Annotated in this window: 48 protein-coding genes (2 of these 48 running past the window's edge); 21 read left to right on the forward strand and 27 right to left on the reverse strand. The window is 59.3% G+C overall.

Annotation, left to right across the window (positions count from 1 at the left end; genetic code table 11):
• Window positions 1-2418 carry the 5' portion of an NEL-type E3 ubiquitin ligase domain-containing protein gene (locus FCN80_RS02670; protein WP_136988347.1) on the reverse strand. It extends 657 nt beyond the left edge of the window, so 2418 of the gene's 3075 nt are visible here — the first part of the coding sequence; the start codon lies at window positions 2416-2418; its stop codon lies off the left edge, out of view.
• A gap of 348 nt (window positions 2419-2766) precedes the next feature.
• On the opposite strand from FCN80_RS02670, the gene asr reads away from it, so the two are divergent.
• The 3 genes from asr to FCN80_RS02680 all read left to right on the forward strand — a co-directional run bounded on the left by asr (window position 2767) and on the right by FCN80_RS02680 (window position 4394).
• Window positions 2767-3165 carry an acid resistance repetitive basic protein Asr gene (asr, locus tag FCN80_RS02675; RefSeq protein WP_136988622.1) on the forward strand — a complete coding sequence of 133 codons (399 nt, stop codon included), beginning with the start codon at window positions 2767-2769 and terminating at the stop codon, window positions 3163-3165.
• A 148-nt stretch (window positions 3166-3313) separates the two neighbouring features.
• Window positions 3314-3394 carry a small membrane protein YdgU gene (gene ydgU / locus FCN80_RS27670; protein WP_479684751.1) on the forward strand — a complete coding sequence of 27 codons (81 nt, stop codon included), beginning with the start codon at window positions 3314-3316 and terminating at the stop codon, window positions 3392-3394.
• A 121-nt stretch (window positions 3395-3515) separates the two neighbouring features.
• Window positions 3516-4394, forward strand: a complete 879-nt coding sequence (locus FCN80_RS02680) for a trypsin-like serine peptidase (RefSeq protein WP_230492454.1) — start codon at window positions 3516-3518, stop codon at window positions 4392-4394.
• A gap of 83 nt (window positions 4395-4477) precedes the next feature.
• Here the strand turns inward: FCN80_RS02680 and hrpA are convergent, their stop codons facing one another.
• Window positions 4478-8359: an ATP-dependent RNA helicase HrpA gene (gene hrpA, locus FCN80_RS02685; protein ID WP_196239149.1), complete on the reverse strand. Its 3882-nt coding sequence runs from the start codon at window positions 8357-8359 to the stop codon at window positions 4478-4480.
• Between the two features lie 227 nt (window positions 8360-8586).
• On the opposite strand from hrpA, the gene FCN80_RS02690 reads away from it, so the two are divergent.
• Complete coding sequence (locus FCN80_RS02690) at window positions 8587-9192, forward strand: FMN-dependent NADH-azoreductase (protein WP_136988349.1); 606 nt, start codon at window positions 8587-8589, stop codon at window positions 9190-9192.
• 17 nt (window positions 9193-9209) lie between these two features.
• Here FCN80_RS02690 and FCN80_RS02695 read toward each other — a convergent pair whose 3' ends face one another.
• Both FCN80_RS02695 and FCN80_RS02700 read right to left on the reverse strand, forming a co-directional pair.
• A complete protein-coding gene (locus tag FCN80_RS02695) occupies window positions 9210-9482 on the reverse strand; it encodes a YnbE family lipoprotein (protein ID WP_136988350.1) in 273 nt (90 codons plus the stop codon).
• Window positions 9479-12106, reverse strand: coding sequence for a YdbH family protein (locus FCN80_RS02700; RefSeq protein WP_136988351.1), 2628 nt, complete (start codon window positions 12104-12106; stop codon window positions 9479-9481). Before FCN80_RS02700 ends, FCN80_RS02695 begins: the two co-directional genes overlap by 4 nt.
• Before the next feature lie 108 nt (window positions 12107-12214).
• On the opposite strand from FCN80_RS02700, the gene FCN80_RS02705 reads away from it, so the two are divergent.
• The gene (locus FCN80_RS02705; protein ID WP_136988352.1) at window positions 12215-13207 is read left to right on the forward strand and encodes a 2-hydroxyacid dehydrogenase; all 993 of its coding nucleotides are present in this window, start codon (window positions 12215-12217) and stop codon (window positions 13205-13207) included.
• 42 nt (window positions 13208-13249) lie between these two features.
• On the opposite strand, the gene FCN80_RS02710 is transcribed toward FCN80_RS02705, so the two are convergent.
• Together FCN80_RS02710 and FCN80_RS02715 are read right to left on the reverse strand one after the other, a co-directional pair.
• A complete protein-coding gene (locus tag FCN80_RS02710; RefSeq protein WP_136988353.1) occupies window positions 13250-13525 on the reverse strand; it encodes a putative hemolysin in 276 nt (91 codons plus the stop codon).
• Window positions 13526-13790: 265 nt separating this feature from the next.
• Window positions 13791-14579, reverse strand: a complete 789-nt coding sequence (locus FCN80_RS02715) for a hypothetical protein (RefSeq protein ID WP_136988354.1) — start codon at window positions 14577-14579, stop codon at window positions 13791-13793.
• Window positions 14580-14777: 198 nt separating this feature from the next.
• Between FCN80_RS02715 and nifJ the strand changes: the two genes are divergently transcribed.
• The 3 genes from nifJ (at window position 14778) to ttcA (ending at window position 19946) form a co-directional block, all read left to right on the forward strand.
• Window positions 14778-18305, forward strand: a complete 3528-nt coding sequence (nifJ, locus tag FCN80_RS02720) for a pyruvate:ferredoxin (flavodoxin) oxidoreductase (RefSeq protein ID WP_136988355.1) — start codon at window positions 14778-14780, stop codon at window positions 18303-18305.
• Between the two features lie 132 nt (window positions 18306-18437).
• Entirely contained in the window at window positions 18438-18926 is a 489-nt protein-coding gene (locus tag FCN80_RS02725; RefSeq protein WP_136988356.1) for a hypothetical protein, read from the forward strand.
• 96 nt (window positions 18927-19022) lie between these two features.
• Window positions 19023-19946 (forward strand): tRNA 2-thiocytidine(32) synthetase TtcA, encoded by a 924-nt coding sequence (gene ttcA, locus FCN80_RS02730; RefSeq protein WP_136988357.1) that lies wholly within the window; start codon window positions 19023-19025, stop codon window positions 19944-19946.
• A gap of 69 nt (window positions 19947-20015) precedes the next feature.
• Here the strand turns inward: ttcA and FCN80_RS02735 are convergent, their stop codons facing one another.
• The 4 genes from FCN80_RS02735 to FCN80_RS02750 all read right to left on the reverse strand — a co-directional run bounded on the left by FCN80_RS02735 (window position 20016) and on the right by FCN80_RS02750 (window position 24490).
• Complete coding sequence (locus tag FCN80_RS02735) at window positions 20016-20222, reverse strand: hypothetical protein (RefSeq protein WP_136988358.1); 207 nt, start codon at window positions 20220-20222, stop codon at window positions 20016-20018.
• Window positions 20223-20658: 436 nt separating this feature from the next.
• Window positions 20659-21636 carry a zinc transporter ZntB gene (gene zntB, locus FCN80_RS02740; RefSeq protein ID WP_230492473.1) on the reverse strand — a complete coding sequence of 326 codons (978 nt, stop codon included), beginning with the start codon at window positions 21634-21636 and terminating at the stop codon, window positions 20659-20661.
• A 92-nt stretch (window positions 21637-21728) separates the two neighbouring features.
• Window positions 21729-22688, reverse strand: coding sequence for a magnesium/cobalt transporter CorA (gene corA, locus FCN80_RS02745; protein ID WP_230492455.1), 960 nt, complete (start codon window positions 22686-22688; stop codon window positions 21729-21731).
• A 185-nt stretch (window positions 22689-22873) separates the two neighbouring features.
• Window positions 22874-24490, reverse strand: a complete 1617-nt coding sequence (locus FCN80_RS02750) for a peptide ABC transporter substrate-binding protein (RefSeq protein WP_136988361.1) — start codon at window positions 24488-24490, stop codon at window positions 22874-22876.
• A 258-nt stretch (window positions 24491-24748) separates the two neighbouring features.
• Between FCN80_RS02750 and mpaA the strand changes: the two genes are divergently transcribed.
• The gene (gene mpaA, locus FCN80_RS02755) at window positions 24749-25456 is read left to right on the forward strand and encodes a murein tripeptide amidase MpaA (protein ID WP_136988362.1); all 708 of its coding nucleotides are present in this window, start codon (window positions 24749-24751) and stop codon (window positions 25454-25456) included.
• Here mpaA and ycjG read toward each other — a convergent pair.
• Window positions 25453-26436, reverse strand: coding sequence for an L-Ala-D/L-Glu epimerase (gene ycjG / locus FCN80_RS02760; RefSeq protein WP_136988363.1), 984 nt, complete (start codon window positions 26434-26436; stop codon window positions 25453-25455). The two genes, mpaA and ycjG, sit on opposite strands and share 4 nt — an antisense overlap.
• 147 nt (window positions 26437-26583) lie before the next feature.
• Here ycjG and tpx point away from each other — a divergent pair, with 147 nt between their 5' ends.
• Window positions 26584-27096 carry a thiol peroxidase gene (gene tpx, locus FCN80_RS02765; RefSeq protein ID WP_136988364.1) on the forward strand — a complete coding sequence of 171 codons (513 nt, stop codon included), beginning with the start codon at window positions 26584-26586 and terminating at the stop codon, window positions 27094-27096.
• Window positions 27097-27108: 12 nt separating this feature from the next.
• On the opposite strand, the gene tyrR is transcribed toward tpx, so the two are convergent.
• From tyrR to pspA, 6 genes are all read right to left on the reverse strand, one after another.
• Window positions 27109-28680, reverse strand: coding sequence for a transcriptional regulator TyrR (gene tyrR / locus FCN80_RS02770; RefSeq protein WP_136988365.1), 1572 nt, complete (start codon window positions 28678-28680; stop codon window positions 27109-27111).
• A 104-nt stretch (window positions 28681-28784) separates the two neighbouring features.
• Window positions 28785-29840: a TIGR01620 family protein gene (locus FCN80_RS02775; protein ID WP_136988366.1), complete on the reverse strand. Its 1056-nt coding sequence runs from the start codon at window positions 29838-29840 to the stop codon at window positions 28785-28787.
• Entirely contained in the window at window positions 29837-31222 is a 1386-nt protein-coding gene (locus FCN80_RS02780; RefSeq protein WP_136988367.1) for a YcjX family GTP-binding protein, read from the reverse strand. The genes FCN80_RS02775 and FCN80_RS02780 overlap by 4 nt, the downstream gene beginning before the upstream one ends.
• 28 nt (window positions 31223-31250) lie before the next feature.
• Entirely contained in the window at window positions 31251-31619 is a 369-nt protein-coding gene (gene pspC / locus FCN80_RS02785) for an envelope stress response membrane protein PspC (RefSeq protein WP_136988368.1), read from the reverse strand.
• A gap of 1 nt (window position 31620) precedes the next feature.
• Window positions 31621-31851, reverse strand: coding sequence for an envelope stress response membrane protein PspB (gene pspB, locus FCN80_RS02790; protein ID WP_230492456.1), 231 nt, complete (start codon window positions 31849-31851; stop codon window positions 31621-31623).
• Window positions 31852-31966: 115 nt separating this feature from the next.
• Window positions 31967-32632, reverse strand: coding sequence for a phage shock protein PspA (pspA, locus tag FCN80_RS02795; RefSeq protein WP_136988369.1), 666 nt, complete (start codon window positions 32630-32632; stop codon window positions 31967-31969).
• A 203-nt stretch (window positions 32633-32835) separates the two neighbouring features.
• On the opposite strand from pspA, the gene pspF reads away from it, so the two are divergent.
• The 7 genes from pspF to fabI all read left to right on the forward strand — a co-directional run bounded on the left by pspF (window position 32836) and on the right by fabI (window position 40499).
• Complete coding sequence (pspF, locus tag FCN80_RS02800) at window positions 32836-33840, forward strand: phage shock protein operon transcriptional activator (RefSeq protein WP_136988370.1); 1005 nt, start codon at window positions 32836-32838, stop codon at window positions 33838-33840.
• A gap of 350 nt (window positions 33841-34190) precedes the next feature.
• Window positions 34191-35846 carry an ABC transporter substrate-binding protein SapA gene (sapA, locus tag FCN80_RS02805; protein WP_136988371.1) on the forward strand — a complete coding sequence of 552 codons (1656 nt, stop codon included), beginning with the start codon at window positions 34191-34193 and terminating at the stop codon, window positions 35844-35846.
• Window positions 35843-36808 (forward strand): putrescine export ABC transporter permease SapB, encoded by a 966-nt coding sequence (gene sapB / locus FCN80_RS02810; protein ID WP_136988372.1) that lies wholly within the window; start codon window positions 35843-35845, stop codon window positions 36806-36808. Before sapA ends, sapB begins: the two co-directional genes overlap by 4 nt.
• Window positions 36795-37685 (forward strand): putrescine export ABC transporter permease SapC, encoded by an 891-nt coding sequence (sapC, locus tag FCN80_RS02815; RefSeq protein WP_136988373.1) that lies wholly within the window; start codon window positions 36795-36797, stop codon window positions 37683-37685. Before sapB ends, sapC begins: the two co-directional genes overlap by 14 nt.
• The gene (sapD, locus tag FCN80_RS02820; protein ID WP_136988374.1) at window positions 37685-38674 is read left to right on the forward strand and encodes a putrescine export ABC transporter ATP-binding protein SapD; all 990 of its coding nucleotides are present in this window, start codon (window positions 37685-37687) and stop codon (window positions 38672-38674) included. Before sapC ends, sapD begins: the two co-directional genes overlap by 1 nt.
• Window positions 38675-38676: 2 nt before the next feature.
• Entirely contained in the window at window positions 38677-39489 is an 813-nt protein-coding gene (gene sapF, locus FCN80_RS02825) for a putrescine export ABC transporter ATP-binding protein SapF (RefSeq protein ID WP_136988375.1), read from the forward strand.
• 221 nt (window positions 39490-39710) lie between these two features.
• Window positions 39711-40499, forward strand: coding sequence for an enoyl-ACP reductase FabI (fabI, locus tag FCN80_RS02830; protein ID WP_136988376.1), 789 nt, complete (start codon window positions 39711-39713; stop codon window positions 40497-40499).
• On the opposite strand, the gene FCN80_RS02835 is transcribed toward fabI, so the two are convergent.
• Window positions 40496-41440, reverse strand: a complete 945-nt coding sequence (locus tag FCN80_RS02835; protein ID WP_136988377.1) for a LysR family transcriptional regulator — start codon at window positions 41438-41440, stop codon at window positions 40496-40498. The genes fabI and FCN80_RS02835 overlap by 4 nt on opposite strands.
• 87 nt (window positions 41441-41527) lie before the next feature.
• A complete protein-coding gene (locus FCN80_RS02840; protein WP_136988378.1) occupies window positions 41528-43126 on the reverse strand; it encodes a PTS transporter subunit EIIC in 1599 nt (532 codons plus the stop codon).
• Window positions 43127-43374: 248 nt separating this feature from the next.
• On the opposite strand from FCN80_RS02840, the gene FCN80_RS02845 reads away from it, so the two are divergent.
• Both FCN80_RS02845 and FCN80_RS02850 read left to right on the forward strand, forming a co-directional pair.
• A complete protein-coding gene (locus FCN80_RS02845; protein ID WP_136988379.1) occupies window positions 43375-45681 on the forward strand; it encodes an FdhF/YdeP family oxidoreductase in 2307 nt (768 codons plus the stop codon).
• A 131-nt stretch (window positions 45682-45812) separates the two neighbouring features.
• Window positions 45813-47747 carry an exoribonuclease II gene (locus FCN80_RS02850; RefSeq protein ID WP_136988380.1) on the forward strand — a complete coding sequence of 645 codons (1935 nt, stop codon included), beginning with the start codon at window positions 45813-45815 and terminating at the stop codon, window positions 47745-47747.
• Window positions 47748-47846: 99 nt separating this feature from the next.
• On the opposite strand, the gene kdgT is transcribed toward FCN80_RS02850, so the two are convergent.
• Together kdgT and araD are read right to left on the reverse strand one after the other, a co-directional pair.
• The gene (kdgT, locus tag FCN80_RS02855) at window positions 47847-48872 is read right to left on the reverse strand and encodes a 2-keto-3-deoxygluconate transporter (protein WP_230492457.1); all 1026 of its coding nucleotides are present in this window, start codon (window positions 48870-48872) and stop codon (window positions 47847-47849) included.
• Between the two features lie 454 nt (window positions 48873-49326).
• A complete protein-coding gene (gene araD, locus FCN80_RS02860) occupies window positions 49327-50022 on the reverse strand; it encodes an L-ribulose-5-phosphate 4-epimerase (protein ID WP_136988381.1) in 696 nt (231 codons plus the stop codon).
• A 253-nt stretch (window positions 50023-50275) separates the two neighbouring features.
• On the opposite strand from araD, the gene osmB reads away from it, so the two are divergent.
• A complete protein-coding gene (gene osmB / locus FCN80_RS02865) occupies window positions 50276-50494 on the forward strand; it encodes an osmotically-inducible lipoprotein OsmB (protein WP_136988382.1) in 219 nt (72 codons plus the stop codon).
• An 83-nt stretch (window positions 50495-50577) separates the two neighbouring features.
• Here osmB and yciH read toward each other — a convergent pair whose 3' ends face one another.
• From yciH to pgpB, 5 genes are all read right to left on the reverse strand, one after another.
• Entirely contained in the window at window positions 50578-50901 is a 324-nt protein-coding gene (gene yciH, locus FCN80_RS02870; RefSeq protein ID WP_136988383.1) for a stress response translation initiation inhibitor YciH, read from the reverse strand.
• On the reverse strand, window positions 50891-51631 hold the full coding sequence (pyrF, locus tag FCN80_RS02875; protein WP_136988384.1) for an orotidine-5'-phosphate decarboxylase: 741 nt from the start codon (window positions 51629-51631) through the stop codon (window positions 50891-50893). Before pyrF ends, yciH begins: the two co-directional genes overlap by 11 nt.
• Before the next feature lie 214 nt (window positions 51632-51845).
• Window positions 51846-53015: a lipopolysaccharide assembly protein LapB gene (gene lapB, locus FCN80_RS02880; protein ID WP_136988385.1), complete on the reverse strand. Its 1170-nt coding sequence runs from the start codon at window positions 53013-53015 to the stop codon at window positions 51846-51848.
• 6 nt (window positions 53016-53021) lie between these two features.
• Window positions 53022-53327, reverse strand: coding sequence for a LapA family protein (locus FCN80_RS02885; RefSeq protein WP_136988386.1), 306 nt, complete (start codon window positions 53325-53327; stop codon window positions 53022-53024).
• A 465-nt stretch (window positions 53328-53792) separates the two neighbouring features.
• A complete protein-coding gene (gene pgpB / locus FCN80_RS02890; RefSeq protein ID WP_136988387.1) occupies window positions 53793-54563 on the reverse strand; it encodes a phosphatidylglycerophosphatase B in 771 nt (256 codons plus the stop codon).
• A gap of 258 nt (window positions 54564-54821) precedes the next feature.
• Between pgpB and ribA the strand changes: the two genes are divergently transcribed.
• Window positions 54822-55415, forward strand: coding sequence for a GTP cyclohydrolase II (gene ribA, locus FCN80_RS02895; RefSeq protein ID WP_136988388.1), 594 nt, complete (start codon window positions 54822-54824; stop codon window positions 55413-55415).
• 45 nt (window positions 55416-55460) lie between these two features.
• On the opposite strand, the gene acnA is transcribed toward ribA, so the two are convergent.
• Window positions 55461-57671 carry the 3' portion of an aconitate hydratase AcnA gene (acnA, locus tag FCN80_RS02900; protein ID WP_136988389.1) on the reverse strand. It continues 462 nt past the right edge of the window, so 2211 of the gene's 2673 nt are visible here — the last part of the coding sequence; its start codon lies beyond the right edge, outside the window; the stop codon is at window positions 55461-55463.

Below are 57671 nucleotides of genomic sequence, written 5' to 3' on the forward strand. Positions count from 1 at the left end.
GCGGGCGATGGCGAAGGTCAGTTTGCGCAACGCGGGCGAATCGGCAAGCTTGCCCAGCCACGCGATAACCCGGCGTTCCAGATCGGGCACGATGCTTGTGTTTTTGATGGCCCACAGCCGATTCAGGAAAAGATGGAACGCCGCCGCGTTGTCTTGTGCCACAAATTCCGCCCAGCGATTCTCCGCGGCCTTTCTTTGCCGCGGCGGCAGCCAGGCCGCCACCGTCACGTTGAGCGGGCGAATCCAGCGCAGGCAGTCGGCGAAAGAGGGCCCGCGATAGTCGGGCTGGTAGATACGCCGCCACAGCGCCAACCGCGTCGGCTCGGGGAAAGGAGTATGCTGTAGGCGGATGCGGCTGCGCTCGGGCAGTCGAAATACGGATTCGGGCACCGTGGTGAACTGGAAACGGCTGGCGTCCAGCGTGGACAATGCGCCAGGCAACCTCTCTGGCAGCGACGCCAGCGGATTGAATCTGACATCAAGCCCCTGCAACCCCTCCGGCAAGGTATCCGGCAGCGATGTCAGCCTGTTGCTGTAAGCGATGAGCGTTTTCAGCCCCTCCGGCAAAGTGTCCGGCAACGATGTCAACTGGTTGTCGTAAGCGACCAGCGTTTTCAGCCCTTCCGGTAACCGGTCCGGCAGCGCGGAGAGCGCGTTGCCCGCCACCCGCAAGTGGGCGCAGGGCGGCAACGCGTTCGGCAGCGATCGCAACAGCAGCGATGACAGGTCAAGATCGCCGGTTTCTTTTTCCAGACAGGCCTTGAGCAGCAATACCGCTTCGGCGCGCTGTTCATTCTCTTCCGCGCCCTTCGCCCAGGCATGCCATACCCGGTAGTAGCGATTGTAATAGACGGCATGGCGACTGATATCACAGGACTGCTCTTCCGTTAAGGCCAGCAGATTCCTGGCGATAAGAATTTCCCGGCTAAGCCGACAATCAATCTCGTGGTCTATTTCGTCCAGAACTATCCGGCCGATGACGCGCCGGGCGTCCTCATCATGCGTAAGATGCGCTTCACGCAAGCGCGAGGCCAGTTTTTCGGCGAAGTCCTTCTCCAATACGGCATGCCGCTCCCGCACGGCGGCGGCGCAACGTGTGGCGTCAATACGCCGCAACACGGATTGCCAAGGCTTCCACTGCGCCAGCCAGGCCGGAAATTCCTCAATTTCCCGTAGCGCCACCTTGGCTCTGGCGTGGCGCAAATCGTCCGGCGAGATATCGGCCAGATGGAAGTATTTTATGTGTTCCGCCATCATGGCCAGGCGCAAAGGTTTGCTGGTTTTGATTTGATAAGCGAGATAAACCGCGATCTCATCGATCTTTTTCCCCTGTTTTTCCGCCGCGGCGACATGGGCCCGCGCAATTTCCTCAAGCCGCGCCAGGCGAAACATTTGCCGCCCCAGGGTGATCAAGTCGGGTAGCGATGTGTCGTACCGCCCGGTCTCCACATCGTGAAGCGCCTTGGTTTTTTGCATATCGTTATAGGCCAGGATTACGCGATCCTCGCAGGTTTCCGTGGCGGTCAGCGCCACCGCGAACGTTTTTTCGCGTAGTTCCGGCGAATGGGCGAGCATCGACAACCAGTCGGCCACCTGCCGCCCGAATTCGGCAACGCCTCTTGCGCTGTCGCTATTTCCCAACCGGATCAGGAATCGATGAAACGCCGCCGTGTTTTCCTCTTGGACGATATCGTGCCAACGGCTTTCCACCGCGCTCATGTGTTCCGGCGTAAACCAGGTCGCCACCGTGACATTCAGCGGACGCAGCCAACTGAGGCTATCCAGGAACCAGGGACCACGGTAATCGACGCGATTGATCCGCCGCCATACCCGAAGTCGTTCCGTTTCGGTCAGCGCCAACTGGGGAACACAAACACAACACGCGTCGGAGAGTTGAAACAGACTCTCCGGCAACGTAGTGAAATGGCATTGCCCGATATCCAGATACGTTAGTCCGACCGGCCATGCGGCGGGCAACGCGTTCAGGGGGTTGTGCTGGACTTCGATTTTCTCCAGACCGTCGGGCAAGCCGTCCGGCAACGCGGACAGCAGGTTGTTCCCGGCCTGCAATATCCTGAGATTTCCCGGCAGCGACCCGGGCAATGCCGTAAGCCGATTGTCGGTTACCATCAGGCTTTCGCAGGGGGGCAAAAGGTCCGGCAGCGCGGCCAGCGAGAGCGATTTAAGATCGAGCTCCGCCGCCTTTCGCTTCAAACAATCCTTCATCCTCGCCACCGCCATACCGCGGCGCTCGTTATTGCCGGCGTCTTTTTCCCATTGTTCCCACGCCGCGTAATAGGTTTTACGCCTGGCGGCGCGATCCATCGACGTTTCGGCGGCTGAGGGGCCTTCAACCGCACGCCGATAACCGTGCAGCCCCCGGAAAGAGATATGTGCGCTAGGGTCGGTGGGAAACACGGTGCTGGCCTCCTCGTGGTATTGGCTTTACATCTTTTTTCTTTCGCAGGAGGAGAGTCTATACAGGTCAAATGAATGAATATTTCATATTTACGCGGTTTCTGACGAGAATGACGCTTACGTCAAGACGCCCTTTGCCGCGGCGTTCGTCAACGGTCCGCCGGCGCCGCCGAAGGCCGTGCCGCCAGGGAGGGAAATATCGCCGTTCGCCAGGCCCCATCCGTTTGTACATTTGGTTACACGCCGATACCAAACACTCACGGACAGTGTTCCGGCAATCCCCTATTGTTTGGTCACCGGCCCCAGTCCGGGGTTGTAATTAGAAACCGCAATTCTGAGGATTTGACGATGAAAAAAGTACTTGCAATGGTTGTTGCAGCCGCCATGGGATTGTCCAGCGTCGCTTTCGCCGCTGATGCCGCAACCTCCACCACCGCTCCGGCAACGGCCACCACTTCCGCTGCTCCCGCTGCGCCGGCTAAAGCCGTTCACCATAAAAAACGCGTTAAAAAAGCCAAGAAAGCACCGGCTCAAACCGCTCAAGCCGCTAAAAAGCATGTAAAGAAAGTGCATAAGAAAGCCGCCCCGGCGCAAACCGCCCAAGCCGCTAAAAAGCATGTAAAGAAAGTGCATAAGAAAGCCGCTCCGGCGCAAACCGCCCAAGCCGCTAAAAAACACGTCAAAAAAGTCCATAAGAAAGCCGCTCCGGCCGCTGCCGCTAAAACCGCCGCTCCGGCTGCCAAATAAGCTTTCGACCTGAATAAGGCGTAAGCGCCGTGCGGGTCCGGCCACAGAAGTGCGGCTATGGAAGCTGAAGAAGTAGTCATTTTAGCGAGTTATTTTTAGCTAGACGACACCCGTTTTCTCGGGTGTCGCTTTCTTTAGGGCCTCACCTATGCTGCGCCGCTATATGTATGAAATCATTTTGGGGTGTCTGATCGTTTGCGCGATCGTCAGCGCTTTTTTTTACCTCTAGTCCCGCGCATTCTTCATCAGGACGTGTGCTCCATCGGATGGTGTCTATCTTAGTGCGCTGAAATGCCGCGCGATTTCAGCTCAATCTCATCGATGTCAACTATAAGGAATGATATTTTCTCATGGATGATATCCTCACTTTTCTGAAGGCATGCCTGTTTATGCGCCATCTCCCGCTATTGCTGCTCTGTCTATCATGTTTGGGTATCAGCAACGCGACCGCCGCCGGACTCACCAAAGAGCAAAAAACGCTGTTCTTCGGTCATGATCATCGCCACCCCGTCAGCCAGCCCGATGCCTTCCCCTGGCAAGCGATAGGTCAGGTTGAAACCGCCAGCGGCAACCTTTGCACCGCCACACTGATTTCGCCTCACCTGGCACTCACTGCCGGTCACTGCGTGCTGGCGCCGCCTGGGGTTATCGATCAGGCCGTGATGATCCGCTTTATCGCCGTTAAACAGCATTGGCGCTATCAAAGCAGCGCCATTGAAACGCTGGTGGACAAAGATCTGGGCAAAAGGCTCAAACCGGACGGCGACGGCTGGATAGTCCCGCCGGGAGCGGCGGCTTACGATTTCGCGCTGATCCGGTTAAAAAAACCCTTCGCCAAGATAACGCCGTTGCCGATATGGCAAGGCGACCGCCAGCAGTTGACCCGGCAAATGAAACAGGACGGCCGTCGGGTGACCCAGGCCGGCTATCCGGAAGATCATTTGAATACCTTGTATGTGCATCAGGATTGCCAGGTCACCGGTTGGGCGCAAAACGCGGTATTGTCCCACCGTTGCAACACCTTGCCCGGCGACAGCGGTTCGCCGCTGATGCTCAATACCCCCGCCGGCTGGCAACTGATTGCCATACAAAGCTCCGCCCCCGCCGCCAAAGATCGCTACCGGGCGGATAACCGGGCCTTGGCGGTAACCGCCATCCGCGGCGAGTTGCTGGCGCTGTCCGCCGGCGGCAAAACCGCGACCGGCGCCGTGCGCAAAACCGGCAAATAACCCTGGACGTCTATCATCGACGCTTACCGGCGGCCGCTAAAGCGATCAACGGATGGTGATACGCCGGGCCGCCGCCGGCCGTTTCACGGCTGAATGCCCTCCATGGCCTGCTGTATGCGCTTTTCCGAGATGGGGTGCGGGGTGCCTAACTGTTGCGCGAAATAACTGACCCGCAACTCCTCAATCATCCAGCGAACATTCCGCACATCGTCATCTTCCCGGCGGGCCGGGGGCAATTTGTCCAGCCAGGTCCGCACACTTTGCTCCGCCTGCTCGACTTTTAGCATTTGCGCCCGATCCCGGTGAGGGTCGATGGGCAATTTTTCCAAACGCCGCTCAATAGCCCGCAGGTAACGCAGGGTATCCGGTAAGCGCCGCCAGCCATTGCCGGTGACGAAACCGCGGTAGATAAGCCCGCCCATTTGGCTTTTGATATCCGACAGCGCCAATGCCAGGGAAATGTCCACCCGGCCTTTCAATCGCTGATTAATGGCGAACACCAAGGTCAGGATTTGTTCAACCTGTATGGCGATATCCACCACCACGCCGTTCAAATTGGCGCGAACATATTCCTGCAAAGCGGCGAAACCGGTTTCGTTCCAGGCCGGCCCGTCCCGGTCCGCCATCAACTTGTCCACTCCGCAGGCGATGCAGTCGTCAATAAGCGCCATGACCTTGCCGTAGGGATTGAAATACAGCCCCAGTTTGGCCTTGTTAGGCAGTTTTTCATGCAGGTATTTAATGGGCGAAGGAATATTGATGAGCAACAGCCGCCGGGTACCGAGCCACATGGCGCGCCGCTGGTCGTGTTCGGTTTCAAACAAGCGTATGGCGACGCTGTCTTTGTCGTCCACCAGCGCCGGGTAAGCCTTCAGCGAATAGTTGCCTTTTTTCTGTTCATATCGCTGAGGCAATTCGCCGAAGCTCCAGATATGCAAATCCCGCTGTTCGATGCCTTCATCCGCCACCGCGGACAATGTCTGTTGTACATGGGCCTTGAGCTGCTGTTTCAGCACATCGAGATCCTTGCCTTCCCGCAGGGTTTTGTGTTGTTCGTCCACCACCCGGAAGGTCATTTTCAGGTGGTCGGGCACCTGGTCCCATTGCCAGGCGTCCCGATCGACGGTCACACCGCTCATGCGGCGCAATTCCCGTTCCAGCGCGTCCAGTAACGCGCCTTCTCCGGCCGCCACCCGTTCAAGGAAGGCCTCGGCGTAGTTGGGGGCGGGAACAAAGTTACGACGTAACGTTTTCGGTAAGGATTTAATCAGGGCGATGACCAATTCGCGCCGTACCCCCGGAATCTGCCAGTCGAATCCCTGAGGGGATACCTGGTTGAGCAAAGGCAGGGGGATATGCACCGTGACGCCGTCGGCGTCGGCGCCCGGCTCGAACTGGTAGCTTAGGCGCAACCGCAGATTGCCTTGCTGCCAGTAGTTGGGGTAATCCAGCGCGCTGATCCGCTCGGCGCCGTCTTTGATCAGCATGTTTTTGGCAAAATTCAGCCGCTCCGGATCCTGCCGGGCGGCAATTTTCCACCACTGATCGAAGTGCCTGGCCGAAATCGCCTCGCGGCCGATGCGCTGGTCATAAAAAGCAAACAAGGTCTCGTCATCCACCAGGATGTCCCGGCGGCGGGATTTGTGCTCCAGTTCTTCCACTTCCCCCAGCAGTCGTCGATTGGCGTGAAAAAAAGCGTGGCGGGTGACCCAATCGCCTTCCACCAGCGCATGGCGGATAAACAGTTCACGGCAGAGCACCGGGTCGATGGCGCTGTAATTGACCTTGCGTCCGACCACAAGGGGCAACCCCAGTAATGTGACCCTCTCCAGCGCCATGACTGCGCCGGCCGCCTTTTCCCAGTGGGGTTCGCTGTAGCTGCGCTTGATCAGATGCTGGGCCAGCGGCTCAATCCATTCCGGTTCGATGCGCGCCGCGATGCGCCCCCACAGCCGGCTGGTTTCCACCAGTTCAGCGGCCACGGTCCATTTGGGCGGCTTCTTGAACAGTCCTGATCCGGGATAGATGGCGAACCGGGCATTCCGCGTACCGGTATATTCGTGTTTGTCGGCGTCTTTTTGGCCGATATGGGACAATAAGCCGGCCAGCAGCGCGCAATGCAGGCCGCGGTAATCCGCCGGCGCCGTGTTGACCGGTAGGCCAAGGGTTTTCACCTGTTGGCGCAACTGGGTGTATACGTCCTGCCATTCCCGCACCCGCAAATAACTGAGAAAATCGGTGCGGCATAGTTTGCGGAACTGGCTGGCGGGCAGCAGTTTCTGCTGTTCCTGCACATAGTCCCACAATCTGACGAACGACAGAAAATCCGACTCTTTGTCGGCGAAGCGGCGATGCTTTTCATCAGCGGCCTGTTTTTTATCCAACGGCCGTTCCCGGGGATCCTGAATGGACAAGGCGGCGGCGATGACCATCACTTCGCGAACGCACCCGCTGTTGCGGGCCTCCAGCACCATCCGCGCCAAACGGGGATCCAGGGGTAACTGGGCCAATTGCCGGCCGACGGCACTTAAGCGATATCCCCGCGGGGACGGTTCCGCCAGGGCGCCCAGCTCTTCCAGCAAGCGTACCCCGTCCTGGATTTGCCGCTTATCCGGCGCATCCACGAACGGGAAAGCGGCGATATCGCCTAATCCCAGCGCGGTCATTTGCAGGATAACGGATGCCAGATGCGTGCGCAGAATTTCCGGATCGGTGAATGCCGGGCGGCCGAGAAAATCCTGCTCGGAATACAACCGGATGCAAATGCCGGCCGCCACCCGTCCGCACCGCCCCTTACGCTGGTTGGCGGACGCCTGGGAAACCGGTTCGATGGGCAGGCGCTGCACCTTGGTACGAAAGCTATAGCGGCTGATGCGCGCCGTGCCGGGGTCGATGACATAGCGGATGCCCGGCACGGTGAGCGACGTCTCGGCCACATTGGTGGCCAGGACGATACGACGGCCGGTGTGCGGTTGAAAAATGCGGTTCTGCTCGCTGTTGGAAAGCCGTGCGTAAAGCGGCAGAATCTCGGTGTGCGGCAACTCCAGTTTGTTCAAGCCGTCGGCGGTATCGCGGATTTCACGCTCGCCGCTCATGAATATCAGGATATCCCCCGGCGCTTCGCGGTCCAGCTCCGCCACCGCATCAAAGAGGCCTTGCATCAGATCGCCGTCGCCGTCGTTTTCCGCCAATGGCCGGTAGCGGACCTCGACCGGGTAGGTGCGGCCAGATACCTCAATAATGGGCGCCTGGTTGAAATGTCGGGAAAACCGGGCCGGATCAATGGTCGCCGAAGTGATAATCACCTTCAAATCCGGCCGTTTGGGCAATAACTGGCGCAAATAGCCAAGGATGAAGTCGATATTCAGGCTGCGTTCGTGAGCCTCGTCGATAATGAGGGTGTCATATTGCATCAATAGCCTGTCCTGCTGGATCTCCGCCAGCAGGATACCGTCGGTCATCAGTTTTATCAGGGTATTGTCGCTGATATTGTCATTGAAACGGACCTTATAACCCACCGCTTCCCCCAGCGGTACCGACATTTCCTGGGCGATGCGATCGGCCACGCTGCGCGCCGCCAAACGGCGCGGCTGCGTATGGCCGATCATCCCGGTGATGCCCCGCCCCAGTTCCAGGCACATTTTGGGGATCTGCGTGGTCTTGCCGGAGCCGGTTTCGCCGGCGATGATCACGACCTGGTTGTCGCGGATGGCTTGCACGATATCAGCGCGTTTCTGACTGACCGGCAACTGGCCGGGATAATCGACGGTCGGCACCGCCGCCCGCCGGCGGGCGGCGCGCTCCGCGGACACGCGGATATCCGCGGCAATCTGGTCGGCGGCGGCGAGCCGCGCCTCTGGCCGGCTTACGTTCATCGCGCCCTGTAAACGGCGGCGCAATGGGGTTTTATCGCAAAGCATTACGGACTCTAGCGATGCGGACAACGCCGCTAACGATGACTTCACTGTTTCTTTCCTTAACCTGCAACCGGCGACGGTAGCCGCCGGCCCTACTTGTGTCATGGCGCAAGCTTAGCATATCCGGCCCGCCGACTTAACCGCCCGCCGGGTTGTTCAGATTATTCGAACAAACAGCTCGAAATATTGCGCTATCACTGGCCGGCGTTAATCCATAAAGTATCCTTCATTGCCCAATGGGTCGGTTACCCGATCAAGAATAAGGAATGAATGAGATGAGTAAGGTGTTAGTTCTGAAATCCAGTATTTTGGCCACGTTTTCCCAATCCAACCATTTGGCCGACTTCTTTATCGAACAGTGGCAGCAGACCCATAGCGGCGATCAGGTGACCGTTCGCGATCTGGCCGCCCAGCCGATACCGGTACTGGACGGCGAGCTGGTCGGCGCCCTGCGGCCGGCCGACGCAACCTTGACGCCCCGCCAACAGGACGCCCTGACGTTGTCGGATGCGCTGATAAACGAACTACAGGCCCATGATACCGTGGTTATCGCGGTGCCGATGTACAATTTCAATATTTCAACCCAGTTGAAAAACTACTTCGATCTTATCGCCCGCGCCGGCGTGACATTCCGTTACACCGAACAGGGTCCGGAAGGCCTGGTCAAAAACAAACGCGTCATCGTCCTCACCAGCCGGGGCGGCGTGCATAAAGATACCCCAAGCGATCTGGTCACCGCGTACCTGCGTTTGTTCCTGGGTTTCCTTGGCATGACCGACGTGGAATTCGTGTACGTGGAAGGCGTGGCCTACGGTCCCGAAGTGGCCACCAAAGCCCAGAGCGAAGCCAAATCCCTGATAAGCGGCATCATCGCCGCCTGAAGGTGAATTACCCTCGATTATTGGTCAGTCGGGCTGCCTTGCGCATCTCCGGATGCGCTTTTTTGGTTGGTCGCCGGACAGTTTTGCACCCCGGGACATAAGACCGGCCGCAACAACGCCACGCTTTGCCGGTCCGCCTTCACGGTAATGTCATGCTCAATCTTGACATTCATATTAATCGTGATCGGTTGGCTGGGCATCGCCAGCTCAATGCGGGGCGTACAAGACACCGCCGCCGTCGCGGCCGCCAGCAGGCACAACCGTCCCCAAGCCGTCCTTATCGTCGTCATCTTGCCGCCCCCTCAGGCAAAGCCGCCTGTTTCTCCAGCGTCTGTTCCACCTGGGTACCGAAGCGCAGGCTGCGCCAGAGCTGGAACACATTTTCCTCGTGCCGGTAGTTTAACCGCACCTCTCGCCTGATCCCGTTTTGCGGGTGGCGTCCGCTTAACTGGGCCTGTAACAGTAAATTTCCCCGGCGATCCAGCGCCACAGCGGCGCGGACACGGCTTATCTCCAGATAGCGCAACCAACCGATGGCGGCGCCGGTGGCCAGGTTGCGTCCGGCTATCTGGTCGGCGAACTGCGGGTCCAGACGCAGGGTCATCGCCCGGTCGTTGGTTAGCCGGCCGCGGCGAATATACCCGCGCGGATCGGCGAAATCCACCGGCAACTCGCCGCTGATCCGTCCGGACAATGCGAACTGCCGCACATTGAGCGCGGTAATCAGATCGCTGGTTTCCAACGAGCGCAGGCGGATAATCGCCGCTTCCCGCTGGGGCAGACTTAAAGGCGATAAACTGATCTCGCCGCCCAGCGTCGCCGCCGAAAACGCCGTCAGCGTCAGGGGATGGCGGGTGTCGTAAGGATAATAGCCCTGCACGTCGACCGCCAGATGATCGAAGTTCACCGGCGCGGTGATTGAGGCTATTTTAAGGGAAACGGGCGCTTTTACCCCCAGTTGCCAGCGCTGGTCCCGTAGCCGGTAAGACAAGCCGAGCGAGATCCCGCGCAGACGGTTTTCACCGTACCAGACATCCGCGCGGCTGACGACCGCGTGGCCGCCGGCCAGGAATCCCTGTCCCACGGCGGCGGAAAACGCGCTTTGCGCGTGGAAAACGCCGTCATGCAGCGTCAGGGGTAAACCCGGCGACAGCAAACTCTGAAAAACCCGTAACGGCTGCTGCGGCCACCAAGCCTGGCCGCGAAAACGCCGGCCGTCCCAGCGGCCGGTTAATCTTATCGGCCCCATGGGGCCGGCGCCAAGCCATCCGCACCAGAGAAAATCCTGGGGGCCGCGGCCGTCCAATTGCACGTCCAGGCGGGGCGACGACATTTCTCCGCCGTGCTGGATGGCTATCCGCCGCGCCGTCAGTCGCAACGCGCCGCTAAAGGACGGTTGCGCGGCATCGCGCCGCCAGCGTACAGGCGAAACCAGGCTCAAACGGGGGGCATCGACCCGCGCTAAGCCGTAGTTTATCTGGCTCAAGCCGCTGTTCAATTGATCCAGTTCGATAACGTCGGCCAGCCAGTTGCCCGTGCCGCTGATATGCCAGTGTGCCCGGAACGGGGCGAAATGGCCGTTCCCCCAATATCGCCAACGCCATTCACCCCGATCAGGCCAAAAATCCTTCGCGCGGCCGTCCAGGTGCAACGTGAAACGTCCCAATTTATCGGCGTCGGCTGCCAATATGGCCTGCAATCGGCCGTTAAAACCCTGTGATGAAAGCCGCATGCCCGCCAACGGCAACCGGGCGCTGGAAATGTTCAGCCCGCTTAACACCGGCCCCACCACCCGCAACAACGAACCCGACCCCATGACAAGCGTCGGGTCGAAAAGCGGACCGCGCAACTGGCCGGGGATCGTGGCGTAAAGGGCCAGCGCGCCCTGATTGGCTTGGCCGGTCAAATGGAAATCCAGCGCGTTGTCGGTCAGGCCGACGCGGCCCGGCCCCAGATTCAATACCGCGTTGGCCCGGCCTTTGACGCCGCCGGTCAGAATATTCATACGCGCGGAGATATCCAGCGCGGGAAGATCGGCCCGCCAGTTCCCCAAACTGATGGACAGATTGCCGCTTAGCGGCTGAACGCCATAAGGCCAGCGCCATTCACCCGCGGCGATAACCAGGGTATCCCCGTCGTCGATGCGCCAGGGCAGGCGGGCCAGGCGGGCGCCGGTTTGCCGGTCATCGATGGTAAACACGCCGTGTTTTTGCCGCCAGTCCAACGCCATGGACAGCGGCATACCGCCCGGCCAGGACAGCTCGGCGCGCACCGATCCCTGCGCCGGCAAGGCGTTTAAATGAGGCGATAATCGCGCGTCGCCGTCCAGGCTCAAGGTAAAGTGACTGATCGGGTCGCGCAATTGCGCCCGTCCGATGGACAGCCGGTCGCCTTGCACACGCACATCCAGCGTCAGCCGTTCCCCGTCGTAGCGCGCGCGGGTCTCCGACCGGCGGTGTTCTATGGCCAGTCGGCCGGCGTACGCATCCCAGGGCGCGATGTCCAGGCGCTCGATGGTCAATGACAATGGCGGCGTCTTATCCAGCATAGCCCGCCAGGGGATATCGCCGCCGGATTCGCCAGGCATGCCGGAAACGCATGTCGTGTCCAGCCGCACCCGCCCGGCGCCGACACGCCAGAGTCCGTCTGCGCGCTTGAACCTGATATCGCCAGCATCCAGCCAGACACAGTCGCCCCGATGCAGGGCGATCTCCGCCAGCGTTACCCCGCCCCGGCGCCAGACTGGCCGCTCGGCTACCCGCAAATGCACGCCGTCGGGCAGGTATCGCCCGGCCAGCGCCGGCAGCCATACCGGCAGGGCGTACCAAGCGGCGGCGGCGAACAGCGACAGCGTGGCAAGCAACAGGCCGATGCATAGGACCAGACGTCTGACTATACCGGATATGCTGTTCATGCCATTCCTTTGTTGTTCCGATACCGGCAAGATACCATAATTGGCTTAAAGATAATGTCCGCCCTGCCGGCGCCATGGCCGCGCCGGTCGCCAAATGGAGAAAAGCTTATGAAAGTCGCTGTTTACAGCACCAAAAATTACGATCTGAAGTACCTGTCGCAGGTGAATGCGCGTTACGGTTATGAACTGGAATACTATGATTTTCAGTTAAGCCCGCGTACCGCCAAAACTGCGGAGGGATGCGACGCGGTTTGCATTTTCGTCAATGACGACGGCGGACGCGATGTCCTGGAAATCCTGGCCGGCCTGGGGGTAAAAACCGTCGCGCTGCGTTGCGCCGGGTTTGATAATGTCGATCTGGATGCGGCCAAAAAACTGGGGATCGCCGTGGTACGGGTGCCCGCCTACTCGCCGGAAGCCGTGGCGGAACACGCGGTCGGCATGATGATGTGCCTTAACCGCCGTATCCATCGCGCCTATCAACGCACCCGCGACGCCAATTTTTCGTTGGAGGGGCTTATCGGCTTCAATATGCATAACCGCACCGCCGGCGTGATTGGTACGGGCAAAATCGGGGTGGCGGCCATGCGGATATTGAAGGGCTTTGGTATGCGGCTTTTGGCCTTCGATCCCTATCCGAGCGCGCAGGCTCTGGACTTGGGCGCCGAATATGTCGACTTGCCTACCCTGTTCGCCCAATCCGACGTCATTACCCTACACTGCCCGTTGACCCCGGAAAACCATCACCTGCTCGACCGCGAAGCTTTCGCGCAAATGAAAAACGGCGTCATGATTATCAATACCAGTCGCGGCGGACTGATTGACTCGCAGGCGGCGATTGAATCGCTAAAGCAGCAGAAAATCGGCGCGCTCGGCATGGACGTCTATGAAAACGAGCGGGATCTGTTTTTTGAGGATAATTCCAACGATGTCATACAGGATGATGTGTTCCGTAGACTGTCGGCTTGCCATAATGTTTTGTTTACCGGACATCAGGCTTTCCTGACCGAGGAAGCGTTGATAGGCATCGGTGAAATCACGCTGCAAAATCTTGCGCAGGTCAGCAAAGGGGAACATTGCCCGAATTTGCTCAATGGCTGATACCGCTGGCGGGCCGACGCGCGGGCCCGCTCTGGCGTCCGCTCAGCCCGCCGGACAGGCGCCATTCAGTAATGTCCCTTCTTCACATCGTTTGCCATTGGCCAACTGGCAGGTTTCAATCGAACTGCCGTCCAGTTGCTGGGTCGGGGCCAGGATCCCGCCCACCAATCGGCATTGGGCTTCAATGGCCGACATCACCCGTTGCTGAGGCGGCAGATGCGCTGCGGTGCCTTGCTGCTCGGGCTCCTGATCGGACTGGCTGCTACAAGCGACCAAAAATAACGCGGCGGTTGCCAAAAACCACAAAGACATTTTCATCAATGTGCTCCGGACGTCCAGGTTAGGAACATTCTTAAGGGTGCCAGTGTAGACCCGGCCTGGCCGGGCGTCGAGCGTCAAATCGCGCCTTTACATTCTGACCGCCGAACACATCGCGCCCACCAAAGCCGGCTCGGCCACCAGGCACGGGACCCATTTTGCGGCCCGCGAGGGCGAATGCCGCCAGCGGACAGGCGGCGTGAAACGCGGCGAATGACCGCCCGGAAAGACCGCGCGCCAACGGATACCACCGCTATTTCCTTGCCTATTGGACGGGATGGAAGCCCAGATTCAGCAAATCGATCACCTTGGGCACCTTGGGCGGGACAAGACCGCCCCTGGCCGCCTTTGCGGCCCGATATGCCTTGGCGACAATATATAAGCGCCTTTGCTCCTGCTTATGGTAGATACCGTGCTTTATTATCACTTCCGTCGCCGACACGCCTTTGGCAATGGCCGGTAAACAGTGGAACGTCATCATGAACGCTTGCATGAGTCGTTGCATGGCGGGGTTATCGATGCCATGGCTTTGAATGATATCTCGGCAATTGCCGCCTTCGGCCAGCACTTTGCCGATAGCGCCGGTTTGCAGGGAGGCTTGGTGCAGCGCCAGCATCTTGGCCGGATCCGTAATACCGTATTTCCCGGCGATAAAACGGCAATTGACCAATCCGGCCGCCTCGCGCCGGGCCAGGGCGAACAGATCGGCATCCGCATTTTCGCCCGTGTCGCCGGCATGGCACGTCGCCGGGGCCGCCAGCCGTCCGCAGAGGGTATATGGCTTGAACCGCGCGTCAGCGTGACGCCGCGCGGACGGCCCGGAAGCATTGGCCAACGGCGCCTGGCCGTCGGCATGATATGCCATCCCGGTTGGCCGGGCCGGCACCGCCAACCGGTTTTGCGCCGAGCCGACAGATAACCCGCAGACAGGTTCGTTATGCATCTTGGCGATTGGCAGGATGCCGCGATGGACGAACACCGTGCGCGTCTCGGCGGACCCCGGCCGCGACGCCTCATGGCAAAACGCCGGTGTGATTTTCGATAGGCTATACATTTTATCTTCCTGTAGGGTGTTTTTTATGAAGGCTCCACTTTAACGCCAGCCATTCAAACCGCGGAGCAACTGGCCGTGGTTAGTCCCTTCGTCGCACAAAAGCAAAAATGCCCTGCCGTTTCTACTGTTATACTGGACGCCAATTATGATAACCCGATGATTTTTACGGCTATCATTCCCGAGCAAATAAGGTAAAACATGATCACCACAGACGGTAATAACGCAGTCGCCTCGGTGGCCTACCGTGTCAATGAAGTCATCGCGATTTATCCCATCACCCCCAGCTCCACTATGGCCGAGCAAGCCTCGGCCTGGTCTGAGGCCGGCACGCCCAATCTTTGGGGCGACATACCGCGGGTGGTGGAGATGCAATCCGAAGGCGGCGCTATCGCCACGGTGCATGGCGCGCTGCAAACCGGCGCTTTGGCCACATCGTTTACGTCCTCCCAGGGATTGCTGCTGATGATCCCGACGCTGTATAAGCTGGCGGGACAACTAACGCCTTTTGTTTTACATGTGGCGGCCCGAACCGTGGCCACCCATGCCTTGTCCATTTTCGGCGATCATTCCGATGTCATGGCGGTTCGCCAGACCGGCTGCGCGATGCTGTGCGCCGGCAATGTCCAGGAAGCGCAGGATTTCGCGCTGATCGCGCAAATAGCCAGTCTACAAAGCCGGTTACCCTTTATTCATTTTTTCGATGGTTTCCGGACGTCCCACGAAATTAACAAAATTGCGCCATTGGGCGATGACACCCTAAGACGCCTGCTCCCCCAGTCGGCCATCGATGCGCACCGGCGGCGGGCATTGACTCCGGATCATCCGGCGATTCGCGGCACTTCCGCCAATCCGGATACCTATTTCCAGTCCAGGGAAGCCACCAATCCCTGGTATGATCAGGCCTACGGCCATGTCGCCGACGCCATGGCGGCGTTTGCCGAAGCGACCGGCCGACACTATCAGCCTTTCGAATATTACGGCCATCCGCAGGCGGAACGGGTCATTGTCCTGATGGGGTCGGCCATGGGCACCGCCGAGGAGGTCATCGACACCCTGCTCTCGCGCGGCGAAAAAGTCGGTATGGTGAAGGTTCGGCTCTACCGGCCGTTCTCGGCCGAGCATTTACTGGCGGCCATTCCCGAGAGCGTAGGCGGCATCGCGGTATTGGATCGCACCAAGGAACCCGGCGCGCTGGCCGAACCCCTGTATCTTGATGTCACCACCGCCTTGGCGGAAGCCTATAACCAGGGCCGGCGGGATCGGTTGCCGCGCACCATTGGCGGCCGCTATGGCTTGTCGTCGAAGGAATTCGATCCCGCCTGCGTGCTGGCCATCTTCAGCGAGCTGGCTTTGCCGCGGCCGAGACCGCGCTTTACCGTCGGCATTTACGATGACGTCACCCAATTGTCCCTGCCGTTGCCAGAGGCCGATTTGCCGCACCGCGCCAAACTGGAAGCGCTGTTTTACGGACTGGGCAGCGACGGAACCGTCTCCGCCACTAAAAACAACATCAAAATCATTGGCAACAGCACCGCGCTGTTCGCCCAGGGTTATTTCGTCTACGATTCGAAAAAAGCCGGCGGTCTGACGGTATCCCACTTACGGGTCAGCGAAAATCCTATTAATTCGGCCTATCTTATCAGTCGCGCTGATTTCATCGGCTGCCACCAGATGCAGTTCGTCGATAAATACCACATGGTGGAACGGTTGCGGACAGGGGGTATTTTCCTGCTCAATACCCCTTACAGCGTTGACGAGGTATGGGCCCGCCTGCCCCAGGAAGTTCAGGCGTTGCTCAGGCGTCAGCAGGCACGGTTTTATATTATCAATGCGGCGCAAATCGCCCGCGAATGCCGGTTGGGCGCGCGCATAAACACCGTGATGCAGATGGCCTTTTTCCAACTGACCGGAATTTTGCCGCCGGACGCTGCGCTGGCGGCATTGCAAACGGCCATTTCCCGCAGTTACGCCAGCAAAGGGCAGGACGTGGTGGAACGCAACTGGCGGGCATTGGCGGCAACCCGTGAAGCGTTGCATGCGGTGCCGCTGCAAACGGTGAACACGCAGAGTCCGATGCGTCCGCCGGTGGTTTCCGACGCGGCCCCGGATTTTGTGAAGACCGTGACGGCGGCCATGCTTTCGGGCTTGGGCGATGCGCTGCCGGTATCGGCTCTGCCGCCGGACGGAACCTGGCCGGTAGGCACGACCCGCTGGGAAAAACGGAATATCGCCGAACGGATACCGTTGTGGAAAGCGGAATTGTGTACCCAATGTAATCATTGCGTCGCCGCCTGCCCCCACGCCGCCATCCGGGCCAAGGTCGTCGCCCCTGAAGCCATGGCGGACGCCCCTGACGGGCTGGCGTCGCTGGAAGTGAAGTCGCGGGATATGCGCGGCCGGAAATATGTGTTGCAGGTGGCGCCGGAAGACTGCACAGGCTGTAATTTGTGCGTCGAGGTCTGCCCGGCCAAGGATCGCCAGGATCCGGACATCAAGGCCATCAATATGGCCTCGCGGTTGACGCATGTGGAAGAAGAAAAGCGGCATTATGATTTCTTCCTTAACTTACCGGAGATGGCGCCCACCGACCTGGAACGAATCGATATCCGCACCTCGCAGCTGATTACGCCGCTGTTTGAATATTCCGGCGCCTGTTCGGGCTGCGGCGAAACGCCCTATATCAAACTGTTGACCCAGTTATATGGGGATCGGCTGCTTATCGCCAATGCCACCGGTTGCTCGTCCATTTATGGCGGCAATTTGCCCACCACGCCTTATACCGTCAATGCCGAGGGCCGGGGACCGGCCTGGGCGAATTCCCTGTTTGAAGATAACGCCGAATTCGGTCTGGGCTTTCGGCTGACGGTGGATAGTCATCGCCGGCGCGTCCTGCGACTGCTTGAGCGGCAACGGGACTGGCTGCCGGCCGAGTTGTTCGACGGTTTGCAGGATCAGCGCGTCGCCGTACCGGAGCGGCGACGGCAAATCGACGAACTCCGCGACCGGCTAAACGGCCGCGATGACGCCGACTGCCGGCAATTGGCGGCCGACGCCGATTATCTGGTGGACAAGTCCATCTGGCTTATCGGCGGCGACGGCTGGGCCTACGACATCGGTTTTGGCGGGCTGGACCATGTGCTGAGCTTAACGGAAAACATCAATGTACTGGTGCTGGATACCCAGTGCTACTCCAATACCGGCGGTCAGCAATCCAAAGCGACGCCGCTCGGGGCGGTGACCAAATTCGGCGAGCAGGGCAAACGGAAAGCCCGCAAAGACCTGGGCGTAAGCATGATGATGTACGGCCATGTCTATGTCGCGCAAATTTCCCTGGGCGCGCAGCTCAACCAGACGGTAAAAGCCATTCAGGAAGCCGAAGCGTATCCTGGCCCCTCGCTTATCATCGCCTATAGCCCCTGCGAGGAACACGGTTACGACCTGGCGTTAAGCCATGAACAAATGCGGCAGCTCACCGCCACCGGTTTCTGGCCGCTATACCGGTACGACCCGAGACGCGCCGAGGAAGGCAAATTGCCATTGTCGCTGGATTCGCGCCCGCCTGGCAGCGAACTTGGCGCGACGCTCCTAAACGAGCAGCGCTTTCGCCGGTTAAACAGTCAGCAGCCGGAGGTGGCCGAGACCCTTTACCAAACGGCGGAGCAGCAACTTAAAGACAAGTATGCGTTTTTGGCGCGACTGGCGGGTAAAGCGGAATCAGCGGATTGATCCCGGCCCGAATGCACAACGGCGGTAGACGATACCGCCGTTTTTTTTGACCCGGGCATCGGCGGCGGCGGGACTTTCCACTCGTCGGGGAAGGCGTTATCATTGCCGCGGACGGTTAATCAGGGTGGGATAATGGATAATCATGACGACATCGATCGCCCGTATCGCCCGGCGCGTCGGCAGTTCTTTTTGTCCTGGGCGGCCTATGTCCGCCCGCTGGTGTTGTTCGCCGTACTCAGCGCTCTTGGCCTGCTGGTTTCCCAGTCGGCCAAAACGGCCGATATTATCCTGGGCGGCTATGGGATCTTGTTTATCGGCATTGTCAAAGTGATTTATGATATCGCCGCGCGCCGGCGCTTCCGGTTTTTCTTCGACCCGGAAGGCGTGTGGTTGGACGGCGGTCCGCTGTCTTGGCGCCGGCGGAAAAAAGGCATGACCTGGCTGGAAATCGATGAAGCCGCCGGGCTTACCGAACCGTTCGGCTGGCTGACCCATTCCCATGGCATTGACATCAGCAGTCGGTTCAGCCCGTCCCGGCGCCTGCGTCTTTCTCATATTAAACATGGCGATGAGGCCGTCGCGGCCATCAATGACATACTGGCGGAGGATTTTGCGGACTAACGGCGCCCAAACCGGTATAATCGCCAGCATTTGTCGCCCGGCGTTCCCCTATTCTCGCGGGCGGCGCGGGTGTCCTTTCTGTAAGGCTTAACGACCGTGGTTGAAAAACAGACCTATAACTTCAATAAACTGCAAAAGCGCCTGCGCCGCCAGGTGGGCCAGGCTATCGCCGATTTCAATATGATTGAAGAAGGCGACAGAGTGATGGTGTGTCTGTCGGGGGGCAAAGACAGTTATACCCTGCTGGATATCCTGCGCAGTCTGCAACGGAGCGCGCCGGTGCGCTTCACGCTCATAGCGGTCAACCTCGATCAGAAACAGCCTGGTTTTCCCGGAGACGTTCTGCCCGCTTACCTGTCGTCCCTGGACATCGAATACCTTATCGTTGAGGAAAATACGTATTCCATCGTTAAGGAGAAGATTCCCGAGGGCAAAACCACCTGCTCGCTCTGTTCCCGCCTGCGGCGGGGTATCCTGTACCGTACCGCCGGCGAACTGGGCGCCACCAAAATCGCGCTGGGGCATCATCGGGACGATATGCTGCAAACGCTGTTTCTGAACATGTTTTATGGCGGCAAGCTCAAGGCCATGCCGCCCAAGCTGATGAGCGACGACGGCCGGCATATCGTCATCCGCCCGCTGGCCTATTGCCGGGAAAAGGATATCGTCCGCTATGCCCAGGCGCGGGCGTTTCCCATTATCCCGTGCAATTTGTGCGGTTCGCAGCCGAATTTGCAACGGCAAGTGGTGGGGGACATGCTGCGCGACTGGGATAAACGTTATCCGGGACGAATCGAGACCCTGTTCCGGTCAATGCGAAACGTGGTGCCCTCCCACCTGGCCGACAACCGGTTATTCGATTTCCAGGGGCTAACGAAAGACGGCGGCGTCATCGACGGCGGCGATATGGCGTTTGATCGGCAACCGTTCCCCGCCGGGCCCTCCGCCTGGGAGGACGACGAGCCGGATGCCCTATCTTATCCCGCCGGCCAAAGGCTGCCGGTCGTCGAAATTCCGTAACACGCGATCAACGCCCCCGCCATGGTGCGGGGTCATTGATGGGGGGGCCGCGCCGGCAACGATCCGCGTTCAGGCCGTCAGCATTCTATGCGGCGGCGGATCCTTTATGGGCCTGGGGTTGGGTTCCATCGGCGGTTCGATGGGCGGCGCCGGCAGCGGATCCGGGATGGGCGGAGGGTCGGTGGGAATGGGTTCATTGGGAATCGGTTCGGTAGGGATGCTCAATCGATACCGGCACAATCGGTCATGGCCGGCGGGTTTTGACGTCAGGAACATACTATCCACCTCGTAATGGTCTATTGGCCTCATCGCGCATCGCCATGCCTGTTCAAACCTGGCGGCCCAATCCTTGCGAAGCGGTCTTTCCTTGGTATGATTTAAGAATAGCGGCCGATCGCCGTCTGGACAAATTGCCGGACGTCGGAGCGAAATCCGTCTCATGGGGCATAACGTCTTGCGTTCGACGCGCAAAGGCGCGGCGAGACAAAAAAAATGCCAGGTCATAAACCCGGCATTATGTGAATTAAATATGCTATGCAATAATTCAAAAAAAGGAAGTAAGACAATATGGAGCGCAACGCCCATCGCTTGACGTTGCATTCACCTGCACGATTGATAATGCCCCATCGTGCCATGATGTTTTTTGACATTGCTCAATTTTGATGGCTTTTTTCCGGTTTTTTCGCCGTGAAATAGCCGAAATATCTCGATGTTATAACCATTTACGATGTTTTAACCACCAGGCAACAGCAATAATCAATCCCACCAGCAGCACACAGAATACGCTAAAGCCATAGCGCATATTGCCGCCCGGAATGCCGCCTAGATTGACGCCGAACAAACCGGTCAGAAAGGTGGTGGGCAGAAAAATCATGGCCAACAGCGACATGGTATAGCTGCGACGATTGATGGCCTCGGCGGTCAGTCCATTGATTTCATCGGCAATGACGGCGGTACGCGCGATGCCGCCGTCGATATCTTCAATTCCCCTGCCCAACCGGTCGGCGATATCCTGCATGCGCCGCCGGTTGTCTTCGTCCATCCAGGGCAAATGTTCGCTGGCCAAGCGGGAGAAGACATCGCGCTGCGGCGCCATATACCGGCGCAGGACGATAAGTTGTTTGCGCAATTGCGCCAGTTCCCGGCGGGGAGGGATCTGCTGTTCCAGCAGATCGTTTTCCAGGGCGATGATTTTATCGTGCATTTCATCGATAAAATCGCCGGTATGATCGGTCAGCGTATCGCACATCTCCACCAGCCAGGTTCCGCTATCAACGGGCCCCTGCTTCATTTGCAGTTCGCCGCGCAGTTCCTCCACCGCCTGGATCGGCTGGCGCCGGGTGGTGACAATCAATTTCGCGGAAATATAAATACGCAGCACGATGAGTTCTTCCGGCGATTCATCGGTATTGAAATTAATACTGCGTAAAATGATCAAAGCCCCTTCGGGCAAGCGGTGAACCCGCGGTCGCACACTGTTGCCGGCCAGGGATTCCCGTACCGGGTCGGGGATAAGCGGCGTGCTGTCCAGCCACGCCATACTGGCCTGGTGTTCAATATCAAGGTGCAGCCAGCAGGGGTTTTCGCAGCGCACGATATCCGCCGCCTCAATGGGCAATATGCCGCCGGCGCCGTCCAACTGCCCGGCATAGAGAACGCCGTTGATATGTAGAGCGTCATGATCAATCACATTCAATCTGGTTCACCTTTTTTACCCGGGAAAACACAGTTCGCAAGGCTTAACGGCGCGTTGCCCGCGAAAAACCAGGGCTGTCGCCGGCCCTAAAGCCACTGCGCTCGCTTAAGCTTTCGGTAAAGCCCCACGCAGCCTATCACGGTCACCAGCAATACCGCGGGATACCCCCAGGGGATTTTCAACTCGGGCATAACGGCGAAATTCATTCCATACAAACTGAAGATGACGGTCGGGATGGCGAGTATGGCGCCCCAACCGGCCAGCTTTTTCACCACCTCATTTTGCTTGACCGATACCAGGGCGAGATTGACGTGCATGGCATTGGTCAGCATTTCACGCATATCGTCGGTCAGGGTAAGGACCTGGCGGGCATGATCCTGGATATCGCGGATGTAGGCGCGCAGTTCCTTGGGGATGATTTTTACATGCAGATGAATCAATTGGCCACAGATATCGTCCAGGGGAATGACGGCATTGTGCATCGACAGCAAATTGCGGCGCAAATGATAGACCTGCTCCATCGCCCGGGGATCGAATTCCGACTTGAACAGGCGTGATTCGATGGCTTCAAATTGTGTCTGGTACTGATTAATGATTTCCAGATAATTATCCACCACAACATCCAGAATGAGATACAGGGCAAATCCCGGCCCGCGGGCCAGCATGTCCCGGTTTTCCTCTGCCCGCTGGCGGATGGCGTCCTTATCGCCCGACAGATCGTGCCGGACGGTGATGATATACCGTTCACCAACGAACGCATGCATTTCGCCACGCCGGACGTCCCCGTCCGCCAGCCGCACCGTTTTCACCACAACGAACAGCGAATCGCCATAGGCGTCGATTTTCGGCCGCTGACGCGCGGCCAGGGCATCTTCGATCGCCAGCTCGTGCAAACCGAATTCCTGTTGAATCCTGCCCAGGACCTTGGCATCGGTTTGCCGCAAATCCAGCCAGACAAACGTCTCGGGCTGCTTTAGCGTCTCACTGATATCATCGATAGCCACGTCGCCCAGCAATTTGCCCGCCCGATAGGCGACACAGCTCATCACCTGCTCCATACTCCGTCCCATCGTTTTGGTTTATTTTCCCATTATCGGTGGGATATCCGCGTAACGGGCCCGCAGAACCCGCTCACCACCGGAAACCGCCGGATAACCTATTCAATTATAGGGCAGTTTAGGCGATAGCGCCGTTTCCTCGGGGATTGGCGGCATCCGGCTCCCCTCGGCTCTCAGTGTTTGAGTATATACAGGGTCTGACTGTAGGCGACGTCTTCGGGGTTAGTGATGGGGTAACCCTTGACCCAAGGCTTGATTAACCGGCCGTTGGTATATTGATAGAGCGGCGCGATGGGCGCCTGTTCGGCCAGAAGGGTTTCCGCCTGATTGTAATCCTCCTCCAGTCGAGTCGGGTTGGTTTGTCGGCTGGCTTGCTCCAGCAACCGGTCATATTGCGGGTCGGAGAATTTGGCGATATTGCCGCTATGAGCCGAGGTCAACAGGGTCAGGAAGGTGGATGGCTCGTTGTAGTCGCCGACCCAGGACGCGCGCACCACATCGAAGTTGCCGGTATTGCGGCTATCGATATAGGTTTTCCACTCCTGATTGACCAACTTGACGTTGACGCCAAGTTTTTTCTTCCACATAGAAGCAATGGCGATAGCGATTTTTTCGTGGATTTCCGAGGTGTTATACAGCAAAGTCAGCGTTAGCGGTTTTTGCGGACCGTAGCCCGCCGCGGCCATCAGCACTTTTGCCTGGGCATCCAGTTCCCCCTGGGAATGTTGTTGCAGATAGCTGGGAGTCGGCTTGAAACCGGCGGTCACATCCGGCGTGAAATGCCAAGCCGGTTTCTCCCCGGTACCCAGCACTTTTTCGGCGATAATCCGCCGGTCGATGGCGTAAGACAGCGCTTTGCGGACCCGTACATCGCTGGTGGGCGGGCGCCGGGTATTGAACGCATAATAATAGGTGCCCAGTTGATCAGGGGTATAAACCTGGCCGGGAATATCCCGCATCAGTTGCTGATAACGGTTTTTCGGAAAAGATTCGGTGATATCGATACCATTGGCCAAATAACGGTTCAGGGCGGCGCTTTCCTGGTTGATGGGCACAAACGTCACCTGGGTCAGTACGGTATGACGATGGTCCCAATAATAGGGATTGGGCGTGAGCACCAGTTTTTCATTCACCACCCGCTGTTGCAATTGGAAAGCGCCATTGCCCACAAGATTACCGACCTTGGTCCAGGCGTCGCCGTATTTCTCCACCGTGGCTCGGTGAACCGGATAAAGGCTGAAATTGGCGGCCAGGCTGGCGAAATATGGCACCGGTTTGTCCAACGTCACTTTCAATGTGTAGTCATCGGGAGCGCTGACCCCCAGCCGATCGGGGGGCAGCTTGCCGGCGATGATATCGCCGGCGTTGGCCAAACCGGCCAGTTCGGCGAACCAGGCAAAGGTGGAATGGTTTTTCGGATCCGCCAGCCGGCGCCAGCTATACACGAAATCCTCTGCGGTGACAGGGTCACCATTGGACCAGCGGGCATCATGCCGCAGATGAAAGACATAGGTTCGATTGTCGTTGGTCTGCCAGCTTAACGCCACGCCGGGGACGGGCCGGCCATGCGGGTCTTCGTTGACCAGTCCTTCGAACACATCGCGGATAACCTGGGCCTCGGGCAAACCGACCGCCTGAATGGGGTCGAGCGAGGCGGGTTCATCCTTAATATGCCGGACGATATGCTGCTGCTGGGCCAGTTGTGCGCCCGGCGGTACCGTGGCGGACTGGGCAAAGCCGCAGACCGCCAACATCAGCGAAGCGCAAAGCGCGTATTTCAACCCCGTCATAAGCTTATCCTTACCATAATCATCGGTTAGCCAACGCCCCATCCCACGGGCGAGACGCCTTAAAAAATGCGACATAACGCCGTCAACCCAGAGACGACTTGAAGCAGGACGGATATACCATGATAGTATCTGTATCCCAATGTTATTTTTCGTCGCCGGGTTCGCGTTACGGCAAATCGACACGGCCGCAGGTTGCCCTACGGCAGAAACGCCCCGTAAATGTCACCTTGCGGCACCACGGCGACCAAGCGAGTCTTTATGGCCTTTCTCAAGCCGCGCGCCGAGCGCGGCAAACTGCCTTTTGCGGGCACAGCCTACGGACAATCTGTCCTGGGGGCGCCATTACTGTTTTTCCCCGCGGCATACGCCTCCCGCGACAGCGGATTGATTATCGCCGGCACCCACGGCGACGAAACCGCAAGCGTTGTGGCGTTGTCCTGCGCTTTGCGCGCGCTCGGCGCCGAGCCGAGCCGCCATCATCTCATCCTGGCGGTCAATCCGGACGGCTGCCAGTTGGGATTACGGGCCAACGCCAACGGCGTCGACCTGAACCGCAACTTCCCGGCCAACAACTGGCGGCCGGGGGATACGCATTACCGCTGGAGCGGTGAAAGCGAGGCGCGGGACGTGGCGCTATCCGCCGGCGCCGGTCCGGGTTCCGAGCCGGAGACCCGCGCCTTGTGCCGATTGATACATCATCTGGCGCCGGCCTGGGCGGTTTCTTTTCACGAGCCGCTGGCTTGCGTCGAACAGCGGGAAAGATCGCCGCTCGCCCAGTGGCTGGCGCAACGGCTGGCGCTGCCCCTGGTGGATGACGTCGGCTACGCCACGCCGGGCTCCTTCGGCAGTTGGTGCGCCGATAACGCCTTACCGTGCATTACCGTCGAGCTGCCCGCGATCTCGCCGGACAGCGCCACCCAAACGCATCTGTCCGCTCTGGCGGCGCTATTGACCTACCTGCCTTAACCTGTTTGGTCCGAAGATAAGTCGATGGCGCCGCAACCGAAATTTAATCGCGGTTCGGCATCCGACTTCAGCCAGGTCGGCCCGTCGAGGTCAACGAAACGCGCCGCCGGGACAAGGGGCAATGCGGCGCGTATGGCCCGTGAAGTGCAAAGCATGCAGCCGAGCATGATGCCGAAGCCTTGTTCCTGCGCCTGGCGCGCCAGCAACAAAGCTTCCGTCAGGCCGCCGGTTTTGTCCAGTTTGATATTGACCATTTCGTAGCTGTCCTTTAGGGCAGGCAACTGACGCCGGGTGTGGCAGCTTTCGTCGGCGCAAACGGGCAGCGGATGGACGAAGTGTTGCAGAGCGGTATCCTGATCCGCCGGAAGCGGCTGTTCAAGCATCGCGACCCCGAGATCCGCCAGCAACTGGCAGCGGGCGGCCAGCCCCTCCGGATGCCAGGCCTCGTTGGCGTCGACAATCAGGTCGGCGTCAGGCACGGCGGCGCGGATCGCCACCATGCGCTCGGTGATCAACCGGTCATCCAGCTTGATCTTGAGCAGGCGCGCGCCCCGCTGCCAATAACTCGCCGCGGCCTCGGCCATGGCCTCCGGCTCGCCGATACTGAGCGTTTGCGCCATCGCGACCTGTGTCGGCAGCGCAACGCCGGCGTATTCCGCCAGCGTCCGACCGGCGAGACGGCGTTCCAAATCCCATAACGCGCAGTCCAGCGCGTTACGCGCCGCTCCGGGCGGCAACAATTGTTGCAATGCCTGGCGATCGGCCCCCCGCTCCACGGAAGGCGCCGCGGCGGCGAGCTGCGCCAGTACGGATTGTTCGCTCTCGCCATAGCGGGGATAAGGCGTGCATTCTCCCACCCCGAGCATGCCGTCCTGCTCCACCTCCGCCACCACAACTCTGGCCTCGGTGCGGCTGCCGCGTGAAATCACGAACGGGGTATGCAACGGCCAGGCTTCGGCATAAAAACGCGTCACTCTCATTAAAGGGTCCTCGGCGCATGCCGGTCAGAACGAGCCGGCGCATTAAAGCTAATTAAATTAGAAAGTTATTATTGATAAATAATGGCTGTCACCGTTTTTCGGCATCTTTTACACTCCCCTGGAGTCAGACCAAACAAGGACCCCAGCATGTCAAGGACAGTCTATTTTCAGGGTAAGCCGTTCAGGGTAGCGGATACGTTGCCGCGACGCGGGCAAACGGCCAGAGACTTTTCATTGGTCGCCAAGGATTTATCGGATATTACGTTAAACAACCATGCGGGCAAACGCAAGGTGATGAATATCTTCCCCAGCATTGATACCGCCATTTGTGCGGCGACGGTGCGACGATTTGATGAGATGGCCGCATGTCTGGCCGAAACCGTGGTGCTATGCATTTCGGCCGATTTGCCGTTCGCCCAATCCCGCTTTTGCGGCGCGCAGGGCCTTCACCGTGTCGTGACCCTGTCGACTCTGCGCGACGCACATTTCAAAAGCGCTTATGGCGTGGATATCCTCGACGGGCCGCTTAAGGGTTTAACCGCCAGGGCAAGCCTCGTTCTAGACGAACATGACCGGGTGATATACAGCCACATGGCGGATGACATTATCGACGAGCCCCCCTACGAGGACATCTGGACGGCGGCCAGACGCGGCGTCTGACCGGCCGTCGGCTCAACCTTCCTCGTCCTCGCCGGATTTTCGCGCGTTCAGGCCGTATTCACGCAGCTTATTGGCAATGGCGGTGTGGGATACGCCTAACCTTTTAGCCAGCTTGCGCGTGCTGGGATAAGCCTGGTAGAGCCGGGTCAGTACCGATCGCTCGAAGCGCTTACTGATATCGTCAAGGGATCCGTCCAACGACTGCTCGACGACGGCGGCCGTGGAGGAAAGCTCCGGCAGCTCGATGTCGCCCGTATCCAGGACCCGGCCTTCCGACTGCGCCATGGCGCGATAGATGATATTCTTGAGTTGCCGGACGTTGCCGGGCCAAGCGTACTGGACAAGCATGGCCGTCAGCGCCGGCGTCGGCCTGGGTCTGGGCACCCCCTGCTCGTCGCAAAACTGCGCGATAAACAGCGACGCCAGCGGCATGATATCGTCCGGCCGGTCGCGAAGCGGCGGCAGCTCAAGGGTCAGGACGTTGAGGCGGTAATACAAATCCTCGCGAAACTGGCCATGACGGACCAATTCCAGCAAATTCTTCTGGGTCGCGCAGTAAACCCGCACATCCACATGCATCTCTTGATCCTCGCCCACCCGCCGGAATGTGCCGTCATTGAGAAAACGCAGCAGCTTGGCCTGCATTCTGGGCGACATTTCGCCTATCTCGTCAAGCAACACCGAACCGCCCCCCGCCTGTTCGAAAAACCCCTTTTTGCTTTCCAGCGCATTGGGGTAAGCGCCGGCGGCATGGCCGAACAATTCGCTTTCCGCCACATCATCCGGCAGCGCGGCGCAATTAAGCGCCAGAAAGGGCCGTTTACCCCGGGCGCTGCGCAAATGGCAGGCATGGGCCAGCAAATCCTTACCGGTGCCGGTTTCACCCATAATCAGCAACGGCGCGTCGAGCATGGCCAGCTTGCGCGCTTTCTCCACCACCTGGCGCATTTTGGCGCTGGCGGCGATGATATGACCAAATTCCCGATCGTCGTTCGGATTGACCTCCTGTAATTGCCGGCCCATGCGCACGGCGGATTTAAGCATGATCACCCCGCCGGCCGCCGCGGGATTGCCCGCGTCATCCGCCAGTTCAAGGGGCGTGATTTCCAGGAAATAGTCCTGTCCCTGCAACAAAAGGCGCTGGTGGTGGAAAGCCGGCCGCTCCCCTTCCAGCCAACGGGCGGCGTTGAACCCGCTTATCAGCCCGGCGACGGGTTGATGGCTCAGGGTCTCCTCCGTCAGATTGAAGAGGTCGCACGCCGCCTGATTGGCCAGTTCCACCCGCCCTTTGCCATCAATGGACAATACCGGTTCCGGTATGGCGGCCAGCAGCGCTTCCAGGGCGCGATGCCGCCGTTCGCAAGGCATGAACGCCACGGTCCGCACATCGGCTACGCCAGGGATGAGGCGGATGTCGGCCATCAACGCGGGAAAATCCCCCGCTTCGCGAAAAATGAAATTAAGATAAACCCGGCCGGCGGGATCCAGGTCGATACCGCGCAAGTCGCTGTGCCGCGCGGCCAGCAAATCCAGCAACTCCCTCACCAGACCGGGCCGGTCCTGGCATATGACTTCCAAACGCATCTCGCGCCTCTTAACCGATTAAGGCAGACCATAGGCTATCATACGTTGCGACACGGCCGGGATGAAGCTGTCCGTCACAAAAAGTTGACAGATGGAAAGTCTTTTTAACCCTCGCGGCGCGGGGAGGCGTTAGGTTGTTCCAGCAGGGATTTCAATCGTTCGAGCAACTCGCGCCGGTAATCCCCCAGGCGCGGCTTGTCATCATCCAGCCACGGCAGGGGACGGCAAAGCTCCATGGCCTTAACCCCCAGCCGAGCCGTTAACAAACCGGCCCCCATACCCTGAGCGGCCCGGGCCGATAACCGCGCGGCCAAATCCTGCGACATCCAATCCATACCCACCTCCCTCACCCATTCGCCGACCCCGGCGAAAGCGATATTCAGCATCACCAGCCGTAGCAGACGGATACGGCTGAAGTAACCGATTTCAATACCGTATACCGCCGCGATGCGATTGATTAACCGTAAATTACGCCAGGCGATGAAACCCATATCCACCACCGCCAGCGGACTGACGGCGATCAGTAGGGCGGATTCCGCCGCGTACCGGCTGATTTCCCGTCTGGCCCGACGATCGATGAGCGGCTGGACCATTTTTGCGTAGAGAATGACGATTTCCCGGTCGCTATGGGTATCCTGCAAAGCGGCCAGCCAGGGTTTCAGTACCGGGTGCTGTAGCTCGAATCCGGCACGGGCGGCCAGTTGCAGGCAAAAATCCCGCCCACGGCCAAGACCGTGGCTGTGCAACAGTTCGCCGGCGTGATCGCGCTCTTGCGCCCGTTGCCGCAAACGATACAGGCGCCGCCATTCCCCCGCCAGCGAACCGATACCGGCCAACGCCGCCATGGCGCCGGCCGCCAGGCCGCCCAGCGCGAACCATTCCTGCTGCTGCCAGGCCCGGACGAACCACAGCGCGCCCTGCGCCAGTGCGCTGACGAGAAACAGCGCGGCGGCGGCCATCAGCAGACGCCGCCATGGACGCGGCCGGGGGCGCAGCGCCGTATCCAGCCACTGTTCGGGGGGCGCGTCAGGGGCGTCGTCCGGCAGCGGCTGGAAAAGCGCCGCCTGCTCCGCCGCGAAGGACTTCGCCCCGCGCAGCGACGGCTGTTGCGGCTCGCTGTCCGGCGTGAAATCGATACGCGGCCGTATGGGATCGTTCATCGCAATTTATCCCCCAGTAAAAATTCCATCGCGCTATCCATCCGAATATGCGGCACGGCCTCGTCGGGATTCATTTCCCGCGGCCGGAACTGCGCGAAGCGAAAACCCTGCCTGAGCCAAAACGCCGCTTCCGGCAGACGGGAAGGCACTTCCCCGGGATAGCAGGTCAGCGGCTGATGATCTTCAAGGCCAATGCCGGTGAGGGCCGGCACGGCCTGCCCGTCCGCCTGTACCGTGCCCCCCCGGGTGGCCTGTACCGAGGCCAGCCCGAGGCAATCCATGGCGACGCCATCAAAGGCGGCGTTGGCCCAGGCTTGTCGAATGACATTTTGCAGCAGCGCCACCAGATTGGCGTGCTGATCGGCGGTGATATGATCGGCTTTGGTGGCGGCGAAGAGCAATTTATCAATGCGGGGCGCGAACAGCCGCCGATACAGCGTCCGTTTACCATAGTGAAAACTTTCCATCAGTTTTCCCAGGGTATATCGCATGTCGTCAAAGGCCTGCGGGCCGCTATTGAGGGCCTGCAGGCAGTCCACCAGCACAATTTGGCGATCAAAACCGGCAAAGTGGTTTTTATAGAATCCGCCCACCACATGCCGGCAATAATACCGGTATCGCTCGCGCAGCATGCCGATATTGGTGGTTTTCGACGCCTGGGCCAGGTGCGGTATCGGCGTATCGCCTTTTATCGGCCAGGGGAAAAATTGCAGCGCTGGCGCATCGGCCAACTCGCCGGGCAAAATAAAACGCCCCGGCTGAATGAAATACCACCCGTGCTGTTTGCAGCGCAGCAGGTAACGGGTATAGTCGGCGGCGATCCGCGCCAGTTGCCGTTCGTCGGCCGGCGCCAGCGGATCGAGCGCGGCGCAGCCGGACAACCATGGCTCGGCCCAGGCAATGCGATCGCCTTTTAACAGCGCGGACATCTGTTCGGACCAGCCCGCGTAATCCAACGCCAGCATCGGTAAATCCAGCAGCCATTCTCCAGGATAATCGACGATTTCCAGAAACAGCGTGCCGGTTTCCCTGAAATGGCGCCACAAGGCGTCCCGCGGCCGGAAACGCAAGGCCAGTTGCATCTCGCTGACTCCCTGCGTCGGCGATGGCCAGGCCGGGGGGCGTCCGTGCAAAGCGGCCAGCCCCTCGTCATAAGCGAACCGCGATAAGCCGAGATGGCGTTGCGGCACCCGGCGGGCGCCCAGCAAGCGCCCCTCCCGGACCGCCGAGAACAGCGGCAAGCGCGCGCCGTCGCGCGCCATGAGCAATTGATTGACCAGCGAGGTGATAAATGCGGTTTTACCGCTGCGGCTTAATCCGGTAACCGCGAGCCGAAGATGGCGATCCAGCCCGCGATTCACCCATTGGCTAAGAGCATCCATTCCAGGGTCCCATCACAAGAATATGGCGTTATAACTGCCGAAAGCGGTTTCTGAGGCCAAAGGCATCGGAGGTGACGTAGCGCTCAATTTGGCGCAATTGCCGCTCATCTTCCCGCAGTCGCCCCTCCAGCATATCCAGTTGTTGTCCGGCCGTCATCCGCGACGGCGTCGGCGTGTCGCCCGGCGCCGGCTCAAGCCACCAGGCCAGCGCCAGATAAACCAGCACCGTCGGCATAAACAGACCGAAAATCATCGACAGGACGGTAATAATGCGCACCAGCCGCACCGGGACATCCAGATAACACGCCACTCCGGCGCATACCCCCCGGATCATCCCCTCGTCCGGCCGGCGGTACAGTCGCTTGCCGCGGTAAACCCCGTTCGCGCGAGCGTTCATGCTATTGTCTCCAACCGGGATGCTGGGCATCAAGGATATCTTCCAATGCGCGGATTCGTCCTTGCATGCGTTGCGCCTCTTCTGTCAGACGCTCCAGGCGTTTGGCGTCCTCCGCCTGGATAAGCGACCCCTGCCGGCGACGGCTGTTATAGTGCAACCACAGCCACACCGGCGCCACAAACAGCAAAAAAACCGTCAGCGCTATGGCGAGCAAAATAGACAGGGCAAGCATGATCACTCCTTATTATTGATATAGTCGTCATATTTTACGGTGTCGCTTTGATGGATAGACTGGGCAGTAGCCGGGCTCCGGCGAGACAGCGTCCGGTATCGCAGCGGCGGCCCGTTCATTCGATTTTATTCATTTTTTCTTTTAATGCCGCCAACTGCCGGCTGATCTCCTCATCGGCCTTGAGCTCGGCGAATTGCTGATCCAGTGTTTTCTGCTTGCCGAAACCGACGCTTTCGGCTTCCGCCTCCATATGATCGATGCGCCGTTCGAATTGGGCGAACCTGGCCATGGCCTCATCGATTTTACCGCTATCCAGTTGCCGGCGGATATCCCGGGAAGAGGCGGCGGCCTGATGGCGCAACAGCAGGGTTTTCTGCCGGGCGCGGGTTTCCGCCAGCTTGTTTTCCAGCTCGCCGATTTCACGTTTCATCCGCTCAAGGGTTTCATCAATGACCGTGGCATCCTGTTCCAGTGCGGCGGCCAGATTGGCCAGCCGCTGTTTTTCCAGCAAGGCCGCCCGGGCCAGATCTTCCCGTTGTTTAACCAGCGCCAGTTCGGCCTTGGACTGCCATTCCTCCTGTTGCGCGCGCGCCTGCGCCAAACGCCGCTGTAGCTGCTTTTTCTCCGCCATCGCCTGCGCGGAGGTGGTGCGCACTTCGACCAGGGTATCTTCCATTTCCTGGATCATTAGCCGCACCATTTTTTCCGGGTCCTCCGCTTTGTCCAGCAACGCATTGATGTTAGCGTTAACGATATCGGTAAAACGTGAAAAAATACCCATTGCCTGTTTCTCCATGATTATCGGATAACCACCGTGGGCGCCGGTTTCGACGGCCCTTACGGTCTGTTGCCCTTACTCTCTAACAAATACCGTGCCAAAAAACAGAAACTCTTAATCTATTGATTTTCAATACGATTGACAATTGCGCTTTCGCTAAGATCGGCTATAGTGATGAGAAATGCCAATAATAAGCGAATTTCACCATGTCGGATAACCACGATACCCTGCTCGGCCAATCGAATAATTTTTTGGAAATGCTGGAGCAGGTTTCCCGGCTGGCCCGGTTGAATAAACCCGTGCTGGTGATTGGCGAGCGGGGAACCGGCAAGGAGCTCATCGCCCGCCGTTTACACTATCTCTCCCCGCGCTGGCAAGGCGCGTTTATCTCTTTGAATTGCGCGGCCCTCAATGACAATCTGCTGGATTCGGAGCTGTTCGGCCACGAAGCGGGCGCGTTCACCGGCGCGCAAAAACGCCACCAGGGCCGGTTCGAACGGGCGGACGGCGGGACGTTGTTTCTGGACGAACTGGCCACCGCCCCGATGTTGGTTCAGGAAAAATTACTGCGGGTCATCGAATATGGCGAGCTGGAGCGGGTCGGCGGCAGCCGGCCTTTACAGGTGGACGTGCGGCTGGTATGCGCCACCCATGCCGATTTGCCCCGGCTGGCTCAAAGGGGCGAGTTTCGCGCCGACCTGCTCGATCGTCTGGCGTTTGATGTGGTTTCGCTGCCGCCGCTGCGCGAGCGGCAACCGGATATCATGGTGATGGCCGAGCATTTCGCCATGCAGATGTGTCGGGAGATCGGACTGCCGCTGTTTACCGGTTTTTCGGCGGCGGCGCGACGCGCGCTACTGGCCTATGACTGGCCCGGTAATGTCCGGGAGTTGAAGAATGTGGTGGAACGTTCAGTCTATCGCCATGGCAATAACGATCGGCCGCTGGACGACATCGTAATCGATCCGTTTCCGGGTAAGGCGCCGTCGAGCGCCATTGTTGATCAGGATAGCCCGGCCGCGCTGCCGCTCAATCTCAAAGCCTGGCTGGATGACCGGGAGCGGGACTGGATCGCGCGGGCGCTGGGTCAGGCCCGTTATAATCAGCGGCAGGCGGCGGATTTATTGGGGTTGACCTACCATCAGTTACGGGGAATGATGAAAAAACACGCCGTGGGGATTGGCGGCGGCAAGGCGGACGATCAGGAATGAGGAGACGGCGGCGAGGCGCCCCACCCAGCCGAAATGGCGGCGGTGAGACCCAGGATAAAAAAAAGCCAGCACCCGGCTGGCTAAAAGTCATACTGGAAGCAATGTGAGCAATGTCGTACCGATGAAGGAATGATGTCGTTGTCCCCATCGGCGCGACCATGATAATAGTTCTCACTATCATTTGTAAAGCAGTAAATGATAAATATTCTCATTTCCATAGGATTATAAAGGCTATTTTCCCAGCAATCGTCGGTTTTAACGGCTATCCGCGTGGGAAATCCGCGCCATCAATTGGGCAGCAAGGCAGAGTGAGGTAAACTGGATGGATTCTCCGGCAGGTTAACGTGGTTATGGGAAGCAAACAGTTCACTTTTTTGCCGACGCTGCTCTGGGCGGCCATGGTCTTTTTCAATCCCGGCGCTCATGCCGCCGGCGCGGTCGCCCCACCGGCGGATATCCGCCAAAGCGGATTCGTCTATTGCGTCAACGGCCTGCTCAATACCTTCAATCCGCAGATGGCCAGCAGTGGACTGGCGGTGGATACCCTGTCCGCGCAAATCTACGACCGCCTCATCGATGTGGACCCCTATACCTACCGGCTCATCCCTGAGCTGGCGCAGAGTTGGGAGATCCTGGACAACGGCGCCACCTATCGGTTCCATTTGCGTAAAAACGTCGCTTTTCAGCACACCGAGTGGTTTACCCCCACCCGCCCCTTCAACGCCGATGACGTGGTATTCAGCTTTGCCCGCATGTTCGACAAGCACCATACCTACCATGACGTCAACGGCGGCGAATATCCCTATTTCGACAGCCTGCAATTCCCCGATACGGTACAAAGCGTGCGCAAGATCGACAACGATACCGTGGAATTCCGCCTTAAGGCGCCGGACGCATCCTTCCTGTGGCATATCGCCACGCATTACGCGCCGATTCTTTCGGCCGAATACGCCGAGAAACTCAGCGCCGCCGGCCGACAGGAGCAGATCGACCGCCTGCCGGTGGGGACCGGGCCCTTCATGCTCAGCGCCTACCGCGCGGGCCAGTTTATCCGTTTGGTGCGCCATGACGGCTATTGGCGCGGCCGGCCCCGGATGGCGCAGGTGGTGATCGATTTGGGCGCCGGCGGCATCGGTCGGTTATCCAAATTGCTGACCGGCGAATGCGACGTGCTCGCCTATCCGGCCGCCAGCCAGTTATCGGTTTTACGCGACGATCCGAGACTGCGGTTGACTTTGCGTCCGGGGATGAATATCGCCTACCTGGCCTTCAATACCGCCAAACCGCCCCTCGACGATGTGCGGGTGCGGCGGGCCATCGCTTTGTCCATTAATAATCAGCGTCTCATGCAATCCATCTATTACGGCACCGCTGAGACCGCCGCGTCTATTTTGCCCCGCGCCTCCTGGGCTTATGACAATGAAGCCAAGGTCAGCGAATACAATCCCGGCAAGGCGCGCGCCATATTGCATTCCCTTGGCATCGACAAGCTTGCGTTGCGGCTGTGGGTGCCCACCGCGTCGCAATCCTATAATCCCAGTCCGCTGAAGACCGCCGAACTGATTCAGGCCGATTTGGCGCAAGTGGGCATCAAACTGACGATCGTTCCGGTGGAGGGGCGCTTCCAGGAAGCCCGTTTGATGGACGCCAGCCACGATTTGACATTGACCGGCTGGTCCACCGACAGCAACGATCCGGACAGTTTTTTCCGGCCATTGCTCAGTTGCGCCGCCATCCGATCGCAAACCAACTATGCTCACTGGTGTCAGCCGCAATTCGACGACCTGTTGCACAGCGCGCTGCTCGCCCAGCAATTGTCCGGTCGCATGGACGCCTATCGTGCCGCCCAACGCATACTGGAGGCGCAATTGCCCATTTTGCCGCTGGCCTCGTCGCTGCGTCTGCAGGCCTATCGCCACGATATCAAGGGACTGGTGCTCAGTCCTTTCGGCAACGCGTCATTCGCCGGTGTCTACCGGGAAGACGATCAGGAACACAAGCCATGATTATATTTACCCTGCGCCGTCTGCTGCTCTTGGTGATTACGCTGTTTTTCCTGACGTTGGTCGGTTTTAGCCTCAGTTATTTCACGCCGCACGCCCCCCTTGACGGCGCGGCGATAACCGATGCCTACCGGTATTATTTCGTCAGCCTGCTGCATTTGGATTTCGGCGTGTCCAGCATTAACGGCCAACCCATCAGCCAACAGTTGCGCGAAGTCTTTCCGGCCACCCTCGAATTGTGCATTCTGGCCTTTATCCTGGCGCTGCTCATCGGTATTCCGCTGGGGGTCATCGCCGGCGTCGCGCGGGATAAATGGCAGGATGTCGGCATCAGCGTCTTCGCGTTGCTCGGCCTGTCCATGCCGGTCTTCTGGCTGGCCTTGCTGCTGACGCTGTTTTTTTCGTTGCACCTGGGCTGGTTTCCCGTTTCGGGACGCTACGACCTGCTCTACCAGATCAAGCCGGTTACCGGTTTCGCGCTGTTGGACGCCTGGCTGTCCCATTCTCCGTACCGCCATGAAATGATAATCAGCACGCTGCGGCATATGGTGCTGCCCGTCGCCGCCCTGGCGGTGGCGCCCACCACCGAGGTCATCCGGTTGATGCGCGCCAGCACCGCCGAGGTATTCGGGCAAAATTACATCAAGGCCGCGGCGACCCGCGGCCTGACGCTGACCGCCATCATCCGCCGGCATGTCCTGCATAACGCGCTGCCGCCCATCATTCCCAAGCTGGGATTGCAATTTTCCACCATGTTGACGCTGGCGATGATAACCGAGGTGGTGTTCAGCTGGCCCGGTTTGGGGCGCTGGCTGGTCACCGCCATACGCCAGCAGGACTACGCCGCCATTTCCGCCGGCGTCATGGTGGTCGGCGCCCTGGTCGTCGCCCTTAACGTGCTGGCGGACATCATAGGCGCGCTGGCCAATCCGCTACGTCATAAGGAGTGGTATGCTCTCCGATAATCTCTATCGCGAAAAACGCATGCCCAGTCCGCTGCGTTATATCTGGCGCGCATTTTATCACGACGTGCCGTCAATGATCGGTCTTTACGGCTTTGCGCTGTTGCTCTTTCTTTGTCTGTTCGGTTCGCTGGTGGCGCCTTACTCGCTGGATCAGCAATTCCTCGGCTATCAATTGCTGCCCCCTTCCTGGTCACGCTATGGCGACGTTTCCTTTTTCCTTGGCACCGACGATTTGGGCCGCGACGTATTGAGCCGGCTACTGACCGGTACCGCGCCGACTTTCGGCTCGGCCCTGGCGGCGACATTGGCGGCATCGGCGCTGGGCCTGATTTTGGGCGTATTGGCGGGCATTACCCGCGGTCTGCGTTCGGCGGCGCTAAATCATATTCTGGACACGCTGCTTTCCATTCCTTCTTTGCTGCTGGCCATCGTGGTGGTGGCCTTTATCGGCCCGTCGCTGACGCACGCCATGCTGGCGGTCGGGCTGGCTATCCTGCCGCGCACGGTGCGCACCGTCTATAGCGCGGTACATGATGAACTGGACAAAGAGTATGTGCTGGCGGTGCGCATCGACGGCGCGCCCATGTTGCATATCCTGCATTATGCGGTGCTGCCGAATATCGCCAGCGTGCTGGCGGCGGAGTTTACCCGCGCGTTGTCCATGGCCATTTTGGATATCGCCGCCCTCGGTTTCCTCGATCTTGGCGCGCAATTGCCGTCTCCTGAATGGGGCGCCATGATGGGCGATACGCTGGAACTGGTTTACGCCGCGCCCTGGACCGTGATGCTGCCGGGCGGCGCCATTATGTTGAGCGTGCTCATCGTCAACGTGCTGGGCGATGGCGTCCGACGCGCCCTGATCGCCGAGGTGGAATAATGCCGTTAATGGAAATCCGCAACCTGACCATTGAATTTATGACCGCCGAGGGTCCGATCAAAGCGGTCGATCGGGTCAGTTTCACATTGACGGAAGGGGAAGTCCGCGGTTTGGTGGGTGAATCGGGTTCCGGCAAAAGCCTGATAGCCAAAGCCATCTGCGGCGTCACCAAGCACAATTGGCGGGTAACGGCGGACCGGTTCCGGTTCGACGATATCGATCTGCTGCGCCTGACGCCGCGCCAACGGCGACGCCTGGTGGGCCACAATGTTTCCATGATATTCCAGGAACCGCAATCCTGCCTGGATCCGTCGGAAACCATTGGTCGGCAATTGATTCAGGCCATTCCCGGCTGGACCTTTAAAGGGTTGTGGTGGCAACGCTTCGGCTGGCGCAGACGGCGGGCCGTGGAACTGCTGCACCGGGTCGGCATCAAGGACCACAAGAGCATGATGGAGAGTTATCCCTATGAACTCACCGAAGGCGAGTGCCAGAAAGTGATGATCGCCATCGCGCTGGCCAATCAGCCGAGACTGCTTATCGCCGATGAGCCCACCAACGCGATGGAGCCCACCACCCAGGCCCAGATTTTCCGCTTACTGGCCGGTTTGAATCAGAACAACAACACCACGATTCTGCTGATAAGCCACGACATCCAGATGATGAGCAAATGGGCGGATCGGATCAACGTGCTCTATTGCGGCCAGACCGTGGAAAGCGCCGCGTGCGAAGAACTCATCAGCACCCCGCACCATCCCTATACCCAGGCGCTGATCCGGGCGATTCCCGATTTCAATCGCTCCATGCCGCCGAAAAGCCGCCTTAATACCCTGCCCGGCGGCATTCCGTCCCTGGAGCATTTGCCCATAGGCTGCCGCCTCGGTCCGCGCTGTCCCTACGCGCAGAAAACCTGTATTGATGCGCCGCCGCTGGAGCCGGTGAAAAATCATTGGTTTGCCTGCCATTTCCCGCTCAACATGGAGGATTAGCCGTGGAGACCCTGCTTGAGACGCGCAACCTCGCCAAAACCTTTCGCTACCGCACCGGCCTGTTTCGCCGCCACCAGGTGGAGGCCGTCAAGCCGCTGAGCTTCATCCTGCGGGAGGGCCAGACCCTGGCCATCATCGGCGAAAACGGCTCGGGGAAATCCACGCTGGCGAAAATGCTGGCCGGTACGGTGGAGCCCTCCGCCGGCGAAATACTCATCGACGATCATCCGCTGACATTTGGCGATTACCGCTATCGCAGCCAACGTATCCGTATGATTTTCCAGGACTCCGGCAACGCCCTCAATCCGCGCCAGCGCATCGGGCAATTGCTGGATTTGCCGTTGCGGCTAAACACCGACATGACGCCCATGGAGCGCGAGCAAACCATCAACGCCACGTTGCGTCAGGTGGGGTTGCGTTCGGATCATGCTTTTTATTATCCCCATATGCTGGCGTCGGGTCAGAAGCAGCGGGTCGGCCTGGCCCGGGCGCTGATCCTCCGGCCACAGGTGATTGTGGCCGATGAGGCCCTGACCGCGCTGGACATGTCCCTGCGCTCGCAAATCATTAACTTGATGCTGGAACTGCAGGCCAAACAGGGTATCGCCTATATTTATGTTACCCAGCATCTGGGCATGATGAAGCATATCAGCGACCAGATTATGGTGATGCAGGACGGCGAGGTGGTGGAGCGCGGCAGCACCGCCGACGTGCTGGCCGCGCCGCTGCACGATTTGACCAAGCGGCTCATCGCCAGCCATTTCGGCGAAGCGCTGACCGCGGACGCCTGGCGGCGGGACACCGTTTTGCCTTAGCCGGGCAGGGATGATTCACGCTGCATCGCGGCGGCAAGGGACGACAATGCGACCGGGGCGAGCGGGCATTGCCAACAAAGCGGCAACATGAAGTATGGCGAGTCTACAATTCCCCGGGCCATTTATGTTACACTCCGCCGGTTTATAACATCGACCGTCGTCTTGTCGGCGTCCCGACCACGCCGGCGACGCGCGTCATAACGATTACAAGGATTAATGCTATGGGTTTTCTTACCGGTAAGCGCATTCTGGTCACTGGCGTAGCCAGTAATCGCTCCATCGCCTTCGGCGTCGCTCAGGCCATGCATCGCGAAGGGGCCGAACTGGCGTTCACCTACCAGAATGAAAAACTGAAGGCGCGGGTGGAAGGCTTCGCCGCCGAATTGGGTTCCAGCATTGTTCTGCCCTGCGATGTCGCCGAGGACGCCAGCATTGAGGCGTTGTTCGTCGAGTTGGCCAACGTGTGGCCCGCGTATGACGGGTTCGTGCACGCCATCGCCTTCGCGCCGGGAGATCAGCTGGACGGTGATTACGTCGACGCCGTCACCCGTGAAGGATTCGCCATCGCGCACGATATCAGCTCTTACAGTTTTGTCGCCATGGCCAAGGCCAGCCGTCGGATGCTGAACCCGAACGCATCGCTCGTCACCCTCACTTACCTGGGCGCCGAACGCGCCATTCCCAATTACAATGTCATGGGTCTGGCCAAAGCCTCATTGGAAGCCAATACCCGCTATATGGCCAACGCCATGGGTCCGCAAGGCGTGCGCGTCAACGCGATTTCCGCCGGTCCCATCCGTACCCTGGCGGCTTCCGGCATCAAAAATTTCAAAAAAATGCTGGCCCATTGCGAATCCGTCACGCCGATTCGCCGGGTAGTGACCATTGAAGATGTCGGCAATACCGCCGCTTTCCTGTGTTCCGATCTCTCCGCCGGCATCACCGGCGAAGTGATCCATGTGGACGGCGGCTTCAATATCGCCGCCATGAACGAACTGGCTCTGGATTAATCCGCCGCCCCGGCGGCGGGCGCCCATGCGTCGGCCGCCGGGGGCCGATCGGCCAGCCAGGCGGCGGCGAACGCGAAAAAGGTATTGGCCAGCGGCGTTGCCTTGGCCGGATGCGCCGTCACCAGTGCGCTTAAGCGCGGCATGGGCGGCAAGTCCATGGGCGCGAAATGCAATTTTCCCGCCATTTCCGGCAGCAAGTGCCCGTGCGGCATGATGCCGCAGCCCAACCCCGCCATCACGCCCTGCAGTAGCTGAAAAATCGACGCGCTTTCCAGGACGATGCGCGGCCGTAAGCCGGCGGCCCGGAAATGCTCGTCGAGGTAGCGGCGGAAGTAACGGCTCGGCTCCGCCAGACACAACGGCACATCCGCCGCCTGTGCCAACGTCAGCGGGGTTTGCGCGCCAAACGCCGGGAAATGGTCCGGATGAAACACCAGATCAACACCCTGATCGCGCAACGCCGCCACCTGGCAATGCCAGTCCGCCAGCAGGCCCGGCTCGAAAAAACCGATACCGATATCCACGCTGTGATTCAATAAGGCTTCCGTCAGTTGATCGGCGCTCAGATCATCCACCCGGTACTCCAGGTCGGGATACCTTTGCCGGGCGTCGAACAACAACGGCGCCAGCGACATGCCGCATTGCGGGACGATACCGATACGCAGAATGCCCGACAGTCCCTGCTTAAGGGACTCCACCTCCAGTTTCAGGCCCTGGTAGACGGACACGATTTCCCGCGCCCAGGACAACACCCTTTCGCCCTCGGCGGTAAACCCCTGGAAACTGTTGCCCCGATGGATAAGGGCCACGCCCAGTTCCCGCTCGAGATTTTTGATCCGCGCCGAAAGGGTGGGCTGGCTGACGAAGCTTGCCTCGGCCGCTCGGCCAAAGTGGCGCTCGCGCTCCAGGTTGCATAAATAAATAAGTTGTTTGATATCCATTGCGACGACAGGTTATGGGGATTAGCGCCAGTATACCATCGACTGCGCCACGGCATCCCCCCGTACCGTCCTGTATCGCCCTCGCCGTCAAGTGGAAACCCCAAGGGAGGTTTTGACATCCTGGGCGATTTTTTCCACCTGCGGTCCGTAGATTACCTGTATATCGTTGTCATTCACGCGCTTAACGCCGCTGGCGCCGGTTAACATCAGCGTGCGCTCTATCACCTGCCTCATGTCTTTTACCCGCACCCGCAGGCGGGTAAAACAACAATCCACATCGGCGATATTCTGGCTGCCGCCCAGCCCGGCAATAATATTGACGGCCCGCTCGTCGGGCGACAGGGTCTTGCGTTGCGGCGTTTCAGGTTCCTCGGTTTCGCGGCCGGGCGTTTGCACGCCCATGCGAACGATCACCAGCCGGAATACGAAATAATAAACAGGAAAATAAATAAGCCCCAGCAGCACCGCATACCACCAATGGGTCTTGCCGCCGCCCAGTATGCCGAAAATCACCAGATCGATGGCGCCGCCCTGCACATTGCCGATCATCAGCCCCAGCAGATCCATCAGCATAAAGGACAACCCGCACAGCATGGCATGCACCAGATAGAGTACCGGCGAGACAAACACGAAACAAAATTCCAGCGGCTCAGTGATACCGGTGGTGAACGACGCCAGCGCGCCGGCCATCATCAGCGCCTTGACCCGTTTTTTATGTTCCGGCCGGGCGCAATGGTACATGGCCAGCGCCGCCCCCGGCAGGCCGAACATCATCACGGGGATCTTGCCCTGCGCCAGAAAACGGGTGGCATCGCGGATTTGTTGGTCGGACAGCAGGCCGGGATGGGTCAGCGTGGTATTAAAAATGTTCAACGCGCCGACAACAGTTTGATGATCAACGGTCACCATGCCGCCGATAGGCGTAAAACGCACGGTTTCATTGAGGATATGATGCAAACCGGTGGGGATGAGCAGCCGCTCGAAAAAACCCAGCAAAAACGCCCCATATTGCCCACTTTCGCCAATCAATTTCCCCACCCAGGCGATACAGGCGCCGATGGTCGGCCAAATAAGCGAAAGGACGACGCCCACCAGCGGCAAAACCACGATAGTCACAATGGGCACGAAACGCCGTCCGCCAAAAAAGCTCACGGCGGTGGGCAGCACGATGGTGTAAAAGCGGTTATGCAGGGCCACGACGATCAATCCGGCCAGTACCCCGCCCAGTACGCTCATGTTATAAGTAAAAATTCCCAGCATCGGGGTGAATTCCGCAGACAGCATCTGCGCGGCGGTGGGCGACATTCCGCGCTCGGTCAGGGCCTGCACCGTGGTGGTGGCGGCGGTCAGATGCTGCGCCGCCAGACTGGCGCTGACGCCGACATGCATGGCGATAAAACCGATGACCGCGGCGAATGCGGCGGTGGGTTTCTCCGCCTTCGCCAGGCCGATGGCGCTGGCTACCGCGAAAAACAGCGGCAGGTTAGTGAACAGGGCGCCGGCGACCTGCCGGACAAAACCAATGATCAATTGAGGGTATCTCAGGTTGGCAAACGCCTCGCCGGTCACCGCCGGATTTTGCATCGCCGCCGCCAGTCCGAGAAAAATACCCGCGGCGGCGATGACGGAAATCGGCATCATCAATGCCTTACCGAAGCCATGAATAGTTCCGCTCAGGCCTTTCATCCACAGAGCTCCTTTTGCTGGGTCAACCCGTCAATTATGAGCCAGCATCGCCGGTTGTCGGTATTCAGCGGCGGCAAAGGGACGAAAATATGAGCAATGTCACACTTACTCGCCATAGCCGCCCTCTATCTTGCGATTACGCCATTCAATTAGACGCGCCGGCGAAAAATGCCTAGCATTAACGCATGAGAAGCAAAACAGCAATGTTTGATTAACAATCGTCCTTCATTCACCTGCGAAACATAACAATGAAATTTAAACCCGCGATCAAGCCTTACACCCGCCCGGCCGGCGGTTGGGGTTCACTGGAAGCCACCACCCGTTATGTGATTGACAGCAAACAGGCTTTCAAAAATATCCGCAATCTGCTGCGGGTGAACAAATCCAGGGGTTTCGATTGCCCGGGATGCGCCTGGGGCGATGACAATACCAGCACATTCCGCTTTTGCGAAAACGGCGCCAAGGCGGTGAGTTGGGAAGCCACTCGCAAGGCATTGAATGAAGACTTTTTTGCCGACCATAGCGTGAGCGCCCTGTACAAGCAAAGCGACTATTTTCTGGAATACCAGGGACGCCTGACCCAGCCGCTGCGGTATAACCGGGATACCGATCATTACGTGCCCGTCAGTTGGCAAGAGGCGTTCGACCTGATTGGCCGCCACCTGCGCGGGCTGGATAATCCCAATCAGGCGGAGTTTTATACCTCCGGCCGCGCCAGCAACGAAGCCTCTTATCTCTATCAGCTTTTCGGCCGGATGTTCGGCACCAATAATTTCCCCGACTGTTCCAATATGTGCCATGAGGCCAGCGGCGGCGGATTGAAACAAAGCATTGGCGTGGGGAAAGGCACGGTTCGCCTGCAGGATTTCGAGCAGGCGGACGCGATTTTCGTTTTCGGGCAAAACCCCGGCACCAATCACCCGAGAATGTTGCACAGTCTGCGCCATGCCGCCGATCGCGGGGCCAGCATCGTGACCTTCAATACCCTGCGCGAACCGGGCCTGGAACGTTTCGCCGACCCGCAAAATCCGCTGGAATTGCTGACGCCTAAATCCGGCCGCATCAGTTCCCGTTATTTTCAGCCGAATCTGGGGGGGGATATGGCTGCGGTGCGCGGCATGGTCAAGGCCCTACTGGAAACCCACCGCCGGTCGCTGGCCGAAGGCGGACCCGGCCTGTTCGACGCCGATTTTATCCGCGAACAGACTTCCGGTGTCGAGGCATACCTGGCCAGGGTCGACGCCACCCCGTGGCGGCAAATCATCCGGCAATCGGGGCTTAGCGAGCGACAGCTGCGCGAGGCGGCGGAAATTTACCGTCAGGCCGGCAAGGTGATCTGCACCTGGGCCATGGGCGTTACCCAGCATAAGCACTCCCTTGTCACGGTGCGCGAAATCGTCAATCTGCAATTGCTGTTCGGCCAATTGGGCAAGCCCGGCGCCGGGTTATGTCCGGTACGCGGACACAGTAACGTACAGGGCAACCGGACCATGGGCATAGACGAGAAACCGCCGGCCGCCTTGTTGGACAGCCTTGCGGCCCATTTCGATTTTCAGCCGCCTCGCGCGCCGGGTCACAGCACCGTCGAGGCGCTGGAAGCCATGCTGCGCGGCGACGTCAACGTGCTTATCGCCCTGGGCGGCAATCTGGCCGCGGCGGCGCCGGACACGGCCCGTACCGAACAGGCGTTGCGCCGTTGCGCACTGACGGTGCATATCAGCACCAAGCTCAATCGCAGCCATCTGGTGCCCGGAAGCGATGCGCTTATTCTGCCGACCTTGGGACGCACGGAGCTGGATATCCAAGCCACGGGCAGCCAGTATGTCACGGTGGAGGATTCATTCAGCATGGTGCATGCCTCGGAAGGGGTCAATCCGCCGCTATCCCCATTACAGCGCTCAGAAACCGCCATCGTGGCCGGCATCGCCGAAGCCGTCCTGGGACAGGATCGCATACAGTGGCAAGCCCTGGCGGGGGATTACAACCTGATTCGCGAGCATATCGCCGCCACCCTGCCCGGCTTCGCCGACTTCAATCGCCGTTGCGAGCAACCCGGCGGTTTTTATCTGGGCAACGCGGCCGCCGAATTGCGCTTCGCCACGCCAAGCGGCAAGGCGGAATTCAGCGCCGCCCCCCTGCCGGAAACCCTCTTCCCGCAAAACGGCGATCTCAAGGCGCCGTTTACCTTGCAAACCCTGCGCTCGCACGATCAGTACAACACCACCATTTACGGATTGGACGACCGGTACCGCGGCGTGTACGGCCAGCGCGAAGTGGTGTTCATCCACCCCCAGGACCTGGCGGAACTGGGGCTTCACGATGGCGACACAGTGGATATCGAGACATTGTGGCATGATGGCGTCGTTCGCCGGGTCAGCGGTTTCAAGGCGATAAGCTACGCCATTCCGCGCGGCAATCTGGCGGCGTATTATCCCGAGACCAACCCGCTGGTGCCTTTGTCCAGTTTCGGCGACGGCACGCATACGCCCACGTCCAAATCGGTGCCGGTCCGTTTGGTCCCCAGCCGGACGGCTCCGCCGGCGCGCCTCCTGTGATCTTCCCCCCGTCCCGTCCGGGGCGGGGGGGATTTTTACGGCGTCAAAGACGAGTTACACTTGCCGCCGCCCACCGATTCGCGTAAAACTGTCTGCCGTTAATGAAGCCTTTTTACACTTCCCTGGACATTATGTTTCAAGATAACCCGCTGCTCGCGCAGCTAAAACAGCAACTTCATTCCCAGACTCCGCGTGTTGAAGGCGTGGTCAAGGGTACGGAAAAAGGATTTGGCTTCCTGGAAGTCGATGCGCAGAAAAGCTATTTCATCCCGCCGCCATTCATGAAAAAAGTCATGCACGGCGATAGAATCGTGGCGACGATCCGTACCGAAAAAGAACGGGAGATTGCCGAGCCGGAATCCCTGGTGGAGCCGATGCTATCCCGTTTCGTCGGCCGGCTTCAGTTAAAAGAAGACCGTCTGGCCGTGGTGCCCGATCACCCGTTGATTAAAGACGTCATCCCGAGCAGGCCGGTACGCAATCTTGAACACGAATTTGAGACCGGCGACTGGGTGGTGGCGGAAATGCGCCGTCATCCCCTTAAGGGCGACCGGCATTTCTTTGCCGAAATCACGCAATTCATTACCGGCGGCGACGATCATTTCGCGCCGTGGTGGGTGACGCTCGCCCGGCACAATCTCGAATGCCGCGCGCCGGCGTTCGCCGGCGAGCTGAATCTAAGCGACGACAGCGTGGCGCGGGAAGATTTAACGGGGCTGGATTTCATCACCATCGACAGCGCCAGCACCGAGGACATGGACGATGCCCTGCACGTGGCGTCCGGCGAGGGCGATTCGCTGACACTGACCATCGCCATCGCCGATCCCACCGCCTATGTGCCGGCCGGCAGCGCGCTGGACCTTATCGCCCGGGATCGCGCCTTTACCAATTATCTGCCCGGCTTCAATATTCCAATGCTGCCCCGCGATCTGTCCGATAATCTCTGCTCGCTGCGGCCGCATGAGCGGCGCCCGGTGCTGGCGTGCCGCGTTACCGTCGGCGGCGACGGCGCGTTGCTGGACAAGCCCGGGTTTTTCAACGCCTGGATTGAATCAAAGGCCAAACTGGCTTACGACGATGTCTCGGACTGGCTGGAAAACGCCGGCGACTGGCAACCGGGAAGCGACGCCGTCGCCGAACAGATTCGCCTGCTGCATCGCATGAGTCTGGCCCGCGCCGCCTGGCGTCAACAACATGCCCTGGTGTTCAAGGATCGTCCCGATTACCTGTTCGTCCTCGACGACAAGGGCGATGTGTTGTCCATTCAGGCTGAGCCGCGTCGTGTCGCCAACCGCATGGTCGAAGAGGCCATGATCGCGGCGAATATCTGCGCCGCGCGGGTATTGCGCGACGGTCCGGGCTATGGCATCTACAATGTCCATAACGGCTTCGATGAAACCCTGGTGGAACAGGCGGTGGCCGTGCTGGCCAGCAACGGCATCCAGACCGACGCCGCCGCGCTGATGACATTGCCGGGGTTCTGCGACTTGCGTCGCCGGCTCGACGCCATGCCCACCAGCTATCTCGACAGCCGTATTCGCCGTTTTCAGACTTTCGCGGAAATCAGTAGCGAGCCGGGGCCGCACTACGGTTTGGGGCTGGAAAGCTACGCCACCTGGACCTCGCCCATCCGCAAATATGGCGATATGATCAATCATCGCCTGCTTAAGGACCTGATCACCGGCAGCGCGTCGCAGCGCCCAACAGAAGACGTCATTGCGCGGCTGACAGAGCGCCGCCGTCTTAACCGGATGGCGGAGCGGGATGTGGGTGATTGGCTGTATGCCCGTTTTCTCAAAGGGAAAGTCGGCGACCGCGTTCATTACCCGGCGGAAATCATTGATATTTCCCGCGGCGGTATGCGGGTGCGGTTATGCGAGAACGGCGCGGTGGCCTTCATCCCCGCGCCCTTCATCCACAGCGTGCGCGATGAGCTGGTTTGTAGCCAGGAAACCGGCATTGTGCAGGTAAAAGGGGTGGAAAGATACCGTCAGGGCGACGCCATTGACGTCACCCTTGAGGAAGTTCGTCTCGAAACGCGCTCCATTATCGCCCGTCCCGTATAATACCCGCCGCCGGCGTGCCGGCAGCCCTTCCGGCCCGGCATGTCCGGGCCGTTATTCTTCCGCCGGCGCCACCGGCTCGCCACAGGCGTGTTTGCCGCGTCAGGCCTTCTTGATGGCCGAGCGCGGCGTTTCGACGGACTGGGCTTGCGCCGCCGCGCCTTTACGCGCCTGTTTTGCATATAGCGCGGTAATGATCGGTACCAAAATCGAGGTAACGATAACCGACGTGGCCACCAGCGCGGTGGCTGCCGGCGCCATGGGTTTAAACGCCGGCGCCATTTCGGCTATCAGCACCGGCGTCGCCACGGCGGCGCCCGCCGAACTGGATGCGGCGATCCCCGCCGTGCCATCGCCGCCGCCGATAAATTTATCGGCGAGGATGAGCGGGATACCGGTGATGATAATGACGGCAATACCCAGCAGAATGCCAAGCAGTCCTGTCTGGGCGATAACATGCAAATCAATGGTATTACCCAGCGCGAAGGCGAAGAAAGGAATGAGGGTCTGAACCGCCTTACTGAAGAACTCCCGCAGTTCCGGATCCAGGTTGCCCAGCGCAAAGCCCACTAAAAACGGTAATACCGCCCCAACGAACACATGGGGTTCGAAAGACGCGATGCCGGCGGTGCCCAATATGACCATGGTCATTAACGGCCCGGATTCCAGCGACATCAGTACGAAAGCGCCGGATTCCTCCTTGGTGCCGTATTGCTGCATGATGGATGCATACAGGCCGCCGTTGGTCATATCCATGGATGCCACCAGCGCCAGCGTCGACAACCCGGCGAAGAACCCCGCCTCCACGCCGCCTACCGGCAGTAATCGCGAAGCCAGCGCGGCAACCACCCAGGCTACGGCAATTTTGGCGACCACCAGAGTACCGGATTTGCGCAGTACCGTACCGGTGGCGCTGAGTTTAATGGAGGCCCCCATACAGAAAAACCAGACCGCCAAAATGGGAACCGTTCCGGAAATCAAACCATTGGTGAATGAACCGAAATATTTGCCGGCAGTGGGGGAAAAGGTATGGCACAACGCGCCGAGAAATAGCGGTACCAGCATCATGCCGCCAGGAATTTTGTCTATTGCCCGTTTGATTTGCATCGTCAGATCACCTAAGTTCAAAAAATGTCCTTAAAACAGGGTGCCGGTCCATGGCCATGTCCTCGTTGTTTAACGAGGACGATTGCGTATTAAGCTAACCGGTTACATTTAGTAATACAGTGATCTGCGGCATAAATTAAAACGATGTTTCTTTTTTTTGAAAAATTATTTCAAAAGTTTGGGTATACTATTTCATAATGCGATAACGATCACGGTTTCCCCGCCCATACCGACGACGATGCGCCGTTGACCACGTCTTACGCTTTAGGGAATGACGGTGAATATCATGATATGACGGCCTGTTCCGGCGGTTAGCCGGCCCAGGCGTTGCCATTAAGCGGGGGGATTGCGTAACGAGATAATAGGCAATCAGTCAGGCTGACCGCCTTGAGGACTTGCCGCCCGGTGAACTCGGCGCCCACGGACGATGGGGCATTGCGCCTATTGGACGCCGGCCCCATTGGCAGGAAAACGACTATTGGCCGTAATAAGCGTTTTTGCCGTGTTTGCGCAGATAATGCTTGTCCAGCAATTCTTGCTGCATCGGCGCCAATGCCGGCGTCAGTTGACGGGAAAAAATCCCCATATACGCCAACTCTTCCAACACCACCGCATTATGCACCGCATTTTCGGCATCAGCGCCCCAGGCGAACGGACCGTGTGAATTAACCAGTACAGCCGGTACGGCGGCCGGATCGATAGCCCGTTCGGTGAACGTCTCAACGATTACCTTGCCCGTTTCCCATTCATAGCGGCCCCGGATTTCTTCCGGCGTCATCAACCGAGTACAGGGGATCGGGCCGTAAAAGTAATCGGCATGGGTGGTGCCCCATGCGGGAATATCCTGTCCCGCCTGCGCCCATATGGTCGCGTGCCGGGAATGGGTATGCACGATGCCGCCCAGTGCGGGAAAATGCTGATATAATACCCGATGGGTATCGGTATCGGATGAGGGCTTCTTCTCGCCCTCCACCACCCGCCCGGTGTCCAACTCCACCACCACCATGTCCTTCACGGTCATGGCTTCGTAGCTCACACCCGATGGTTTAATCACCACCAGTCCCCGCTCGCGGTCCACCGCGCTGACGTTACCCCAGGTAAAGGTGACCAAATGGTGTTGCGGCAACGCCAGATTGGCCGCCAGCACCTGCTCTTTCAAATCATCAAGCATCGTGAAGCCCTCTTGCATCCTTGAGGACATTGTCCGGCGCGCCCCAGAAGACCGGTATGGGATAAACGGCTGAAAAACCCCCCAGGTCCTGCTAAAGAGGCGATTTCGCGATCGCGGCGCCGCCACGGGGGTTGATAAGCTTCGGCAAGGATTCAGCCGCCGGTCCGGCTAAACTCGACCAGCCATACTATAATTATTCTCAAGCGACGTTGCTTAACGCCACACGATGTCAGCATCAGTTGAGGAAGGGGAAATGATGAAAAATTCGTCAAAACGAATGGCCGCCGCCGCGCTCGCCGTGCTGCTGGCGCTGTCACTAAGCGCTTGTTCCCATTGGTCGCGGCGTGATCGTAATACGGCCATCGGCGCCGGCGCCGGCGCCATCGGCGGCGCGGTACTGACCAACGGCAGCGGACTGGGTACAGTGGGCGGCGCGGCGGTCGGCGGCATTATCGGCCATCAGGTACATTAATTTTCGAGTCGGCGTCCCGTGCGCCGACTATCCTGAACCGCGCCGCCGATGCCCGCTATATTTTGGCGCGGATGACAACCTGTTCAGCCCCCGGCCAGTTTGACTTTCATTCCCCTGGCCTCCAGCAGTTGTTTCAGGAGATCCCGTTTATCCCCCTGGATCTCAATGACGCCATCCTTAAGCGCGCCGCCGCAACCACATTTTTTTTTCAACTCGGCCGCCAACATCCGCAATGTTTGATCATCGCCGGTTAAGCCGGTTATCAGACAAACCCCCTTGCCCTTGCGGCCGCTGGTCTGACACTGGATACGGATAATCCCGTCGCCGGCGGGGCGTGATGCCGGTTTGGGCGAGTCTTTAATCCGGCCGTTTTCCGTTGAATAGACCAAATGACTGTTATTGTCCATGGGCCCCCCCGCCATAGGGCAACGCGCGCAAAATGCCATATAACGCCTGATCGGGCCGAGCCGCCTGGGTAATGGGCCGGCCTATCACCATATAATCCACGCCGGCCCGTAACGCCGCCTCCGGCGTCATCACCCGCCGCTGATCGGCGGCGTCGCCGCCTGCCGGGCGGATCCCCGGCGTGACCAGCGCAAAGCCGGGACCAAACCGCCGTTTGAACGCCGGGGCCTCCCGGGCGGAGCAGACCACGCCGTCCAGACCACATCCCTGTGCCAGGTCCGCCAGCCGACCGGCATAGTCCTCCGCGCTAAAAGGGATCCCCAGCGCGATAAGATCCTCATCGGCCATGCTGGTCAGCACGGTAACGGCGATAAGCTTTGGCGCCTGCCTGCCAAAGGGCGCCAGCGCCTCTCTGGCCGCCGTCATCATCCGCTCGCCGCCGACGGCATGGACGTTCACCATCCACACGCCGAGTTCCGCCGCCGCCGCCACCGCTTTGGCGACGGTATTGGGAATATCATGGAATTTCAAATCAAGGAAGACGTCAAAGCCCTTGTTCTGTAAGTCCCGTACCAGTTCCGGGCCGAATCGGGTAAACATCTCCTTGCCGATTTTCAGCCGGCAGTCGGCCGGCGAAACCTGATCGGCAAAAGCCATGGCGCGGGAACGTTCGGCATAATCCAGCGCTACAATAATCGGGCTGGCGAAGCCGGGGAACGCAGGGGTCGTCATATCGCGAATCATCGTGGTACCTTTGAGGAAGTGGCCGACTCCGGCGTGGCGCCCATAGGCGGCGCGCGACAGACCGAGAGCCGATTTGCGCAATCCGCCCCATTCTACCCGGCGGACAGGAAAAAGCCCAGCTCACGGACCAGGCCGTCAAGCCTGTGGGGTAATGGCCAGGGAAACCTTCACCGCTTTGCGTCGACGACCCACGGGCCGGGCGTCACTGTTCGTCCAGGCCGCGGATGGGCTTGATGGAAGCCCATGACTTGCAGGATGGACAGTGCCAATACAGGCTGTGCGAGGTAAAACCGCATTTATTGCAGCGATAGCGGGGTTTGGTGCGGATTTGCTCGCCCACCATGGTCCGCAGCACAAGCAGGCTCTCTTTCGCCCGTCCGTCCTCCGCTTCGCTTAAGTGATAATCCATCAGACGATGGAACATCCGCATGGTGGGATGTTGCCGTAACCGGTGGTTGATGTACATCTGGGCGCTTTCGGCCCCCTCGTTGCGTTCAATGACATCGGCCAACAACAGCTCCGCCGCCGCGCCGGTATCCCTTTCCACGCAACGGCGCAAGTACGCGGCCCAGGCTTCCGGCTGATTAAGGTGCTGATAACAGCTTTGCAGGGCCGGCAATGTTTCGCTGACCATTTCCTTATCCTGATCCAGCACCCGCTGCAACGCGGCCACTGCCGCCGAATAGTCCTGGCGCGCCATCAGGATGCGGCCCATCATGATAGAGATGCGCGAGCAGTTCTTATCCGCCGCCGCGCCCTTCTTCAAGAAGGCCATGGCTTTATCCTGGTCATCCCCGCTCATGGCCTGTAGAGCCAGTTCGCAATAAAAATGCGCGATTTCCGCGCGCCGATGATCCTTGCCCATCCTGACCAGCTTTTCCGCCGTCTCGATAGCCTTGGCCCACTCGCTGGTGGCCTGATAAATTTGCAGCAACTGTTGCAGCGCCCCTGAGCGGAAATCATTTTCATCCACCAACTGGGCGAACATTTCCTCGGCGCGGTCATAGAAGCCGGCGGCCATATAATCCCGGCCCAACTGCTGCACGGCCAGCAACCGCTGCTCGAAACTCAGGGAGGTGCTTTCCATCAGAGATTGATGGATCCGGATGGCGCGATCCACCTCGCCGCGGGACCGGAACAGATTACCGAGCGTGAGATGGGCTTCCACGGTATTGCTGTCCTCTTTAAGCATATCGAGGAACAGATCCACCGCTTTGTCCTGCTGATTGGACAACAGAAAATTCACCCCCGCCACATACTCGCGCGAAAGGCGGTTGGCATCCTGCTCTTTGTCCTGCTGCGCGCTTCTGCGGCCCATGTACCAGCCATAGGCGGCGGCCACGGGCAACAACAGAAACAGCAGTTCCAACATAACGGGTTATTCCTTACCGGCGACGGGCGCGGCTATTTCGCCATGGCTATCGGACGCGGGCCTATGTTCCAGTTTTTTGATACGGCGCTCGGCGCGCATCAGCGCCAGCCTTAGTCGCAGATAGAACAGACCGCAAATCACCCAGCCGAGAATAAAACCCATCGCGAAAATCCAGGTCAACAGGGTTGATACCCGATATTGCCCCTGGGCCAGTAAGTAATTGAAGGTAACAATCTGATCGTTATGCGCCCCAAAGGTGACGGAAATAATGAAAATCACCAGAACCAGCAAAAATATCAATACATATTTCACATTTTTTCCCGCAACAGCGCTGACCAATGAAACACGCCGGAAAACCGGCTCCATAGGGGTATCGACTCTGAATACTTCGCGTTGCGTCGCGGCGGCAAGGGAGCGACAAATTCGTCGGGAACGAATTTGAACCGCCAACGGCGGGCCTCCGGCGAGAGACAGGATGTCTCTCATCACCCCCAGGAGCATAGCCGACGATATGACCTGACTATGTGACCTGACTGTGTAACCTGTCGATATGACCGGGGTGACCGAACGCAGCCAACAAAGAGGCAACGTGAAGTATGACGAGTATAAAGTAGCATTTCCCGTGGTCCTAAGGAAATCCCGCGCAGCATTAAAGGGTCATGGCGAGAACAAATGCCGCCGCTTGCGACGACGGTAAGCCGGATGGACATCGTCCCCCCGCGTCTCTTAATCATAGCCGTTGGCGGCGAAGCGGTACCCACCCGGGTCAGGCGAAAATCAGCCGGCCCGTCGGGACTCGGGACGACGGAGATTCCCCGTTTCCTCCGGCGCGGGCGACAGCGGGCCAATCAGGCATTGCGCCAGCCAGCAGGCCGATGTCACTAACATAAAGGCGAGCGCAATCCCCATTGCCACGTCCCGTGGCCAATGCATGCCCAGCACCAGGCGGCTTATCATGACCATGGCCGACCAGAGCATCACAACGAACGCCGTTTTGTAGTGCCGCCGCGGCCAGAGCAGACCCAATGCCAGCAGACCCCAACTGGCGGCGAACACCGAATGGCCCGAAGGGAAGGCGAAACCCGTCTCATGCTGCCAGTGCCGCCGAAGCCAGTCAGGGATCCGCTTTTGCTGTTCCAGCGCATCTTTCACCCATTGTCCCCGTGCGTGACGGGGTAACGCGTAAAAAGCCCGCTCATTCATGCCGTAGTTGCCGGCCATCCACACCACGTACGGGCGCGGTTCCCGCACGCCGTTTTTAATGATGGACTTGGCGCCCTGGCCGAGCAACAACACCGCCAGTAAAATCCCCGCCAACGCCAGCGCCTGCCGCCAGCGATACCGCAGACACCACAAGAACCAGCCGCCCAGAACCAGGCTGCTGAGCACGCCCCAGGGCGCGGTGACGGTCTGAGTTACCCAGAACAGCGCCCGCCACCACCAGGCTTCGTTATCCGGATGCCACTGCCAGCCACTGACCCACACCGACAATGGGATTATCATGAATATCAACGCACCCAGTCCGGTGCGTTTCGCTATCGCCAACATAAGGCCTTCCGTCAAGCTTTGCCGCAAAGCGCACCCTGGCCGGAGGGCGAAATGCGCATATCGGCCGGTGCGTGTTGGAAATTGTGACAGGCAAATGACAACTTTGCCATGAATAAACGCGAATCCGTCGCCTGTTGCGGACGAATTTATGGCAAAATACCTGGCTAATGGAATTTTGCGCATCAATTTTTCCCGGGGCTGGTCAAACAAGCCGGGAACCCGTAGGATGCGCGTCATTATCTGGTTTTGGAGAGCGACATGCAGCTTAAACGTGTGGCAGAGGCCAAACTGCCGACTCCCTGGGGCGACTTTTTGATGGTCGGCTTCGAAGAAATCGCCACGGGACACGATCACCTGGCATTGGTTTATGGCGATATTTCCGGCGTAGAGCCGGTATTGGCGCGGGTGCATTCGGAATGCCTGACCGGCGACGCCCTGTTCAGCCTGCGGTGCGATTGCGGTTTCCAATTGGAGGCCGCCCTGACGCATATCGCCGAGGAGGGCCGGGGCGTGTTGCTTTATCACCGCCAGGAAGGCCGCAATATCGGCCTGCTGAACAAAATCCGCGCCTATGCCTTGCAAGATAAGGGCGCCGACACGGTGGAAGCCAATCATCAGTTGGGTTTCGCCGCCGACGAGCGGGATTTCACCCTTTGTGCCGATATGTTCAAGCTACTGGGCGTCGAGTCGGTGCGGTTGTTGACCAACAACCCGCAAAAAGTCGAGATCCTCGCCGAAGCCGGGATCCGCATTGTCGAACGCGTGCCGTTGATCGTTGGGCGTAACCCGGAGAACGCGCGCTACCTCGATACCAAGGCGGCCAAGATGGGCCACTTGCTCAACGGTGAATGACCCTGCGCCATCGGCCTCCCGATGGCGGCCGATGGGCAAAGCGCCTTACAGCATCCTGCGAATGACATAATTCAAAATGCCGTTATGGCGAAAATAGGTCAGTTCGTTGCCGGTATCAATGCGGCAGCGGGCGCGGATTTCCTCCCGGCGGCCATCGCCATAGGCCAGGGTGACCGAGACCGTCTGCCCGGGCGCCAGATCGTCGAGTCCCCCAAGACTTATCCGTTCATCCCCCTTGAGACCCAGCGATTGCCGGGTGGCGCCCCCGGTGAATTCCAGCGGCAGGATGCCCATGCCTATCAGGTTGGAGCGGTGAATACGCTCGAAGGATTCGGCAATCACCACCCGGATCCCCAGTAATTGCGGCCCCTTGGCCGCCCAGTCGCGGCTGGAGCCCGAACCGTATTCTTTACCGGCGATCACCGCCAGCGGCACGTTTTCCTGCTGGTAGCGCATTGCCGCATCATAAATGGCCAAGGTATCGCCGGAGGGGTAATGGCGGGTAATGCCGCCTTCCACGCCCGGCACCATTTCATTGCGGATGCGTATGTTGGCGAACGTTCCGCGCACCATCACTTCATAATTGCCGCGCCGGGAGCCGTAGGAATTAAAATCCCCGACCTCAACGCCGTTTTCGCGCAGATAGCGGCCGGCCGGGCTGTCCACTTTGATATTCCCCGCCGGGGAAATATGATCAGTGGTCACGGAATCGCCGAGCAGCGCCAGAATACGCGCTTCGTGGATATCCGCCACCGGCTCGGGCGCCTTGCCCATCTGTTGAAAAAACGGCGGCAAGCGGATGTAAGTGGAGTCTTTTTGCCAGCGATAAGTGGGGGTCGACGCCACGTTGATCGTTTGCCAATCGTCATTGCCGGTAAAGATCGCGCTGTATTCCTTATGGAACATGGCGCGATCCACCAGCGCGACCGCATCGGCGATCTCCGCCGAACTGGGCCAGATATCCCGCAGATACACCGGTTTGCCTTCCGGGTCGTTTCCGAGCGGATCGGCGCTGAGATCCACCAGCATGCTGCCGGCCAGCGCGTAGGCCACCACCAGCGGCGGCGATGCCAGCCAGTTGGTTTTCACCAAGGGATGGATGCGTCCCTCGAAATTGCGATTGCCGGATAACACCGCCCCCACCGTTAAGTCGCCGGCCTTAATGGCGGCTTCGATGGGATCTTTTAATGGCCCGGAGTTGCCGATACAGGTGGTGCAACCGTAGCCCACCAAATTAAAGCCCAATTGATTGAGGTAAGGCGTCAGGCCGGCGGCCGCCAGATAATCGGTGACCACTTTCGAGCCGGGGGCGAGGGAGGTTTTGACCCAGGGCTGCGTCCTAAGCCCCTTTAATACCGCATTGCGGGCGAGCAATCCCGCCGACATCAGAATATTGGCGTTGGAGGTATTGGTGCATGATGTAATGGCGGCAATGACTACCGCGCCCTGGCGAAGATCGAATTGGCCGCCGTTCAGCTCCACATGCTGGGAATCGCTGTGGCGGGCGCGCTGGTTGACGCCCAGTTCGTCGCTGGCGCGAAATGCCGCCGGCACATCCGGCAGGGCTACCCGGTCCTGCGGCCGTTTCGGCCCCGCCAGGCTGGCGACCACGGTGCCCATGTCCAGCTCAAGGGCGCTGGTAAAACGCGGCGCGTCGCCGGGCCGACGCCACAAGCCCTGAGCCTTGGCATAAGCCTCCACCAACGCCACCTGGTCGTCGCCGCGGCCGGTTAGGCGCAGGTAAGCCAGGGTGACGTCATCCACCGGGAAAAAGCCGCAGGTCGCGCCATATTCCGGGGCCATATTGGCGATGGTGGCCCGGTCGGCCAGCGGCAAATCATCCAAACCGTCGCCGTAGAACTCCACGAATTTGCCCACCACGCCGTGTTTGCGCAACATCTGCGTCACCGTCAAGACCAGGTCGGTGGCGGTAATGCCTTCTTTAAGCTTACCGGTGAGTTTAAACCCCACCACGTCAGGGATGAGCATCGACACGGGCTGGCCGAGCATGGCCGCTTCCGCCTCGATTCCGCCCACTCCCCAACCCAGTACGCCCAGACCATTGACCATGGTGGTATGGGAATCGGTACCCACCAGAGTGTCGGGATAAGCCAGCTCCCCGTCGTCTTGCGTCTCATGCCATACGGTTTGCGCCAAATACTCGAGATTGACTTGATGGCAGATGCCATTGCCCGGCGGCACGACGCGAAAACGGCTGAAAGCCTGCTGGCCCCAGCGCAAGAACGTATAGCGCTC

The sequence above is a fragment of the Martelella alba genome (assembly GCF_005217455.1).
Taxonomy (GTDB): domain Bacteria; phylum Pseudomonadota; class Gammaproteobacteria; order Enterobacterales; family Enterobacteriaceae; genus Acerihabitans.

Coding starts and splice junctions, on each gene's coding strand:
- mpaA (WP_136988362.1), top strand. CDS start 24,749: ATGGCCTTTCTCAAGCCGCGCGCCGAGCGCGGCAAACTGCCTTTTGCG.
- FCN80_RS02725 (WP_136988356.1), top strand. CDS start 18,438: ATGGATAATCATGACGACATCGATCGCCCGTATCGCCCGGCGCGTCGG.
- sapD (WP_136988374.1), top strand. CDS start 37,685: ATGCCGTTAATGGAAATCCGCAACCTGACCATTGAATTTATGACCGCC.
- sapC (WP_136988373.1), top strand. CDS start 36,795: ATGCTCTCCGATAATCTCTATCGCGAAAAACGCATGCCCAGTCCGCTG.
- FCN80_RS02845 (WP_136988379.1), top strand. CDS start 43,375: ATGAAATTTAAACCCGCGATCAAGCCTTACACCCGCCCGGCCGGCGGT.
- pyrF (WP_136988384.1), bottom strand. CDS start 51,631: ATGACGACCCCTGCGTTCCCCGGCTTCGCCAGCCCGATTATTGTAGCG.
- FCN80_RS02750 (WP_136988361.1), bottom strand. CDS start 24,490: ATGACGGGGTTGAAATACGCGCTTTGCGCTTCGCTGATGTTGGCGGTC.
- tpx (WP_136988364.1), top strand. CDS start 26,584: ATGTCAAGGACAGTCTATTTTCAGGGTAAGCCGTTCAGGGTAGCGGAT.
- FCN80_RS02835 (WP_136988377.1), bottom strand. CDS start 41,440: ATGGATATCAAACAACTTATTTATTTATGCAACCTGGAGCGCGAGCGC.
- FCN80_RS02735 (WP_136988358.1), bottom strand. CDS start 20,222: ATGTTCCTGACGTCAAAACCCGCCGGCCATGACCGATTGTGCCGGTAT.
- pspF (WP_136988370.1), top strand. CDS start 32,836: ATGTCGGATAACCACGATACCCTGCTCGGCCAATCGAATAATTTTTTG.
- tyrR (WP_136988365.1), bottom strand. CDS start 28,680: ATGCGTTTGGAAGTCATATGCCAGGACCGGCCCGGTCTGGTGAGGGAG.
- pspB (WP_230492456.1), bottom strand. CDS start 31,851: ATGCTTGCCCTGTCTATTTTGCTCGCCATAGCGCTGACGGTTTTTTTG.
- FCN80_RS02775 (WP_136988366.1), bottom strand. CDS start 29,840: ATGAACGATCCCATACGGCCGCGTATCGATTTCACGCCGGACAGCGAG.
- FCN80_RS02700 (WP_136988351.1), bottom strand. CDS start 12,106: ATGAACAGCATATCCGGTATAGTCAGACGTCTGGTCCTATGCATCGGC.
- FCN80_RS02690 (WP_136988349.1), top strand. CDS start 8,587: ATGAGTAAGGTGTTAGTTCTGAAATCCAGTATTTTGGCCACGTTTTCC.
- ribA (WP_136988388.1), top strand. CDS start 54,822: ATGCAGCTTAAACGTGTGGCAGAGGCCAAACTGCCGACTCCCTGGGGC.
- pspA (WP_136988369.1), bottom strand. CDS start 32,632: ATGGGTATTTTTTCACGTTTTACCGATATCGTTAACGCTAACATCAAT.
- pspC (WP_136988368.1), bottom strand. CDS start 31,619: ATGAACGCTCGCGCGAACGGGGTTTACCGCGGCAAGCGACTGTACCGC.
- sapB (WP_136988372.1), top strand. CDS start 35,843: ATGATTATATTTACCCTGCGCCGTCTGCTGCTCTTGGTGATTACGCTG.
- FCN80_RS02680 (WP_230492454.1), top strand. CDS start 3,516: ATGGATGATATCCTCACTTTTCTGAAGGCATGCCTGTTTATGCGCCAT.
- sapA (WP_136988371.1), top strand. CDS start 34,191: ATGGGAAGCAAACAGTTCACTTTTTTGCCGACGCTGCTCTGGGCGGCC.
- asr (WP_136988622.1), top strand. CDS start 2,767: ATGAAAAAAGTACTTGCAATGGTTGTTGCAGCCGCCATGGGATTGTCC.
- araD (WP_136988381.1), bottom strand. CDS start 50,022: ATGCTTGATGATTTGAAAGAGCAGGTGCTGGCGGCCAATCTGGCGTTG.
- FCN80_RS02850 (WP_136988380.1), top strand. CDS start 45,813: ATGTTTCAAGATAACCCGCTGCTCGCGCAGCTAAAACAGCAACTTCAT.
- FCN80_RS02705 (WP_136988352.1), top strand. CDS start 12,215: ATGAAAGTCGCTGTTTACAGCACCAAAAATTACGATCTGAAGTACCTG.
- fabI (WP_136988376.1), top strand. CDS start 39,711: ATGGGTTTTCTTACCGGTAAGCGCATTCTGGTCACTGGCGTAGCCAGT.
- FCN80_RS02715 (WP_136988354.1), bottom strand. CDS start 14,579: ATGTATAGCCTATCGAAAATCACACCGGCGTTTTGCCATGAGGCGTCG.
- ycjG (WP_136988363.1), bottom strand. CDS start 26,436: ATGAGAGTGACGCGTTTTTATGCCGAAGCCTGGCCGTTGCATACCCCG.
- FCN80_RS02780 (WP_136988367.1), bottom strand. CDS start 31,222: ATGGATGCTCTTAGCCAATGGGTGAATCGCGGGCTGGATCGCCATCTT.
- osmB (WP_136988382.1), top strand. CDS start 50,276: ATGATGAAAAATTCGTCAAAACGAATGGCCGCCGCCGCGCTCGCCGTG.
- FCN80_RS02840 (WP_136988378.1), bottom strand. CDS start 43,126: ATGAAAGGCCTGAGCGGAACTATTCATGGCTTCGGTAAGGCATTGATG.
- lapB (WP_136988385.1), bottom strand. CDS start 53,015: ATGTTGGAACTGCTGTTTCTGTTGTTGCCCGTGGCCGCCGCCTATGGC.
- yciH (WP_136988383.1), bottom strand. CDS start 50,901: ATGGACAATAACAGTCATTTGGTCTATTCAACGGAAAACGGCCGGATT.
- corA (WP_230492455.1), bottom strand. CDS start 22,688: ATGAGCTGTGTCGCCTATCGGGCGGGCAAATTGCTGGGCGACGTGGCT.
- pgpB (WP_136988387.1), bottom strand. CDS start 54,563: ATGTTGGCGATAGCGAAACGCACCGGACTGGGTGCGTTGATATTCATG.
- ydgU (WP_479684751.1), top strand. CDS start 3,314: ATGCTGCGCCGCTATATGTATGAAATCATTTTGGGGTGTCTGATCGTT.
- nifJ (WP_136988355.1), top strand. CDS start 14,778: ATGATCACCACAGACGGTAATAACGCAGTCGCCTCGGTGGCCTACCGT.
- FCN80_RS02695 (WP_136988350.1), bottom strand. CDS start 9,482: ATGACGACGATAAGGACGGCTTGGGGACGGTTGTGCCTGCTGGCGGCC.
- FCN80_RS02710 (WP_136988353.1), bottom strand. CDS start 13,525: ATGAAAATGTCTTTGTGGTTTTTGGCAACCGCCGCGTTATTTTTGGTC.